Raw genomic sequence first — 49,925 nt, 5'->3', positions numbered from 1 at the left:
GGGAAGTAGGACAAGTGAAGCGGGGGAAGTAGGACAAGTGAAGCCGCGGGAAGTAGGACAAGTGAAGCGGTGGGAAGTAGGGACAAGTGAAGCTGCGGGAAGATGGGAAAAGTGAAGCTGTGGGAAGTCGGGAAAAATGAAGTTGTAGGAAGTAGTGGGAAGAGTGCGGCCGGAGAAAAGTGTATTTCATGGGATGAATTGAGAAAGTAATGCCGCGATAGGTGATGAGTGTACTATTTTAGGATTAATTCCTCATTGGTTGCTCAAATTTTTAGAATTTTAACAAAAATGTCACTGGCCCATCATTACATAAGTGAACTTGCATATTGGCTCCAAAACATCCACTTTGCGCCTGGGGAAACAATTGAGCAGCCCTGGTTAATAAAATATTAAATAATTGACGTCCTAATTCTGGTGTGGCTGCATTGGAGAAACTGGGACGTAATCCATTTTGGGTTTCAGCCATTAAAGTAAACTGAGGTACTAAAAGTAAGCCCCCTTGAACCTCTTTAAGGCTGAGATTCATTTTGCCTTGATTGTCACTAAAGATACGATAATGGATACACTTATTTAACATTTTATTAATGGTTTGTTCCGTATCATTCGGCTCAAAACCACAGAGAACCAAAAGTCCTTTTTCAATTTTTCCTACAGTTTCCCCATCGATGTCTACCCTGGCATGGGTTACTCTTTGAATGACAATCAACATGCATCAAGTCCTTGTCTCGAAATTTCTTTACTTGCATAAATTAATGCATCGATGATGCCCGATTCTCTATCTGAATGTCCTGCATCACGAACGATTCTTAAATTAGAGGCAGGTATGGCTTGATGGAGTTCAAAAGCACCGGACAATGGGGAGATTAAATCAAACCGTCCATGTACAATATAAGTGGGAATATGTCTTATCTTATGAACATTCTCCATGATCTGATTTTCTTCAATAAAAAAGCGGTTATTGATGTAATGAGATTCTAAAGTAGCAAGAGCCAAAGCAAAATGAGGATCGCTGAATTGGTCGATAACATATAAATGAGGTTGCAAACTACTGCAACGTGCTTCCCACAATGCCCATGATTTTGCTGCGCTCATACGGGCTAGTTCATTGGGACCTTGTAAACAATCTGCATAATATTTAGGTATTTGATCCAGCATGTTTTCGGGAACACTACTTGTAAATTCTTGCCAGTAATCGGGGTAAACCAGGTTCGCTCCTTTCTTATAAAACCAATCAATATCTTCCTTTCTGCCTAAGAATATTTGATGTAACTGGAGCGCTTTGATTTGTTGAGGAAACTTTTGAGCATAAAGGAGGGCAAGTAATGAACCCCAGCCCCCTCCGGACAGGACGAATTCAGATAATCCTAAAAAATCTCGTATTGCATCGACGTCGTCTATTAATAAATGGGTTGCGTTTTCTTTAATTTCCAAATGAGGCGTGGAACGTCCGCAGCCACGTTGATCAAAAATTACAATTCGATAATGCTGGGGATCAAAAAACCGTCTCAGATATCCATCTCCGCAGGAGGCGCCTGGGCCGGGATGTAAAACAATTACCGGTAAACCTTCAGGGTTTCCTGTTTCTTCAATATATAATGTATGCAAGGCACTGACTTTTAATTCACGTTGTGCATAGGGTTTTATGGAGGGGTAGAGTGCGTGCATTTTAGTCCTTTTAGGAATTTTATTAAAAAATATGGATTATTGTGCGCTGGGAACCTTTCGAAAGCAATAAGTATTCATTTTGACTTAAAAAACAAGATTTATACTATAGTTAGTATAGTCCCAATTTTCTTTTACTTGCGAGGAAACGGGATCTATTTATAGAATACACCACCTTTTTTTCCTGGAATTTATTTATGACTCTTGCTGCAATTCTTAAAGGATTGAATGAACGACAACGCGAAGCAGTTACCTCACCGCTAGGCAACATGCTGGTTCTAGCTGGAGCAGGTAGTGGTAAAACGAAGGTTTTGGTCAGTCGAATTGCCTGGTTGATTGAACAAGAACACATATCCCCGCATGGAATTTTAGCTGTAACCTTCACGAATAAGGCCGCTGGTGAAATGAGGGGTCGCTTAAACAATATATTAAGTACTCCTGTTTTGGGTTTATGGGTGGGTACTTTCCATGGTCTTTGTCATCGGTTGCTTCGCCGGCATTATAAAGAGGCGAATTTGCCTGAGTTATTTCATATTCTAGATTCTGAAGATCAAGCTCGTTTGATTAAGCGGGTTATTAGCTCTTTAAACCTTGATCCCGAACAATGGCCAGTGAAACAAGCCCAATCTTTTATTAACGGACGTAAGGATGAGGGAATACGACCACAACATGTACATACTTTGCCCTATGGGCCAGGTAAAACATTACTTAACATTTATCATGCCTACGAACAAGCTTGTCAGACCGCAGGGGTTATCGATTTTGCGGAATTGTTATTACGCACTCATGAGTTATTACGCGATAATCAAGATATCTTGACCCATTACCGTGGACGTTTTCAAGCTATTCTGGTAGATGAATTTCAAGATACCAATACCATTCAATATGCTTGGATTCGCCTGCTTGCTGGAGAACGTACTGCTGTTTTGGCCGTAGGGGATGATGATCAATCCATTTATGGTTGGCGCGGTGCAAAGGTGGAAAATATCCAACAATTTGCCCAGGATTTTAAAAACGCCCAAATGATTCGGTTGGAACAAAATTATCGTTCTACAGCAACGATACTGAATGCAGCAAATGCGCTCATTACACACAATAATTCGCGGATGGGAAAAGACTTATGGACCGATGGGGCAACTGGAGAAAAAATTCTAGTTTACTGTGCTTTCAACGAGCTGGAGGAGGCCCGTTTTGTCTGCGAACGAATCATGATGGAAATCAATCAGGGTGTTAGTGCCGATGAGATAGCTATTTTGTACCGTTCCAATGCGCAATCCCGGGTTTTAGAGGAAGCGCTATTGCGAGCGGGTATCGCCTATCGCATTTATGGTGGGTTACGGTTCTTTGATCGGGCAGAAGTAAAAGACGCTTTAGCTTATTTGCGGCTATTGGTAAATCCCGATGATGATACTGCTTTTGAGAGGATTGTAAATTTCCCAACCCGGGGCATTGGAGAAAAAACGCTTGATGATTTACGTCATTATGCTAAATCAGGACAATGCTCTTTATGGAACGCAGCCAAAAAATTATTGCAATCCGGTGAGATGGCACAAAGAGCTGGATCTGCGCTGTCAAAATTTATCGAATTAATAGAGCAACTACAAAAAGATACTACTGCAATGGAGCTGGATGAGCAGCTCTCAGTAGTCATTCAAGTAAGTGGGTTGCATGCTCATTTCAGTAAAATCAAGGGAGATAAATCAGAGTCTCGTCTTGATAACTTACAAGAATTAATTAATGCGGCAAAACAATTTCGTTACGAGCAAGATGAGGACGAAGAAATTCCGTTAGTGAATGCATTTTTAGCTCATGCTTCTTTGGAGGCAGGGGAGATGCAGGCCGAAGAACACGAACGTTATGTCCATTTGATGACTTTACACGCCGCGAAAGGACTTGAGTTTCCTATTGTTTTTCTAGTAGGCATGGAAGAGGGAGTATTTCCAGGAAAACAGTCTTTGGATGAGCCGGGACGTTTGGAGGAAGAGCGCCGTTTGTGTTATGTAGGCATGACACGCGCGATGCGTCAATTGGTACTCTCCTATGCAGAAATAAGGCGCCAATACGGGCGTGAAGAATATCACCGCCCCTCTCGTTTTTTAAGAGAGCTGCCGCCCGAATTACTTGATGAAATTCGTATTAAAGCAAGATTCCAGGCGCCAGCAGCCTTATCAACCAAGTCTTCAATTCCCCAAGAGACTTCGGGGCTTTCATTAGGACAAAGTGTAAGCCATGCGAAATTTGGATCAGGTGTGGTATTGGCAGTAGAAGGAAGCGGTGCCCATACTCGGGTGCAAGTCAAGTTTCGTGAACATGGTGTGAAATGGCTCGTTTTAGCTTATGCAAATTTAGCGGTTGAGGCGCAATAATAGAGAACAAATCAAATAACAACTCAGTCGAGGGGAGCATTGCCGTTTGCGATTAGGGTTTTTCCTACAATTGCTCCCCTGCAGCATCGGTCCAATAAAATCTATTTTTAATCTTTATGTTATTATGTAATACAAAAAATAATGCAAAAACACATGAACTATTGAATTTTCTCCAAGCGAATGCTAGGGTGCCGTTTGGAAAGTTGTTGGTATTATGTAAACTATTAAAAAAGGGGAACTGTGTGAAATTTACAAATTTATTAACAGTAGGAGCGCTGACAGCATCTTTAGTATCACCTGCAATTATGGCAGCAGATACCAATAATACAACTCCTATGTCTGAGGCACAAAAAAAAGACATTGAAAAAATTGTACATGACTATTTAGTCGCTAACCCGGAAGTGCTCCTGGAAGCTTCACAAGCCTTGCAGCAAAAGCAACAGCAAAATATGCAACAGCAAGCACAATCGGCCATCAAAGACAACACGGATCAATTATTCCAAGGTAAAACTACAATAGTCGGAAACCCTAAAGGCAATGTTACTATCGTTGAGTTCTTCGATTATCAATGCATTCACTGCAAAAAAATGTCCCCAATTATTGATAATTTAGTTAAAAAAGACAGTGACTTACGCATTATCTATAAAGAGTTCCCAATTTTTGGCAAGAGCTCTGAAACGGCTTCCAGAGCTGCTTTAGCTGCAGGCATGCAAGGTAAATATCAAGCCATGCATAATGCATTAATCACTATGGACAAGCGTCTAAACGATCAAATTATCATGTCTACTGCGAAGTCTTTAGGTTTGGACATGAAAAAATTAAAGACAGACATGCAAAGTAAAGAAGTTACAGCCGCATTAGATGCAAACCGCGAGTTGGCAGAAAAACTGCACTTGATGGGAACCCCTGCCTTTATCATTGCTTCGACGCCAAATGGCGAATTTAAAACAGGTACTGAGCCATCCTTTATACCTGGCGCTGCAAGTGAAGAGTCGCTACAAGAGTTAATTAAGAAAGCGGCAGGTAATTCATAATAATCGCTGTATTATGAGCCTGGATGAAAGCGAAGCTGACTCCAGGCTTTGCGTGGTAAAAATTTCCCTGTTTCGTTGTTGCTTTATTTAGCCTACATTGAGATTTTCATGACAAAACCATCTACATTTCAGGACATTATTCTCACATTGCAGCAATATTGGGCTGCTCAAGGATGTGTCATTTTACAACCTTTTGATATGGAAGTTGGGGCAGGGACTTTTCATCCCGCTACTTTTTTGCGGGCAATTGGTCCAGAACCCTGGTCGGCTGCTTATGTACAGCCTTCACGCAGGCCAACGGATGGACGTTATGGAGATAACCCAAATCGGGTACAACATTATTATCAATTTCAGGTAGTACTCAAACCTTCTCCTTTAGACATACAAGATAAATACTTAGATTCCTTACGGGCGCTGGGCGTGGATCCATTAGCTGATGACATTCGTTTCGTAGAAGACAATTGGGAATCACCTACTTTAGGTGCCTGGGGTCTAGGATGGGAGGTATGGCAAAACGGTATGGAGGTATCGCAATTCACTTATTTTCAACAAGCTGGAGGTTTGTCCTGTTCTCCGGTGACCGGCGAGCTCACTTATGGTTTGGAACGTCTCGCGATGTATATTTTAGGTGTCGATAATTTATTTGATCTACCCTGGAGTAATACAGCAAATGGCATCATCACTTATGGAAATGTATTTCACCAAAATGAAGTAGAAATGTCTGCTTATAATTTTGAGCATGCTAATGTAGAGGAGTTGTTTAAGCAATTTGATTATTATGAGAGCGAAGCACAGAAATTGATCGCCCTCCAATTACCTCTTCCTGCCTATGAAATGGTGATTAAAGCCTCTCATTCATTTAATTTGCTCGATGCACGTAAAGCCATATCTGTGACTGAAAGACAACGCTATATTTTACGTGTAAGACATTTATCAAGGTCGGTAGCGCAAGCCTATTATCAAGCGCGAGAAGCGTTGGGCTTTCCTATGCTTAAACAAAAGGTGTGTGATGGTCAATGATTTTATTTTTGAATTAGGTTGTGAAGAGCTGCCTTCTGGTTCGGTTTGGCCGTTAGCCGACGAGTTTGCCAAAAATTTATTGGCTGCTTTAGATAAAGCACAATTAACCTACGGCCAAGTCAGACGGTTTGCTACACCCCGACGGCTTGCGATTACAATTTGTGATTTACAAGAAGAGCAAAAAGATCAAAGTGTTACCCGCCGAGGGCCTGCCCTGGCTGCGGCATATGACAATCAAGGGAGTCCCACCCCTGCTTTGCAAGGATTTGCTAAATCGTGTGGTGTGGAAGTAGAACAACTTTCTCAAATAGAAACAGAGAAAGGGGGATGGGTTGTTTATGAAATGCAAAGCAAGGGCAATAAAACTTATGATTTATTACCTTCCCTGGTTAATCAGTCCCTGGAATCGTTATCCATTGCTAAACCCATGCGTTGGGGAGCGGGTGAAGAAGAATTTGCCCGGCCTGTTCATTGGGCTGTGATGCTTTATGGTGATAAAGTAATCGAGCATAATTTTTTTGGAATTAAAAGTGGTCAACACAGTAGAGGCCATCGTTTTCATCATCCACAACAAATTATCATTCCCTCAGCAAAAAGCTATGAACCAATGATGGAAAAAGCTTTTGTTATTGCTGATTTTTCAACCAGGAAAAAAACCATAATAAGGCAAATTGAAGAATTAGCTGCTTCAATTCAAGCGACAGCAATCATGCCTGATGATTTATTAGATGAAGTGACCTCTATTGTCGAATGGCCACAGGCTCTGATGGCTAACTTCGAAAAAGAATTTTTAGAAGTGCCAGCGGAATCGTTAATTGCTTCAATGCAATCCCATCAAAAATGCTTCGCATTAAAAGACAAACTAGGGAATTTGCTTCCTCATTTTATTACTGTTTCTAACATTGCGAGCACCAAACCAAAACAAGTGATATTAGGGAATGAAAAGGTGATGCGAGCTCGTTTGAGTGATGCGGCTTTCTTTTTTAAACAAGATAAAAAAATGCCCTTAAGTCAGCATATTCCAGATACCAATAGGGTAATTTTCCAAGCAAAATTAGGAAGCTTACAGGATAAAGCCTTACGGGTCGAATCACTGATGACTTATTTAAGTCCTGCCCTTCATTTAAATTTAAACCTGGCGCAAAGGGCTGCACAGTTGAGCAAATGTGATTTATTGACAGGAATGGTGGGCGAGTTTCCTGAATTACAGGGTTTAATGGGTTATTATTACGCACTGAATGACGGGGAAGATCAGAGTGTCGCTCAAGCTTTAAATGAACAATATATGCCGCGTTTTGCTGCAGACTGTTTACCGGAAAGCGATTTAGGTCTTGCTTTATCTTTAGCGGATAGAATCGATACTTTAGTGGGTATTTTTGCCATAGGCCAAAAGCCCACTGGAGTAAAAGATCCTTTTAAGTTACGCCGGCATGCTTTAGCAGTAGTGCGTTTGCTTATTTCAACGTCAGCGCAACTTAATTTGAGCACGTTATTAGAACAAGCAACGGTTCATTACGGAACAAAAATATCCATAGAAACAAATTTGCTGACTGATTTAAAAGCTTTTATTCTGGATCGCTTGCAATCTCATTATCAAGGGCAAGGATTAACTGCCGATTTGGTTCATGCAGTACGAGCACGCCAGGATGATTGGTTGTATGATCTGGACAAGCGATTAAGTGCATTACAAACATTTGTCAATCTTCCAGAAGCCGCATCCCTTTCTGCTGCATGCAAACGAGTGAATAATTTGCTGTCTCAAGCTGGAAAGGACAGTCTATCTTCAGTGAGAGAAGAACTTTTTACAGAAGAATCCGAGAAGTTTCTTTACATTCATATCAATCAAATTGCACGTGCTGTAGAGCCATTATACCGATCGGCTAATTACGGTCCTTTATTGAAACTTCTTGCCAGTTTAAAAGAGCCAATTGACTTATTCTTCGATAAAGTGATGGTTATGGTAGAAGATGAAGCCATAAAAGCCAATCGTTTGTCACTCTTGGCCAGTTTGCAAGAATTACTGCAAGGTGTTGCTGATATATCGCTATTACAAATGAGCTGAAAAAACAAATAAGAAATTTCGGCTTAAATAAAATAATGGTAAATCATATCATGTTTTAAATAAAAGCGCCTTTTTGAGGACGGTTTCGGTTGTCGGGTATCTTGATGATATCTTTCCGCTCAGGCGGAATATCCATCATCAATGTAATTTTTTACAGTGGGGCGGGATGGGTTCCCGCTTTTGCGGGAATGACATGAATTTAAAATGATAAATATTACAGCAGTAGGTTATGAGCACGAGGGGTTACGGGAAAAAGCAAAATCTATCGCTGAGCAATTACATTTTAAATTAGTTCAAAATGCCAATCCATGCCTCTTTGTTACTGAAGAAAAACTCACGTTAAAAATACCTGGATTTTCCCCAATTTCGGCAGAGTTCAGCGCTTCATTTTGGAGGAAAAGAAAATCTCAGGGAAAAAAACAAGGATTAATACGTGCTTGTAAACCGTCTCCTGGAACTCAAATTATAGACGCAACGGCAGGATGGGGACGTGATTCTGCTATTCTGGCAAGCTTTGGTGCTGAAGTATTGATGTTGGAGCGCAATCCCGTAATGGCTGCTCTATTGGCAGACGCCCTACAACGTCAAACTGAAGAAGACCGGAAACAAATGAAATTAAGATTGCATCAAGGGGATGCTTATTCCTATTTGGAGTCGTTAGAAAAACAAAACCATCCTGATATTATCTATATTGATCCCATGCATCCCGAACGCAGTAAATCCGCCTTGGTAAAAAAAGAAATGCAAGCATTACAGCAAATTATTGGTACAGATAAAGATGCGCTGAAATTAATACAATTGGCACTTAAAAACACCCAAAAGGTAGTGGTTAAATGGCCACAAAAAGATGAACCCTTAATCCCAGCACATGCGCAAATAGAGGGGAAAACAGTCCGATTTGATATTTATGTAGGTGTGTAAAGAAATACCTACATCATTAACCGAATTCTTCCAGCTCTTCTCTTAAGCGTTTTTCTTCAAATAAATCTTCTATTTTTCTTCTTCTTTCTAATTTAGTAGAAGGATTCGATTCTGTAGTGACGATGGAGTCAACTCCAAATTCTTCCATTTCGTTCCCATCTTCATCAAATTCACGAGTACTCATCGCTATCTCCTTAGCTTCACCCGTAGTGAATCTTTATAAAATACCAGAATTTAAGATTAGAGAGTAGTGGAATTTTTTGAACATTAATGATATAAAAATGGTGGAATATTTCCACCATATTGATTAAGAATTTAGAACTCGTTGTATCTCTGCTTCGTCACGTTTTTCTTGGTCTAAATCAGGTACCTCTATATCTGGGCCTGTTCGCGACTTCCTGCCTTCATTTAATGCTTTCTTAATTTCAATTTGTCTGTCCTTGTCATTTTCAAGGTCATCTAGACCTTGAGGTTGTTCATATTTTTTAATTTTATCACGGGTCTCTTTCGCTTTTGAGTGGAGACTTTGTAGCTCAGCAGGAGTAAACAAAGTCTTTGGATCGATTTCATTACCTGAGCCATCTTTTAAAACGATACCTTTTAATGCTTTCTCACCTTCTTGCCCGGGTAAGGGATCGGGGTCAAAACCCGATTCAAGCGCTGCTTCATATGCTTGTCTTGCTCTTTCTTTTTTAGTCTTTGGATCATCAAAGTTTATGGTCAAAGTAATAGAGTCGAAGCCAGAGGCTTTGACTGCTTGAGCCATAGTTAGCATATCTACTTTGGGATTTTGATGTCTGCTCAAATAGTAGAAAGGAGAAAGGATACGAGGAGACATATTGACGCTCCACATACCAGTTGCCTTATCATGATTTATTTTTTTTCCTGATAAAGAGATAATAAAATTTAAGTCATTCGGATCAAGAGAGGAGATTGTATTATTTTGAACGTCTACATTCACGCTTGTATTTCTTTGGGGAGGAGTTCCGCCTAATCTGTCAAGTTTTTCCCGACGTGCTCGCCCAATTTCCCTGAGCATTTCTTGTCGTTTTGCCGCATCAAGATCCATTGCCATTTTTTCAATGAACTTAGAGAAGGCTACCTCCTTACCTTCCTTTGCATAAGCATCAGCAATGATCTGTTTATTTTCTTTAGCAGCAGTATTAAATTTTGCAAGTTGTTCTTCGTGGGAGGTTTCTAAATCTTTTATTAATTGATCTTCTATTTTTTTTAATTCTGCAGTATCTGTTTCATCGACACCCATAAGCTTACCAATATCCTTTGCCAGGTCTGGAGCTTTGTCCTTAAGTTCAGCCATCTCTTCCTTTTGCTGTGCCTTAAGTGCGTCTCTTCCATTTTGTTCTATTACATACAGTTTTTCTAGAAGAGATTTTACAGTTATATTACGATCTTCTGGAATTTGTTTTAGTTGTTCCTGAAAGTAGTCCATGGAGTTTTTATAGATCTTGAGTGCAGAACTAAAATAATCCTTGGGGGCAAGTATGGCTTGGAACGCTTCTCTGATCTGTTGTTTTTCTGGTTCAGTACCTTTGAGTAATTTTTCAAGTGTATTTTCCTTTTCTGAACCAAATGGCGTTTTAAATCCTTTATGATCTTTGATTCTATCTTCCACCTGAGCTTCTAAACCCTTGGGGGAAAATTTACTTATGGCTTCTTTATTCAACCCAATTTGATCGCGATATTCTTGATAAATTTTTTCGATTGCTTCGGGTGTGAATCTTTTAACATATTCATTAGAATTGAGTAAATTAAACAATGCTTGTCTACGTGTTACCATAAGAAGGGCACCTCAAACTATCTTTTTAATAAAGTATAACACTTTTTAATTAAGATAGGATTAAGATTCATTGAATGTTAAGTCTGGTACAAAGCGCATGAAAAAAATACCAGAAGCCTTGGATTCACTGTGCATGAACCCAAGACCCAGCAATTAAATAAAGGCTACCAAGCTGGAATTGCTGAATCGCCAAATAAAATTTTGGCCTTCTCTTTGACTTCATCAGAGTTTAATGCTTTTACAAAGAGCTCTAGCTGTGCTTTTTTTGGAGAGTTTTTCTTAATGACAATAATATTGGCATAGGGAGAATCTTTATTTTCAGTAAATAGAGCATCATGTGTGGGATTTAAACCTGCAGGTAAGGCAAATGTGGTATTGATGACTGCGGCATCTACATCGGGTAATACTCTTGGTAATTGAGCTGCATCCATTTCTTTAAATTGTAGATTGTGAGGATTCGATGCAATATGATTTAAACCCGTGTTTTGATCATTTTTTAAGGTTATCAATTTTGCCTGTTCCAGCAGTTGCAATGCGCGCATTTCATTGCTTGGGTCATTCGGTAAGGCAATGATTGCTCTTTCAGGTAACTGATTCATGGACGTATGCTTTTTGGAATAGATCCCCATCGGATATACAAAGGTGCGTCCTATAGCCTCTAAAGTATAGCCATGGGCTTTGACAGCTGCGTTGAGGTAAGGTAGGTGTTGGTAAACATTTGCATCCAAGCTGCCATCTTGCAAGGCTTCATTGGGCAAGTTGTAATCATTAAAAGTTACAATTTTAACATTTAAACCAAATTTATTCTTCGCTACTTCTTTAGCAGTCTCAACCAATTCAGTTTCTGGCCCTGCAATTGTACCTATGACTAAAGTATTGGGCGATGGCTTGCTACAAGCTACGAGGACTAATAATAAAATACTATAAACAAGAACTCTCATTTAAAACTCCAAATTACAGAAAAATTAATGATGTAAAAAACGTTTTGTCAGATAATCGCCCAACATTTGTATGAGTTGCACCATAACAATTAAAATAACAACAGTAGATATCATGACTCCTGCGTCAAATCGTTGATAGCCATAGTTAATTGCCAAAGTCCCCAAACCGCCAGCACCGACAGTCCCAGCCATTGCTGAATAGTTCACTAAAGTAATTGTTGTCACGGTTATTGCTTGAATTAAGGCAGGAATGGCCTCCGGAAATAGTATATGCATAATAATTTGTCGGGTTGTGGCCCCCATGGAGTAACCTGTTTCTATCAAGCCGGACGGGAGACTACGATAGACATTATCCACTAATCGGGCAAAAAAAGGTGTTGCACCAAGAGTGAGTGGGACAATTGCTGCATTCATTCCTATTGAAGTGCCTACAATGAGTCGGGTAAAAGGTATTATTGCAACCAATAATATAATAAAAGGTATGGAACGGGCCATATTAATAAAAGCTGATAAGGTTTTATGGACTCTTGGCATTTGTTTAATATGGCGTGAGGAGTAGAGCCATGTTCCTAAGGGTAAACCCAAAAGAACTGCAAATAGGGTACTAACAACCACCATGTAAAGTGTTTCGCTTGTTGCAATAAATAAATCATATGCCATCGGGAAGGACATAACCTATTACCTCCACAGTTAATTTGGCTTTTTCACAGCGTTCAATGAATGCTTCGAGTAAAAATTGGTGCGCAGTTAATTCAACCACCACAACGCCACAAGTTACGGTATCATATCGGTCTATATTGGCGAGCAAAATGTTAATATCCAAGTTTAACTCTCGACTTGTTTGACTAATAAAGGGAACAGTCGCTTCTTCACCTTGAAAAAATAGACGCAATAAAGGTTTATCCGTAACGTAGTCTGCGAGTCTGTTAGTAAGACATTCAGGCAATTGCGGACTGAGCTGCGCATAAAGCATGCCGCGGGCAAGGCTGTCTTTTTTATTGAAGACATTGGCAAGAGCAGTCGTTTCTGCTAATTCGCCATCAACCATTACTGACAAACGGTTGCAAATTCTTTTAACTACATCCATTTCATGCGTGATCAGGACGATAGTAATCCCATAAAGGGAGTTAATTTTTTTAAGTAATGCAAGAATGGAATCTGTCGTTTCCGGATCCAATGCTGAAGTTGCTTCATCGCAAAGCAGAATTTTAGGGGAGCAACTTAAGGCACGTGCAATAGCAACTCTTTGTTTTTGGCCTCCGCTGAGCTGAGCTGGGTAGGCTAATTTTTTATCTGATAACTCAACTAATGGTAATAATTCTTCTATTTTATTGCCAATGGCTTCTTCACTCATTCCTTGAATTCGCATAGGAAGTGCAATGTTGTCATAAACATTTTTTGAGTTGAGTAAATTAAATTGCTGAAAAATCATTGCCATTTTGTGACGTGCTAAGGCCAAATCTTTTCTGGAAAGGCTGGTTAAATATTGTCCATCAATAATGACATCACCTTCATCCGGTCTCTCTAAAAGATTAATGCACCGTAACAAAGTTGATTTGCCTGCACCACTTTTGCCAATAATTCCAAAAATTTCCCCTTCCTGAATAAATAAATTAATGTCACGCAGGACAGGTTTACCCGAGAAGGATTTTGTTAGTCCAGTTAATTCAATCATTATAAATAACCTGAGAGTAGCGTGCGGGGCAAAGACCTAGAGGAATGGAACTACATCCGCTTTAGCCGTTTTTTCAAAAAAGAAAACTTTTTTGAGCGTCCGCAAGCTGAATTTCAAATCGACGCCTTGTGCCGTAGTATACACAATTTGTTTCTTATAAACAAATGCAAGGTGTGGGCATCTTACTTTTAACTTTGAAGCTCTTCTCGATTTTTAAAATAATCCAGTGCTTGAGGATTTGCTAAAGATCCCAAATTATTTACAGGTAAACCATGAACAACTTGCCTTACAGCCACTTCAACTATTTTGCCGCTAATTGTCCGTGGAATATCTGCAACTTGAACTATTTTAGCGGGGACATGCCTTGGCGAAGCATTTTTTCTTATTGTTAGACGTATTTTATTAATTAAATCTTCTGATAATTTCATAGGCTCACGTAATTTTACAAATAACACAATGCGAACATCATCTTCCCAATCTTGGGCGATGACAACACTGTCTATGACTTCATCAATTTTTTCTACTTGTCTGTAAATTTCAGCAGTACCAATACGTACCCCACCAGGGTTTAAAACTGCATCCGAGCGCCCATAAATAATTAACCCATGATGCTTTGTAATTTCTGCAAAATCTCCATGAGCCCATACTCCAGGGAAGCGCTCAAAATAGGCACGGCGATAAGCTTTTCTTTCTGGATCATTCCAAAAACCTACAGGCATAGATGGAAAAGGAGCAGTACAGACTAATTCCCCGCGTTCTTCTCGAATAGGATTCCCCTGTTCATCAAAGACATCAACAGCCATACCAAGTCCAAAGCTTTGCAATTCTCCTTTGTAAATCGGGAGGATAGGATTGCCTAGAGCAAAGCAAGAGATAATGTCTGTGCCCCCGGAGATAGAACAAAGTTGTACATCTTCTTTAATCTGTTCATAAACATAATCATAGTTTTTTGGTAATAGCGGAGAACCCGTTGAGAGAATGCATCTTAAATGGCTCAGATTAAATTCTTTTTTTGGGTTAACTCCAGCTTTCTCAATGGATGAAATAAATTTGGCGCTGGTGCCAAAAACTGTAACCTGCTCTTCAGCTATTAGTTTGAATAATCGATTGCTTTCTGGATAGGTGGGGGAGCCTTCGTATAAGGTAAGGGTAGTTCCTAAAGCAAGGGCGGAAACAGTCCAGTTCCACATCATCCAACCACAAGTGGTATAAAAGCATAAGTTATCCTGGGCATGTAAATCAGTATGCAGTCCTAATTCTTTAATATGTTGCAATAGAGTGCCACCCGCGCCATGAATGATGCATTTAGGTTTACCAGTAGTCCCAGAAGAGAACATGATGTAAACGGGATGTTCAAAAGGGCACGAGACGAACTCGCAATGGCTTGCTGGACGCAGGAAATCTTGCCAGTGTTTTGCCTTAGATAACGAAGATATATCGAGGGATTCATTAATATTGGGGCAAATAACAATTTGTGTGAGGGAAGGAATTGCATCATCTAGTAATTTTATTTTTTCCGCACCACTGTGTTTCTTTCCTTGATACTGATGTCCATCACAGATAAATAGCACTTTGGGATCAATTTGGCCAAGTCGGTCAATCGCAGCTTGAGCACCAAAATCAGGTGAGCAAGAAGACCAGATTGCACCTAAAGAAGTAGTGGCAAGCATGGCGATAATCGTATGAGAGGTATTAGGCATTAATGCAGCCACTCTGTCACCGACAGTAACCCCAATCGATTTTAATCCGGCGGCACATTGTGCCACCAAATGGTATAATTCCTCATAACTGATGATTTCTTTTTCATTATTTTCATTGATGCTTACTAAAGCGGGATGGTTGTCTTTGCGTGATAACAGTTTTTCTGCGAAATTAAACTGAGCTCCAGAGAACCAGTGCGCCTGAATCATTTCGGTTTCATGATTTAGAATCTGGTAGGGCGCTGTATCAAATTGAATCTGGAAAAAATCGCACAGAGTAGGCCAAAATGAATCGGCGTGTTTCACCGACCAAGTATGCAAATCCTGATAATTATCTAAAATCTGGGCATTTTTTTTTGCGGCGAATTCCAGGAACTGCCACATTCGTGTTTTTTGGGGGTGTTTGGGCTTCCATAAGATATCGTTCATTTTTCATTTTCTCTTGTATTAATACTAAATTCCGTCAGCCATTAAAATTGAAGCACTTCATGGAGTAGGGGATAAGATGACTCAATATTAAGCACAGGGATTTGCCAACATCGCATTTGCAACTTTTGATTGATTGTTACGCCCTAAAATTCTACAGATCATGTCGCCAGCGGTTACAATTTTAAATATATCCACACCTGTGTTTATCCCTAAACCATGCATTAAGTATAGAACGTCTTCAGTGGCCACATTACCACTTGCTCCGCGTGCATAAGGACAGCCCCCCAGTCCGGCAACGGAGCTGTCGAATCGATGTACGCCATATTGTAATGAAGCATAAATATTGGCTATAGCTTGGCCATAGGTATCATGAAAATGCATTGCTAATTGATTTAATGGCAGGAATTTGAGTGTTTGTTCCAGTAATAGGCGGGTTTGATAGGGAGTACCTACACCTATTGTATCGCCTAATGAAATTTCATCGACTCCCAATTGTATTAATTTTTTTGCAACATCGACAACTTTTTCTGGTGCGACATGTCCTTCATAAGGACAGCCAAGTACACAGGAAATATAACCTCTTACTTTGATATTGTTTTCTTTGGCTAAAAAAAGAACTTGTTTGAAACGAGAAATACTTTCCTCAATCGAACAATTAATATTCCTTTGATTAAACTGTTCACTCGCTGCAGTAAATACCGCAATTTCTTTAACACCTGCTTCCAATGCTTTGATCATACCCTGCTCATTGGGCACTAAAGCAGAATAGTGTATGGACTCCTCTTTAACTATGGCACGAAAGACTTCATTATGGTCAGCCAATTGTGGAATTGCTTTTGCAGAGACGAAACTGGTCACTTCAATATTTTTGAGACCTGAATCACTGAGTAAATTAATTAACTCAATTTTGTGCTTGCTGGACACAAAGGAAGCTTCATTTTGCAAGCCGTCACGTGGTCCTACTTCGATAATGGTTACGTTTTGCGGATAGTCCATGATGATCCCGATTTCGATAGAAGTCTATTTAAGAACTTTCTTCACTTAAAGACAGCAGCTCTTCTCCTTCGTTTACTTGTGCGCCTACACTATAAAAGATATCAGATAAAATACCATCGGTGGGTGCATGAATGGTATGTTCCATTTTCATAGCCTCTAACACGATTAAACGTTCTCCCGCTTTTACTTTTTCACCAATATTTTTCAAAATGGCAACAACAGTCGCGGGCATAGGCGCCGTCAATTGACCTTTATGACCAGTAGACGGTGCTCCCAGATTTTCCCAGCTGAATCGTTCAATAGTAATTTGACCTTGGTTTGTGTACAAGGTTAATAATCGTTTTTTATTATCTACAGTGGCATGAAAATTTTGCAACCTGGTTTCTATACGAAGCTTATTTTCTATTAGATGAGCATTAATAAAATGCTCCTGATTGTATAAGTGAATTTTAAAATTATGATTACTTATTGGAGTGACAAACACATCGATTACTTCATTTTGATCTTTATATCGCCATATCCAATGGCTTGAAATTTGGGATTGCCATGCAAAAGTTTCTTTTAATAAGGGATCCCTCAGTGTATTGAGGTTATTCAAATAATCAAATCCTACAGCCATGATAAGTGCTAACTCTTTATCTACTGATGGAAGTTGAATGTTCTCTTTACTTAAAAAATCAGTACTAAGCTGCGCGTTTCGAAATTTGTGGTTAAGGCATATTGTTTGCAGAAATGGGATATTCGTTTTTACTCCACCAATAAAATAATTGGATAAAGCATGTTCTAATCGGGATAATGCTTCTTCCCGATTGGCACCCCATACTATCAATTTTGCTATCATAGGGTCATAGTACATCGTAATATGTGATCCGCGCTGTACGCCCGTATCAATACGGACCCCTTCTCCAGAAGGTTCTTCTAAAAACTGGATTTGTCCTATAGAGGGGATAAAATCATGATATGGATCTTCTGCATAAATCCGGCATTCTATGGCATGACCATTTGATTTTATTTGATCTTGGGGCAAGGGTAGGGGTTCATCAGCAGCAATTTTCAATTGCCAAGCAACCAAATCAAGGCCAGTAATCATTTCTGTTACAGGATGTTCTACCTGTAATCGTGTATTCATTTCCATAAAATAGAATTGGTCGGAACCATCAACTAAAAACTCGACAGTTCCTGCACCGCGATATTTTATGGATCGAGCCACTTCACAAGCTGCTTCAGCGAGTTTTTTTCGTAGTGAAACAGATAAATTGGGTGCGGGCGCTTCCTCGATAATTTTTTGGTGCCTTCGTTGAATGGAACAGTCACGTTCGAATAAATGGACTACATTGCCATGATTGTCTGCCATTATTTGCAATTCAACATGGCGCGGATTCAAAACCAGTTTTTCAATGATCATGGTATCATCGCCAAAACTTGCAATTGATTCACGTTTTGCCCCAGCCAATGCCGCACTAAACTCGGATTCCTGAAAAACGGCACGCATGCCTTTGCCCCCACCCCCATTGGCCGCCTTCAGTAAAATGGGAAACCCTAACTTTTTTGCTTCAGTTAATAATTCCTCTTCAGTTTGCTCTTTCCCGTGATATCCTGGAGTCAAAGGTACATTGGTTTTTTCCAATAATTGTTTGGCGAGCTGTTTTGAAGCCATAGCTTCCATTGCTTCTACTGAAGGACCAATAAATACAATACCTGCTTTGCTGCACGCTCTTGCAAATTCAGGATTCTCAGACAAAAAACCATAACCTGGATGAATGGCTTGTGCATGACATTCTTTGGCGATACGAATAATATTTGTAATGTTGAGATAGCTGTCTTTCGCAGGTGCATCGCCCACGCAAAATGCACTGTCAGCACTTCGCACATGAAGACTGTCCTTATCAACCGAGGAATATATAGCAACTGTATGTATCCCCATAGATCGTGCAGTTTTGATAATCCTGCATGCAATTTCACCGCGGTTCGCGATGAGAATTTTTTTAAACATGAGTTCCTCATCCATATCTTGTTTCACTACTTATTCGTAGTCAATGATTGTGTAGCCTGGGTGCAACGAAATGAAACCCGGGGTTGTCTTTGATCCCTAGTCCCAATTCGGCTTTTCTTTTCTTAAAAATGCATTAAGTCCATGTTGTCCTTCAGCTGATACTCTTTTTTGAGCAATTAAGGAGGCAGTGTAGTAAACAAGTTCTTCATTTATTTTTTTATCTTTAACATAGTATGCAAGCTTTTTGGAATCTCGAACTGCCTCAGGAGCATTTTCACTCATTTGTTTGGCATAATTGAGAGTAAATTCCAATAAATTATCCTCTGGCACACAATGGTGCACTAAATGAAATGACAGCGCTTTAGCTGCATCAAATATTTCCGCACTCATGAATAAGGCTTTAGCGCTTCGCTCTCCAATTGCCTGAACAACATAAGGGCTAATCACAGCCGGGATTAATCCTAATTTAACCTCAGAAAAGCAAAAGCGTGCCGAATGGGATGCAATAGCAATATCACATGCTGCTGCAAGGCCAGCCCCCCCACCAAAAGCAGAGCCATGAACCATCGCTACTGTCGGTTTAGGACTTTTATTTAAAGTGAACATTAGATTACCAAGAATCATAGCATCTTTGATATTTTCTTCTTCGGTATACTCGGTCATACTCTGCATCCAGGCTAAATCAGCACCCGCAGAAAAATGTTTCCCATTGGCTTTGAGTATGATAACTCGAACTTTAGGATCGGCAATAGCAGTATCCAGATGATGTTGTAATTCCCTGAGCAGTTGATTATCAAAGGCATTATGTTTGTTCACACGGTTCAGTGTGAGTACACACAACCGTTCCTCAATTTCATAAATTAAATCACTCACATGTGTGCTCCTTACATACGAAAAACGCCAAATCGTGTCGATTCAATGGGGGCATTTAATGCAGCAGATAAACTTAGGCCTAATACTTTTCGTGTGTCCTGTGGGGCTATAACCCCATCATCCCATAAGCGGGCACTGGCATAATAGGGATTACCCTGATTCTCATATTGACTGCGTAATTGCTCTTTAAAACGCTCTTCCTCTTCTTGTGGCCATTGACTCCCTTGTTTCATCATTTTATCGCGATTTACTTGAGCCAAAACATTAGCAGCTTGCTCTCCGCCCATAACGGAGATGCGCGCGTTAGGCCATGACCACATGAAATTTGGATTATAGGCGCGTCCGCACATGGCATAATTTCCTGCACCAAAACTACCACCCACGATGACTGTAAATTTAGGAACATTGGCATTGGCGACAGCAGTCACCATTTTTGCGCCATGTTTGGCAATTCCTGATGCTTCATACTTGGAACCTACCATAAAGCCGGTAATGTTTTGAAGAAATAATAAAGGAATTCTTCGTTGGCAGCACAACTCAATAAAATGTGTTCCTTTAAGCGCACTTTCACTAAATAAAATACCGTTGTTGGCAATTATTCCGATGGGATAGCCAAATAAATGGGCAAAACCACAAACTAAAGTAGTTCCGAAAAGCGCTTTAAATTCATCAAATTCTGAACCATCTACAATACGTGCTATGATTTCCCTGATATCAAAGGGTTTTCTGGGATCAGCAGGAACAATGCCATTCAACTCGGAGGAATCATAAAGCGGGTCAACAGTTTCAATACGCGTTAATTGTTGCGGTTTCTTGCGATTTAAATGACTTATAACTTTGCGTGCCAGATAGAGTGCATGGGCATCATGTTCGGCATAATGATCTGCAACACCAGAAGTTCGGCAATGAATTTCAGCACCACCTAATTCCTCGGCGCTAATAACCTCACCTGTGGCTGCCTTGACTAGAGGAGGGCCCCCAAGAAAAATAGTGGCTTGATTTTTAACCATAATGGATTCATCAGCCATAGCTGGCACATAAGCCCCACCGGCGGTACAAGAACCCATAACAACAGCTATTTGGGGTATATTTTGCGCTGATAATTGTGCCTGATTAAAAAAGATTCGTCCAAAATGTTCGCGATCTGGAAATACCTCATCTTGAAGCGGTAAATAGGCGCCTCCTGAATCTACGAGATAAATGCAAGGCAAATGATTCATGAGCGCGATTTCTTGTGCCCTTAGATGTTTTTTTACAGTTAAGGGATAATAGGTTCCACCTTTTACTGTGGCATCATTGACAACAATCACACATTCAATGCCAGAAACCCAGCCTACTCCAGTAATAATTCCTGCTGCAGGTACGACATCCTCATAGACCTGATAAGCTGCAAGTTGAGAAAGTTCAAGAAAAGGGCTGCCAGGGTCCAGTAGTTGTTGTAATCGTTCCCGGGGCAATAATTTACCATGTTTTAAATGGCGGGCTCGTGCTTTTTCATCACCACCCAATGAAATTTGATAAATTCTGTTTTTTAATTCTTCTACCAAGGCATGCATGGCTGCTTGGTTCGATTTGAATTCCTGACTGCCGGTATTGATTTGACTCGCTAATATTGCCATGCGTGTTCCTTATTGTACCAAAATATCACTTAAAACAACGATAGTCCAAATAATCCAAGTGATTGCTATAAAGTGAGGCATAGTGCCGCCTTTAATGAATCGATAAATAAGTGCTGGAATGGCAGTAATAATTACTGGTAATAAAACCAAAACAAGAATTTTACGAATTACAAGGCCCCAGCCCGTTTGGCTAAAGATTGGTGTTAACTTCAAATTAATGTAGGTGAAGAACATATCTACATAAACAATAATAAGATGAGCGTATTTTGCAAATAGTACTACCAGAATACTCAGCGCCAGGTAAATGATACTGTGTCGTAGCATGAACATCCTTTTTTATTATATCCCTATCCCATAAGGGATAGGGGGTTTGTTTTTAAATTAATTCAATTGCCATAGCAGTTGCTTCACCACCGCCGATACATAATGAAGCGATACCACGTTTTTTTCCTTGATGCTTTAATGCATGGATTAAAGTGACTAAAATACGCGCACCCGATGCACCAATAGGATGACCCAAAGCACAGGCGCCGCCATGAATATTCACTTGCTCAGGGTTTAATTCCAATTCTGTCATAGCTGCCATGGTCACAACAGCAAATGCTTCATTAATCTCATAAAGATCCACATCATTTTGTTTCCAGGACGCTTTATTCATTACTTTGCGAATTGCATCAACGGGTGCTGTGGTAAACCATTCTGGTGCTTGTGAATGACTGGCGTGGGCAACGATTCGGGCAATTGGCCGAATGCCACGCTTTTCCGCTTGTCCTGCACTCATTAAAATGAGACTTGCAGCACCATCAGAAATGGAGCTTGAATTAGCAGCAGTTACGGTTCCATCTGCTTTAAATGCGGGTTTTAATTGTGATATTTTTGAAAGTTTTGCCGCATCAGGACCTTCATCGATGCTTACTGTAGTATCCCCTTTACGGGAGCTTATCGTAACAGGCGCAATTTCTTCCTTAAAAGAACCATTTTCTATAGCTTCTAGAGCTCGATTCATGGAACGGGTTGCAAATTCATCTTGTTGTTCTCTGCTGAAATGAAAGTGATTTGCGGTTGCTTCAGCAAATACACCCATTAACTTACCTTTATCATAAGCATCTTCCAGGCCGTCAAGAAACATATGGTCTTTTAATTCACCATGGCCTAACCGGTATCCAGAACGCGCTTTACTCAATAGATAGGGCGCATTACTCATGCTCTCCATTCCACTTGCCAGAACAACATTTGCAGAGCCAGCTTTAATTAAGTCATAAGCCAACATCACTGCTTTCATACCTGAACCACACATTTTATTGATGGTTAAAGCGCCCGTAGCATTAGGTAAACTGGCTTTAATTGCAGCTTGCCGGGCTGGAGCCTGGCCAATTCCGGCTTGCAATACACAGCCGCTAATGACCTCATCGATGTCTGAAGGGTTAATCCCTGCTTGTGAAAGGGCGGCAGCATGCGCAACAGCGCCTAATTCTGGAGCTGATAAACTGGATAAAGTACCTAACATGCCACCCATGGGCGTTCTTTTTGCTGCAACGATCACTATATCATTCTGTTCCATAATCACTTTTTCCTTATGCTGTTTCTTTAAAAAGTTCTCGTCCAATAAGCATTCTTCTAATCTCAGAAGTGCCAGCTCCTATTTCGTATAATTTAGCATCACGCAATAGACGTCCTGTAGGATATTCATTAATATAACCATTCCCACCAAGAATTTGAATTGATTGTAAAGCCATTTGTGTCGCTCGTTCTGCCGTATATAAAATGACGCTTGCCGCATCTTTACGACTGACTAAACCTTGATCGCAAGCGCGGGCAATTGCATATAAATAGGCTCTGGAAGCACTCAAATCAGTGTACATATCAGCTAATTTACCTTGAATGAATTGAAATTCACCTATTGCCTGTTCAAACTGTTTTCTTTCATGGACGTAAGGTAAAACAACATCCATACAGGCCTGCATTATCCCTACAGGACCTGCAGCTAGAATAGTACGCTCATAATCAAGTCCACTCATTAATACTTTAACACCTTGATTCACTTCGCCTAACACTTGCTCAGCCGAAACCTCACAGTGATCAAACACCAATTCACAGGTATTCGAGCCACGCATTCCAAGCTTGTCAAGTTTTTGGGCTGTTTTAAAACCTGGCATTCCTTTTTCAATCAAAAAGGCTGTAATTCCCTTGCTGGCAGCCTGTTTGTCTGTCTTGGCATAAACTACCAGGACATCCGCATCGGGTCCATTGGTGATCCACATTTTAGTGCCATTGAGAATATATTTATTGCCTTCTGGACGAGCATGTAATTGCATGCTGACTACGTCTGATCCTGAGTTGGATTCACTCATAGCCAGAGCCCCAACATATTCTCCACTAATAAGTTTAGGCAGATATTTTTGCTTTTGCGAATGCGTTCCATTTAAATAAATCTGGTTGACGCACAAATTGGAGTGAGCACCATAGCTAAGGCCTACAGAAGCTGAGGCACGCGATATTTCCTCCATAGCGATGACATGGGCAAGATAGCCCATATTGGCACCACCATATTCTTCACTCACAGTAATTCCCAATAATCCCAAGTTACCTAGTTTTTTCCATAAGTGATTGGGAAAAGCATTGCTTTCGTCAATTTGGGCAGCTAATGGCGCAATTTCAGCTCGAGCAAATTGGCGGACACTGTCGCGTAACATGTCATAAGTTTCACCGAGTTGATAGTTCGGTCCAGTATACATAGCTTACTTCCTGTGGTTAAAACTAATTATCGGGGCGCAAGAAACTCATCAACTTGGATGCGTAAATCTTACGAGAGGATAATTAGCCTGTTGATTTTTATAAATGTGTTAGACTATACCCAATCAAGTTGAAGATGCAAATAGAATTATCAGATCTTTTTTAAACCCAAAATAAGTAATGCTTCCCAGCCAATCAGTTCAAAATTTCTCATGTCTCCCAATCCAGAAAGCTTTTATTAAAAGCCATCAGGTAGCATTCAATCTCAATACTTACCACGCATTCAATAAAAATGTTTAATTTCAAAAGACACCGCCTTCCCTAATTACCCCCTAGAAATGAACAAAACAAAATCATTTTGAAACTTCCTAGCCCATAAATTTTTTATATGGTCAAAATTATTTTTATGCAAAGTGCTAATAAATTCTTAAATAATTTTTTATAGAATAACGATTACGCACAGTGACTAAAAAATAATTTATAAAATAAATAATTATACATGTTGGTAATTGGTTGTTTTATAGAATTAAAAAATTGTGCCATTACCAACCATGTTGAGGGGCATTTATGATTTCAAAATTAATAGAATATTTTTGGCCAAATGGTCAAGTAACCCATGCCAATGAGCCAAAAACCGAAACGGAAAAAACCGAAACGAAAAAAACAGAATCGGAAAAAACAGAATCGGAACAAACAGAATCGGAACAAACAGAATCGGAACAAACAGAATCATTAGAAACAGAGGCTTCCAAAAAGGCTGATCCACATGGCCTGGATCGCTTGAAATTTAATCCATACGATCTTGATGAAGTTGAAGAACAACAAAAGAAATTTATTGAAGAACAAGCGATTCAATTTTTTGGTGGACTAGCCGCGGGCGTTTATTTTACGGCAACTGAGAAACCATTGGTTAGCCCTCCTCCGAATAATCAATTTAAGTCGGGAAATCGTCAGGAATTTTGTGACAAATTGGCTAAGGCTGCTGAGGATCCTCGTATTAAATCATCCCCGCATGCTATTGCTTCAGTGCGTGTCATGCAAGGACAAAATAACTTCCAAGAAAAAGCAGGCCAGCCGATGCCGCAAAATACTATTGATATTTTTCTGGAACAAGTTTATGCCCATGCAGCTTTAGATGAGAAAGCAAAGGCGGAGGGACAGGAAGTGGCACCTGCTAATGATCATAAAGATTGTGATATTGAACATCATAAAAAACTGCAAAAAGCTTTTTTGGATTCGGGTTATATCAGTGGAAATATTTTACACACAATTGCAGCGGTTAAAGATTCTGTGACAAAAGATGTTTTCGACGAAGGAGTTCCAATGGCAGCTTTGTGGGCTACCGAGGGACCTGCTGATCCCACTTGTACTTATTATAAAGACATGCGGGAAGTTGCACGGTCGATAGTATATACAGACAGCGATTCTGAACAATCTGAAATTAGCGATGAAGAGCCTGTAAAAAAAGATGACATCGAAGGCACTGTAACTGTGGTAGAAACCTCTGTCGAAATATCTGTGTCAAAAAATGAAGTAGAAGAGACGGTTACTGTAGAAGAAACAGTTATAGTATCGGAATATTCCGGGAGCTTTTTTGGATCCAGCAGCAACAGTGAATCTCAATCCCCAGCTTATCTAGAGCGGGATGAGGTTTCACCAAGTATCGATGAAGTTCAACATTCCACTATTGCACAAAAAAAAGGTGAAGATGATATGGATTACATGACCCGAATTGACGCCATGATGAATTAAAAATTATCCATCCAGAATTATAGTCTTAAGATCTCCTGGAGCATTTCAGGAGATCTTTTTTTTTGCGTCATTCCATTTTAAATGATTGGTCATTATTTGCGCAAAATTTTGTTATTTATATCGGGTAGCAATAATGACAGGCTTGTCTGGATCGCCAATTTCTCTTAATTCTTTTACCAACGCCTTAAATGAATCGCAGGAATGTTTTTTGGGAGTAGAGTTCGCACTGAATTCGTAGCATTGACCATCTTGGGTTTTTCCAAAAGCAACAGTGTGTTGTGACGAAGGCTCATCTTTAATAGGGTATGTCACTATATGGTTTGGCCGACTGTCGGCAACGAGTCGAGTAATGGACTCATCAGTTAAATCGGATGTTTTTACAGTATCGGTACTGACAAAAAAAGTTGAATTGGAGTCAACAAATGCACTGTGTAATCCATCCTTACCTGCTTTAAATAACTCTTCCTCATGTCTTCGCTCTTTTAATACAGCATCATAAATTTCTTGCGGAGTGCCTTTTAAAAAATCTGGGGTCGCCGAATCACATCCATCGATTTGATATTTTGTAAAGAGATTAGCCATTTGAGTGCAAATGCCTTTTTCTCCTGGCTCAGGTGTGACCTGACGTAACACATCTTCTTGACTGGTGAATTCACGAGCAGGTTCGCTTTCTTTTTTGGATGATTCAGAAAAAAAGTCAAATATTTTCCCAAACATTGATTACACTCCTGTAAAAATTTAAGTGAGGAGGGGAGGTGGTGGCATATTATATCATTTGCCAATAAAAAATACTATTTATCGGGGCTGTGATCATACCTAGGTTCATGCAGCTTAGTGTCCTCATGATTCTAGCGAAGCAAAACCCGTCGAATTATGACCCAACAATGTTTTGCAAAAACCCGTCTACCTTATGAAAATGATCTGTCCATGTTGGAGTTTTAAAAAATTTCAAACGCTCCATTTGCGCCGCTCTCATTGAGCTATTTGTTCGACAATATTCTTCAATTGTTTGCATCCACTTTATCGTATCTAATGGATCTATGTATTCCGGTATATTGCCTGCTATTTCATAAAAAACAGGGATGTTACTGGCAATAACTGGTGTGGCATAGGATAGGGCTTCAACAAGAGGTAACCCATAACCCTCAGAAAAAGAGGGGAAAAGCAAAGCTTGTGCATGATGTAAATATGTGACTAGTTTCTGATCAGAGCAACTTGATTCTTCAATGATGAAAGGTTTTAACTGTTTACAATGATCAAGTAGATCTAAAACCTGTTCACATTTCCATCCTCTTTTTCCTATAATGACGAGTTTAGGAGTATGCCCCGAAAATTGCGCTATAAGGCGTCGCCAAATATGTAAAAGGGTGAGGTGATTTTTTCTTCCTTCTATAGTTGAAATAATGACAAAATAAGGTTCCTGCACTAACCTTGGCCCTGGTGTTATGTGAAGGGGTAAACCTGATGCAAGAGGAGCCGAAATCATTGGGGGCCTGCTTTTATGCAGGTTCAAACAATAGGCAGACAAATCATCTAAAGTATTTTGTGAGTTGGTGATAATACCTGACCCATGAATGGAATGGTTCAGGAACTGTATATGCCTGTTTATTTTCTTTTTGTCACTATATTCAGCATAATGGATTGGAATAAGATCATGCACCATAGAGACCATAGGTATGTTTAACTGATGAATCAATTTAAATTTGTGGGGAAACTGATCAATATGCAAAAAGATACTTTTATCAAGATCCTGATGATTGCGTTGTAAAAGCATCCCTTTAATTCGGAGGGATTGCCGCATTGTTTGTAGATGCTCTGTACTCTGGAGGATGTAATCAAATAGTTCCCTGGAGATTTTTTGAGAATAAATGCAGTCTATTCCAGGATAGTGGACAAAGGCACGCGCCTGTTTTTTATAGTTGTGTATATAAGATAATAGGACTCTATCCACCCCAGTCCCTGAATAATGTCCTGTGAGTAGGGTACCCAGCATTCGAGTGACATTAAGAATTAATTTCATACCTGCCTGCAATAATCAAATATAAATTTCAAGAAATTGAGAATATTTTGACCATTTTTCCCGATTGCCATTTTCATCAAGAATTTGGCTGTAGTAATTTTTTCTACTTCGGATAAAACGATCTAGTGCATCTATCCCTGAATCTTTGCAGACTTCAATACGAATATCAAATAAGCTAAAAATTTTATCCCAAGCAAGTTCGAATTTACTTAAAGAATAATAAGTGACTGCAAATTCCAGGTCACAAGCATTTTTCATCATATCCAAGGTATGTTGGGAAGGGGAAATAGAATTACCAATGAATAATATACGCTTGCAATTACGTTGGTAGAACCTTGAGATGATGACTTTTTTTGAAGTAAATCTTGAAAAAGCAGGTTTATGGATTGTGGTTTGTAGCCATTCTTTATGTTTGTTCCGAAGCAGAATAATATTTTTTTCATATAATGCACGGGCATAACCTTTCTTTACTGAGCTTCCTCCTTCTATATGACCTACAACAATCCTTGGATTATATAGTACCTTATATCCAGCTTGATTGACCCTTAAACCGTAATCACAGTCTTCACAGTAGGCTGGAGAATAGATTAGATCAAACCCACCCAGACCATGAAATAAATCTTTAGGTGTCATTAAGAATAATCCAGAGCAGTAGTCCACATGCCGCTGAAAATTTACTTCAAAAATATCGGGTTTCTTACCACGCCCATATTGATGAATACCATTTTGCGTGACGAATACTCCTGCTTCTTGGAGAAGGCCATCTGGAAGAATGATTTTACCTCCGACAATTCCAATTTTTTTACCACTATGGAGTGTTTCTAAGGCGATAGAGAAGGCATCTGAATTTAAATGCCATATATCATTATTAAGAAATAATAAACTTTTTCCTTTTGCGACCATTGCTCCTTGATTTGCAGCTTGAAGAAACCCTATATTATGGGCATTTTTAATCACCAACACATTATGGCAATAATGAAGAAGCTGGGGCGTTGAATCAGTGGATGCATTATCGATGACAATGACTTCAAAGGTTATATTTTGTTGTTTTTGTAATAAACGCAAGCATTCCAATGTAAATTGTGCCTGATTATAAAGTACTAAAATAACAGAAATATCCGGATGATTGACGAATGGAAATTCAATTTTTTCATTTTTTAAAAAAAATTTTTGTAAACGGTCTTGTAAGCTTGAAATTAAATTTTTTCTTTTATAGTTGGCAACATATTTTTTTGAAAGTTTTTCTAGAATATAGTTATTTTTGATAGAATTTAAAAAACGTTCCATGAACTTTATCGTCCTGCTTCTAAATTAATGTGAGACTCAAAGCAATTTAAAATGGCATTCACAGATCTTGAGGGAAGAAAATGAGACATCCTCATCAACATGTGCAAGGACCAGGGAAACGCTATCGTTGCTTTGTTTTTGTGTAGTCCTTTATGGATTTTTTTTGCTGCTTTCTCCCGCGACATGAGAAAAGGTTTCATTCCAGTAAGTCGATCGGACATATCCGTTTTAACATAACCCGGGCAAATTACATTCACCTGTATTTTGTAACGGCTAAGCCAAGCGCGTAAGGATTGCCCATAGGTGTATGTTGCTGCTTTACTGGCACAGTAGCTGGGAGACTGAGGCAGTCCTCTTAAACCAGCAATGGAGCTCATGATGGCAATTTGACCTTTTTTTCTTTCTATCATCCCTGGTATCAATGGGTTCACTGTGTTTATTGTTCCCTGTAAATTAATAGCAAAAACTTGATTAATGTCCTCTTCGTTTTCTGGTTTCCAATCGGATTGTAAGGTGGAAGAAACCCCGGCATTCGCAATTACAAGATCAATAGGCATTTCATTATCTACATTCAATATAAATTCTTTAAGCTCTTTTGCATTTTGGACATCGATGCTTTTAGAAAAAACATTCGCACCTTTTCTCTGACAATTTTGTGTTACATGAACTAATTTTTGGGGATCTCTTGCAACCAGAATTAAATTGACGTCTGAAGCAGCATATTGAATTGCTATTTGTTCACCAATACCCCGGCTGGCGCCTGTAATAAGAATATTTTTTTTCATATGAACTTCCTTTTATTGAAAAGATAAACATGACCTGTTGAGTTGTTGATATGGCCCCATATTTGTAATTCTTATGTTATTACATCGCAAAAATAGCACAAGGAAAATGTTAAAAGGTGAGTAAGATGACGAGTTCATAATTGTTTGATATTATCGTTATCTAATAACAATCAAGGATGTTGTAACTTTTATTGTTTAAAAATCTACTCAGAGTTTTTTATGTTCAACTGGATTTAATCATGATAAAAGAGAAATCACGGACGTGGCAAAGGGCCTCAATGCTTCTTGGCAAATTTTTTGCTCATTATAGCCCTTTCCCAGCAGGTTTTTATACAATTAATTCGTTAATCTTGGCAACGATTGCTGTATTTTTTTCTTATGCTCATTGGTACATTACAGCCATAGTCCTTTTTCTGTTGGCAGGTATTTTTGATGTCATCGATGGCTCTGTAGCGCGAGCTCGGAATATGGCTTCTAATCTAGGCGCATTTGTGGACGGAACTATTGATCGATTTGTCGATTTTGCAATTATTTTTTCTTATTTTTTTTGCGATATAAAGCCATTTTATTTAAATCTCGATCAGCTCATTTGCATTACTTCATTTGTAGTGATTTTACCTTCATTTATTGTGGCCTATGCAAATCATCGCGGTGCAGTTTCAGACGATAATGAAACGTTAATATGGCGTGTGATGAATCGGGGCGAAATGCTTTTCTTTATGATTGGTATATTAATTATTTCTTTGTTTAGTTCTTATTGGGCTGGAATCTTACTGCTCTTTTTAATTTTTTTATCAACGCTCACAATCATACAAACCATTTTTTTAACAATTTATCATGCGACTAAACAACACTCGGCATGAATGATGGCAAATTAAAACTTTAAAAAGGGACTTAAATAGGTAAATTTATGTTAATGGTCGCGTTGCTTATTATTATTTATCTCATAATTTCTACTTTTATTTTACTCATATCGAACTCACCAAAAAAGAAATTAAGATATGTCTATATCTCAATAAATAGTCTTATTATTTTTTGGGAATCCATTCCTTTTTTTAAACCGATTGACTCAAATATTTTGAAGATTTTATATGATTGGTCACCCTTACTGCTTTTGCCTATTTTCCATAGAGAAACAGAAATACTCACCTTTGCTTTTAATCAAATTCCCTATGACGTAAAACTCATTGACCTAGAGAAGAAATATTTTCCCTGGATAATAAATTTTCATCAAAATAATCGTGCGAATTCTTTATTTTTATCTGAGTTTTTACATCTATGTTATCTAAGTTTTTATTTAATTATTTATGGTGTGCCGCTGTTTTTTTACCTAAGGCAGGAATTTGTTTCATTTTACGAATGTCAATTTGTTCTACTGCTGCTGCTTTTTTTATGCTTTTTAACACACTCGATCATTCCTGCTTATGGGCCACGTACCATCTATGAGAGAATCCAGGATAATCGCAGTAGAGGTTTTTTCTTCCGTCTGACTCATAAAGTATTACACAATGGCTCTACTCCAGGAACCGCATTTCCAAGCGGACACACCGGTGTATCTTCTGCTATTTTATTAACAACCTGGCAATTGAATGCGTCTCTATTTTATTTTATTTTACCTTTTGGTGTCGGATTGATTATAAGTACCATTTATGGAAGATTTCATTATATTATTGATATGATTTTTGGTTTTTTATATGCCGTCATTGTCTTTTTTATCGCAATATCACTAGTGTCTTATTACCCATTAATATAAACATTATCGAATGCAAGGGAGTTATAGGGAAATAAAGCGGAGCTGAATCTTATATCAAGGATATACACTAAAGACATTAACGCAGGTAAAGGGTTTACATCTTATTTATTGCCCTCATAGATAAAAATCTTTATCCCGTTAATTTTGTCCCTTCATCTTCATCAGGCACTTCAGGGGCAGCAGCTGTGGATGCAGAATCGGCACCAGCTTGGGGAAAAATACCGACTTTTTTTAAGGCCTCTGCTAAACTATGGGTATCTTTAATTGCCACTTCAGGCTGAGCTAATTCCTCGGGTGCTGGGCTTGGAATGATTGATGCTGGATAAACTTTAACCAATTGATCCTTTACCGTTGATTTTGTTTGCAAAATAGCACCAGTAAGACCAGCTCTGTCTGCAAGACTTATTCCCTCCTCCACATATTCTTTATTGCCGGATTCTAAAATTAAATGAACCTCCTTCCCAGAAAACAGGTCATTAATTGTTCCATCAAATAGGCAAGGGGTGGGAGATTTATCACTGGTACACAGGTTTAAGTCGCCTCGATAGATAACTTTATTGTAATCTGCAGAAATACTTTTAATAGTGGTCAATAACTCGAGCAATCCTTCCTTTATATCAGCATTGTCCTTACCACGAAGCGTTTTATCTAATTTTATAAAATCCTTAGGTTTTAATCCATCAGCTTTACCTAGGGCTGCGCCATTAATCATCGATTGCGTTTTATCATGATAACAAGAAATGATAAGTTCTTTTTTGGGGCTAATTGCATAACTGATATAGATTGATTGAGGCATGGTTTGAGCACCCTTTCAAAAGGTTAAAAATAATTCAAATAAATTAAATTATAGACTATTTGGGTTTATTTTAAACTTTGATTGAATGTGCTGAATCAGAGAAACTCATTGAGTCCAGAGTTTGCTCATAATACTTAATAATGAATTCCTTGGCTTGTAACGGTGATTCAAATCCCCAACTATTACTGTATTTTAAACCAAATCCCAAACTCGCATTTTGAATACTGTATTGGCTTTCATTTAATATCAGCGTTGCATTATCCAAAGCTTCTAAAACAAGTTTATACTCCTGCTCCGCTTTTTCAATCTCATGATTATTCAGTAACCGAATACAGTTTTGACCATGCGCTTCGGCCAAAACCATGTAACCATAACTTCCATACTGTGGCAACATCCGCTTACTATTTGAAACCAGTTCTTGGAATAAAAGATGTGATTCTTCAGGGTTTGCTTTTTTTATCTTATGATAAAGGTATTCGTTATAACGCTGAATTGCATGTACAGAACGATATTGAATTGCGATTTTTAGCGATTCAACTTCAGAGAACCCAAAATCTTTTTTCATATTTTTCCTCGCTTCCTGGGAAAAATGGAAAAAAAAGGCACCGCGTACCAGATCGAACTGATTTAATTGAGGTTGTGAAAAAAATAGGATTAAAGGTAAATTTTTTTGGTGTGATAAGGCTACTCCATAGGCACACCATATTTTTTCCCAATGCTCTTTTAATTCTACCCGGCCACAAAATATTTCAATATTTTCTATGTGATAGGCTATTCGAACGATCGTTTCGACATTTTGATTTTTTATCAATTCAAACTTTTTGTTTTCATCCGCTTGGTTGAAAATATAAATAAGTAAATTATCCTTATCGGATAATTGTAACTGAGTAATCAATGTCTTGGTGTCAAAAAAAGAACGCATTTGAGGTTTAGTATATCTCAATGTTGTTTTTCAAGGTTAAGGTTGCATTATAAACGAAAAATACTAATTTTGTAATCTATGGTTAAAATATAGTCATCCGCAATCCTTGTTTGACTCATCTTATTCATTTTAAATTCACACGTACTCTGCCGCTTCTAGAGACAATAAACTCTTTGTTTTAGTATCTCTTACGGCTTTGTTTTTGAATAAGGGATAATTTCTTAATGTGTTTACCGTTTGATAGATTTGTTCGTCACTATGGAGACAATTCACGAACAAACGGACCCTCGCTAAGTTTTTTTCGACTGCTGGATATATGATAGGTAACGCTAAAATATGATTGTCTTTTAAATAATGGCTAAGTTTTACCGCTAAAGAGTCTTCTCCAACTACAATGGGAATAATTGGTGTATTTTTGCTAAGACCAGTTGGTATGTTTTGCTCCATGAGTAATGACAATAATAAAGTATGTCTGTCTTGAAGTTGACTGATTCGTTCAGGTTCTTCTTTCATCACCTGAATTGCAGCCAATGCAGCAGCGGTATTCGCAGGAGAAATTCCCGCAGAATATACAAAGCCTGCCGCCATATACTTAAGATTTTCAATTAATTCGTGAGTCCCGGCTATGTAACCGCCACAACTGGCAAATGCTTTACTGAGTGTTCCCATCCAAATGTCAACATCCTCAGCATCGAGGTTATAATATTCCCTGATCCCTTTACCTGTTTTCCCTAATACACCGATTGAATGTGCTTCATCGATCATCAAAAAAGTATTAAATTGTTTTTTTAGAGAGATGAGTTTGGGAACATCAGCAATATCACCATCCATGCTGAAAATTCCCTCTGTTACTAATAAAACCTTTCTATATTGATCCCTATATTTTTCGAGAAATTGAGTCAGAAATAAATAATCATTATGTGGGAAGGAAATGCGTTCTGCTCCAGAAAAAAGGGCGGCTTGCAGAATACTGTTATGTGCAAGACTATCATGAATAATCAGATCATTTTTTCCAAACAAATGAGTAATTGCGGTAATATTCGTAGCATATCCTGAAGGGAATACAAGACTATCTTCTGTGCCTATTAAATCAGCAATAGCTTTTTCTAACTCAACGTGGAGCAATTTTTCCCCTGAAACGAGTCTACTTGCGGAAACTGATGTACCCCATTTTTTTACAGAGTCAATTACTGCTTCTGTAACTTTTTCGTTTCCCGATAAACCTAAATAATTATAACCTGAATAATTAATATAGGGTGTGCCATCGATGACCGTGGTATTGTTGGATATACCTTCATTTACATTAAAAAAAACTCTTTTCAAATTTTTTATTAGTTCCTGATCTAAGTCCAGATTAGGATTTTGGGACAAGCTTCTTAATCCAAATGTGACAGGGGGGGCAATCAGTTTTATTGGTTCACTTTTTTCTATCCGCGCTTTTTCGGCTAACTGTAGGGTTGTCGCAGCAGATTTGTCCCAAGCTATTTTTTCGTTTGATAAATTTTCAGCTAAAAAAGTAACAAGCTGATTTAAACTATATTGTTCAAACAAAGGCAGTAACTCAAATTGCTTGCCAAGTTTAGCTTGCAACTCATTGGCTAATTCAACTGCCGCAATTGAATTGATGCCTAAAGAAGTAATCGATTTGTCATAATCGTGCTCAGATAATGGCATATTGATACGGCGTATTAACCATTCGGTGATCCATTTTTTTATTTCCTCAAATGAAGAAATTGTATTGGATTCTGGGTGAGCGTTTTTATGCCAGGAAGCAATACTTTGCAAGGTATTATCCCTGTAAGCCCTGCGGGCTAGAGAGCGTTGAATTTTCCCACTGGATGTCTTGGGTAATGTATAAGGCTTCACTAAAACAATGGCGTAGGTAATCAAACCAAATTGAGATAATAAAAGTGCATTGATTTTAGTAAAGAGGAAGTTATAATCCGCATGCCTCATAAAATTACGTTTTAACTCTAAAAGAATGACAAGCTCTTGTTTGTTATTTTCTTCGATACTAAATGCCGCGGCACCTTGAGTTTCCAACTCTTTATGGTTTTGAAGAACAATTAACTCTATATCTTGTGGGTAATAGTTTTTACCTCGAATAATAATTAAGTCTTTAATACGACCAGTAATATACAGGTCTCCCTGGCTAATAAAACCAAGATCTCCTGTTCTTAAATAGGTAACTCCCGGGGTGTTTGGGAGTGTATTTTTAAAAGTAGCTTCTGTGAGTTCTTTTTGATTCCAATATCCTGATGCAATACTTGGTCCGCTTGCCCAAATTTCTCCTATGGATGTTTCTGGTAACTCTTCGTGTGTGTTAGGGTCTACGATGCGTATTGAATGTTCTGGTGGGCAGCGACCGCAATTTACGATTCTGATTAAAGCATGGTGATGAGAAGGTTTTTGTGAAATGGATATTTTTCCTGATTCAAAATCCGATTTAATCACTTCTACTGAATGGTTTGAATCCTTAATTTGCTTTGCTGTTAACATGAGCGTCGCTTCAGCAAGACCATAACAGGAGTATATTGCTTGCTGGGAGAGTCCTGCAGCAGAGAATTTATCAATAAATTGCTGTATCGATTCAAATTGAATCGGTTCAGATCCATTGTAAATACATTCTAGAGTACTTAAATCTAAATGCTTAATTCGAGCATCTGTAATTTTGCTGACACAATAATCAAAAGCAAAATTGGGAACACAGGTTATTGTGATGCGTTCTTGTGTCACCACCTCTAGCCAGCGAACAGGAGAATTTAAAAAATAAGCGGGCGCCATTAAGATTAATTCTACCTTTTTGTATAAAGGAGTTAAAATACATCCTATCAAGCCCATATCATGATAGGGTGGGAGCCACGAGCACACTTTATGGCTTTCCCTACCATCATACGGAGATACATTCACTATTGCTTTGATATTAGAAATAAGGTTGAGGTGGTTGATGAGTACTCCTTTTGGCACGCTTGTAGAGCCAGAGGTATACTGCAAAAAGGCTACCTTATCTTGCTCTATAGAATAGTGTTGGTATAGATGTGCCTTGTCTTCATTTAATGTATCTATATTGATTATCGAATAATCCGTGAATTCACCCGCTAAGGATTGATTTGTAATAATAAACTTTGATTTCGAATCATCCAAAATTGAAAAAACCCTCTCTTTATGCTGGTTTTTTCTAGGAGGATACACAGGAACAGCAATAACCCCTGTGTAAAGGCATGCAAAAAAAGCCACAATATAATCCAGACAAGGTGGCAAAAGAATCACCGCTCGTTCATCTGAAATAAAATCATATTCCTGTATTATTTGAGCCAATGACCGTATTTTCGTATCAAGTTCTTTATATGTCAGTGTTTCGTAACCTTTTTGGGTTAAGAATTTAATTGCAATAGAGTCAGGATATCGCGTGGCGTGATCTTTTATCGTGTCTACGATTGAAATAAAGTCTTGCATTAATTGTTATCCATTTTTAAAAAATTCTTTTCATAAATTCGGTAAGATTTATAATGAGTGGCATTAACTAATCTAAGTCCTGCTTGCATCGCATGATTGCTTTCTAATATCCATGAGCATTCCGCCCCAAAAAACTGTGATTCGGGTGTTATTCTTTTAAAATATTCGTAGTATAAGATGGCACCAATTGGGAGATGTTTGTATTTTTTCAACACACCCAGTAAAGGAATGCGGAATTGATTGATTGACTTGGACACTTTGATTTGCCAAATTAATTTTAATAGCTTTAACGACAATAATTTACCATTACGATTATTTAATAATAATTGGTTGATATCAGGGACACCCACTGAAAAACCACAAGGCTCTCCAGCGATTTCTGCTATATAAATTAAATTAGGATCAAGAATGGATTTCAAATCGGATATTAAATAATCAAATTCTTTGAAATCTAAGGGTAAATATCCCCAATTATCCTGCCAAGCATCATTATAGATTTTTGAGATTAATTCTAACTCTTTGGCAAAATGCTTTTTATTCGCCAGTCTTATATGAATGTCATATTTTTTTTGGAGTGTTTTTAGTGTTTGAATTTTTCTAGGTTCAATCTTGGCTTGTTGAACATTAATATTCCAAGCTTGAAGATCTTGTATTTTGTTGTAACCCTGGTTTTCTATTAACGAAATATAATATTCAGGATTTTGCGGCATCATAAAATAGGGTTTTGTATCAAAGGCAGAAATTTGTAATCCACACTCGTAGTTAATGGAGGGATTCATGGGGCCTCGAATTTTGCTAATCTTCTGGTTCAAAGACCATTCCTCTATTGTATTAAACAGAGCTGTTGTTATTTCATGATTGTTTTCAGATTCAAAAAACCCCCAAAATGCTACATTTTCGTTATAAAAATGATTGTGGGTTTTATTAATAATACAAGCGATTCTCCCCACTGGTTTATTGTGTCGATAAGCAATCCACAAAGACATATCCGCATTTTGATGAAATGGATTTTTTTTATGTAAAATGTGTTTTGTTATAACTTTAAGAGGCGGTACCCAATTTTTGTTATTTTTATGTAATAAAAAAGGAACATTTAAAAAATCACGAAAATGTTTGGATTTTTCGCAATGTATGACATCCAATGCCATGAAATCTCCATATTTAATTAATCCAATAGTAGCTTTTGTTTACAAAGTAGATCTAGAAAGAATAAATGATAATGAATTTCGTTTCAATGAAAACTGCCAATGATATCGAGGAAATTAATATTATTTTATTATTCTTTCCCTTCGTTGGTAAGTGAACAATTTTGATTTCAAGTAAGCATAAGTGGACAAAGCATTACCTTGTAGCACTTCAGAAAAAAAGAGCGGATTTTCTATCAAAAATCGGTTGGTTTTATATAAAGATTTTTCCGGATTATAATAACCAGGCCAAGTAGTTGTTGCACCTAAATATCCGGAATATTTTACGGTTTCAACCACCGCGGCATCATATCCCCCATAAGGATAACAGAAGGTTTCAATGTCTCTCCCCAGTTCATCTTCCAAATATTTTTTAGAATCGGTTATTTCATAACTCAGTCTTTTAGGATCAATTTGGTGTAGCTTGGGATGAGAAAAACTATGTGAGCCTATTTCCATCCCATAGTTCAGCAATTCTTTTCGGTGCTTGGTTTGCATGCTTTTATAAGCAATCGTATATCCTTTTTTCGGCGTATTACTCCATTTCCGGTTTCGTGGATTGACCCAGCGTGTCAGTTCATCAAATCCAGGCACGACGAAGAATGTTGCGACAAAACCATACTGGTGTAGCAAAGGCAATGCATTTTCATAATTGTCCAACAAACCATCATCAAAGGTGAGCACCGCATTTTTTTTGGCGGGATCATAATTTTTTTTGTATAAATCTGCCAGAGTAATGGTTGTAAAGGAATGTGCTTTCAAGGCATCCAAATGTGCTTTAAATTGCTGCAAAGGTAAGGTTTCAGGTCCAGTTCCCCCGATAGAATGATAATAAAAAATGGGAATTCTTTTCTTAATCATGATGCACTACCTTTGAAATAAATATTCAAAGACTCGATTAAAATTACTCTTGTCTTTATTTTCATGCATGCATAAGCCCATTGATCGCTTATTTCCAAGGATAAGACTTTGCCATCCAGCCAATGAGGGAATGAGAACACGTCGTATCTTGTTCTTTTGCAAGTGTCCACTAAACCAGACATCATCTTCAAAGAATGCTTCAGGTAAATGAGTGGGGTAATTAAAAATTTCTTTGGAAAAGAATTTTGGTTTAACCAGCACACCATTATATCCTAAAAGAACATCCACCAAGGCCATTTTCTTTGTGGATGTATACTCACAACGCATGGCACCATGCATGACTGTTCCTGCTATCCCCAACGCTGCACCGGGATCAAATTGCTCATATTTTAATAGATCACGAATGAAATGAATTGGATAGATTCTATCGTCATCAACAATAATAATTTTCGTATCTTGACCCGCAAATAATTCTAAACTAGGCAGTAATTTCGAAGCCGGACCATAATCATGATCTATAAATTCCACCTGAACACTTGGATAATTTTGAAAGAAATGAGGAAGTCTTGAGATGGATTCATTTCTGAAACGTTTAAAATGTTTGGGTATCCACAACAGAATTTTTTCAGGTTGTTGGGATTGCATCGCAAGGGAATTTAAAGTAGGCCATATTTTATGAATTCTTTTCGGCGTGGTAGTCAAAGAAATGATCACATTTTTTTGAATACAGTTATTTCCTCTCTGGGGTGTTTTTTTAAAATGACATCTTAAAAAATGATAATAATTGGCAAGTCCTAAAATCAACTTCAATCTTCCTTTTTAATGTGCCTTTGAGTGTAATTTCCATAAGGCCCCTACATGAACCTATTTTTTATGTAAAGGAATAGAAAACAATAAAGTATAGTAAACAGATAAAGTCTGTTTCGCAATATGCTCCCATTGAAATTTATTGAGGATGGGGTGGGCTTTCGTACCCATTCGAATGCGAATTTCTTTGTCTTCTACAAGCTGGATTATTCGTTCTATCATCTCCTGAAGTGATGAAACCAGGAAGCCGGTTTCTCCCGAAGAAATAATATCCGAAATTCCATTATTGGCGTAAGCGATAACTGGAACCTTATGATAAATCGCCTCCAGTATCACCATGCCAAATGCTTCATGAGGTGAAGTAAGAACGAAGATGTCTGTTTTTTGTAATAATTGAAATACTGAACTGCGTGATAGATTTCCTGTAAAAATGAGATACTCGTCAATGCCTAATACACTCGCCATTTTTTGAAGTTTTTTATTTTGAGGACCATCACCTACGATAAAAAATTTAAGATGTTTCTTTTTTTTGATTAGTTCATGAGCCATTAATATGAAATCAGCAACTTTTTTCTTACTGGATAAGCGAGAGACTGTGGTGATGATGAGTTCATCGGATTTTTCTCCCTCCACTAAGGGACAAACTTCTATGGACTGAGATGGAGTAGGGGAAACAGTATCAAATCCATTGGGAATATAGTATGTCATTGCATTTTTCTTTAATGATTTCATATTTTCAACGATGGCATTGCTGACGCAGATGACATGATTTACCAGCATGGCAAAGCCTTTAATTAAACGTTTGTCTAAATCCCTATATAATGAGTGGCTCGTTAAAAGATGTGCTTTATTCATTTTTTTAGCCAGTAAAATGGCTTGTACTGCCAAAATAGATCCCAGGCTGTGGGCGTGGATGATGTCAAATTGTTGAAAAAAATGATTATGCTGTCTGGATAAGCCAGAAAGCGCAACACCCATTTCTGTGTAGGATAAGCGTGTAATCTGTAACTTGCCTCTTTGCTCTTCATTCGGGCAATGTTTTCTTTTACGTGTGATGATATGAACCTGATGACCAAGTTCTGCTAAATATCTTCCTAAAGCATCAACACAATACTCTACGCCTCCTATTTGAGGATAATAATTATCAGTGATTAATGCTATTTTTAGTAATGGAGATTGCATTTGTTTCACATTATTCGTGGTTTCTGATCATGATTTATTCGTATAAAATGAACTAAATAAATTCATCCCTTTTTGATACAACAAACAGATTCCTTAGTTCATTTTCTCAAAAAAATTAGACTTTGGAATATTATCCTGAAGCAATAATATTTCCACCTAAAGCCTTATAAAGATTAATTTGTGTTATTTGAATTCTTACTCTATTTTGCAAGTAGGCAAACTCAATGCGGTTCAACTCTTCCTCGGCCCGAAGAACAGTACTGAAGTCTGTAGATGATTTGTGATAAGCATCGCGAGCTAACTTCAAGACCAGGTGTTTTTGCTCAACAGCCCGCTTTAGATGATGGAAGCTGTTTTTATAATTTTGTAAATATTCAAATTGAGTTTCAACCTCATGTAGTGCACGCATAACAGCAATTTGATATTGCACAACAGCAATAATTTTTTCACGCTTTCGTAATTCAATCGAATTAAATAACCCTACATTGAATAGAGGTGCTGTGAAAGTTCCATAGAAGGTGGATTCCGGATTTTGCACCGTGAAAAGATTACGTGCCGTCAGAATACTGCCCGCTATGGTTTGTGTTTGCCACCCTAATAACCAACCAATAGTAATTTGTGGCAACAGATTAGACATTGCGACACGAATATTTGCATGTGCAGCCGCTACTCGTCTTTCTGCCGCTCTAATGTCGGGTCTCCTGCGTAAAAGTTCTGCTGGAACGCCTAAATGAATCGTTCTTGTGATTTGGGGAACGGGTTTAGGCGGTAGTAATTTTGGGGCTAAGACTCCGGGATTATTTCCGGTTAATAGCTCAATTTTGTGCAGTAGGGTAGTAATGACTGCTTTGTTTTGCTCTAACTCCGCAGCTTGCGTTTCAATCAATCCATCTTGTTGGGACATATCCAATTGGTTGGAATAACCTGCTTTATAACGGGATTTTATGAAATCCAGTGTTGTTTTATTACTTAAAATATTGTGGGCCAACAAATTATTTCTTGCTTGTGCTTCACGTAATTCTAAATAAGATGAAGCAATTTCTGAGTAGAGATTGATTAAAGCAAATTCAAGATCTGCTTGTTCGGCTTGTACATTTGCTTTAGCCATTTGTTTGAGTTGCCGATTTTTTCCAAAAATATCTGGGTCTACATTTCCAGTCAAGGCAATAAGCTGATTGATGTCAAATCCTGTGCCTGTGGGAGGAGAAGCGCCAAGTCCTGCATGTGGAATTAATTGAGCGACTGCAACAGCATATTGGGCTCTTGCAATATTAACCCTTGCTTGTGCCATTTTTAAATCTAAATTATATACTGCATTTTGTTCAATGAGCTCATTTAATAATGGATCCTGAAAATTACGCCACCAAGCCTCATCTTTTTTTACATGTTGTGAAGTTAGTTTATGATTCCAGGTTGAAGGTACAGAAACAGTGGGTGGCACGTATTTGGGACCCATAGCACATCCATTTAGAACTAAAGCAATCAATGTCAGAATCGAGGTATATTTCATGGGCTAATCATGCTTTTTTAACGGCAATATGGGCATCAAATTGTCTGCCTGCTGTAATGTTAGGATAATCGCTTCGGTTAAAAAAATACAAAGCCTCTTGTACCCGCGCATTAAGACGCTCATTTGTGATAATGTAGCGGTCCAATTCGATAAAAGTTAAAGGAATATTCAGATCCTCACCCGCTAAATATACCGAGGCCTCAGGGGAAAATTTCTTTGAATCCCGTTCCTCTATGGAAACTCGAACGAGGACTTTTTGAGCATCGCCAAGAAGCACTACCTGGCTTCCTGCGCCGATGTATTCATCAACATGAGCATTAATTTGCAGAACGATCCCATCTTTAGGCGCTGTGACCATAAATTGTTTGAGTGCCAATTCTGCATTATTAAGGTTCGCCTGAGCCGATTCCAATTCCTGCTTTAATTGCTCCATTTTAATGGCCCCCATTTTTATTTCATAGGCTTTCTCCCTCAAATCCGCTTGGTTAATTGCACGTTTATCAATGCTCCTTAAGCGTTTCAGTTGTGCTTCAGCATGTTTTAAATTAATTTTCTGAAGATTATAGTTATTCTCTGATTGTTTTAGAGCGATTTGGCTTACTGTTACATTATATTGTCCTACAGTGTCATCCAAAGAGAATAAAACCTCGCCTTTTTTTATCATCTGTCCTACTGAAACATTAACATTTTTGATTATTCCACTTTGAATTGTGGATACATGGGTCATGTCATTCCCAGCATCAATAATGGCAGGAGCAATAATTTCATCTTTGGAATCGATTATTTGTGACGATTGAATTTGATGTATGGCCATTCTATGTTGCCACAAAAATGGAAAGCTAAAGCCAGCCACGACAATGGTTGTAAAACTAATAATAAGGATTTTTCTATTCATACTGTTTCCTTTCGATAAGTGACTTGGTAGTCATTTAATCCTTTAAATTCAAGAATCTTATCGGCATGCGATGTGATGCGATAATCATGGGTTGAAATTAAAAAAGTGCATCCGTACATTTTTGCATATTCTTGTATTAGCGCAAAAACCAAATCACTACTATCCCGGTCTAAATTACTGGTTGGCTCATCACAGAGAATTAAACGCGGTGCGCGAATTAATGCACGCCCCATGGCAATTCTTTGTTTCTGACCTCCAGATAGTGTATCTAGTTTGGAATGAATGTGGATTTCGAGCCCTAAACGAATCATCAGTTGTTTTGCCTTTTTAAAAGCTATTTCAGGTAATACCCCATCAATTAACAAAGGCAATGCTAAATTTTCAAGAGCAGACAAGGCTGGAAATAAATGAAGATGTTGGAAAAGAAAACTAATATAGGTCGCACGAAATGAAACTTTTTTTTTCGCGGACATATTATAAATGTCGGTTCCGCAAACGGTGCAAGTTCCCTGATCCGGGGCAAGGACGCCTCCTGCTATCATGAGCAAGGTTGTTTTCCCGCATCCAGATGCGCCCATCAACATACCTATTTCACCCGAGTTTAGAACCAGTGAAAAATTATCTAAAACCGACAGAGAGGTCGTACCTGTTTGATAAGTTTTAGTAATTCCAGAACAATGTAAAACCGGGGCATCGCTTATGTCCATTAATTTGAGTCCCTGCATAATTCAACGGTATCCAAACGCAAGACCTTTAAGATAGCAAAATAGGAAGAAAAAACAACGACTATGATTGATCCTATTGCGCCTAATAGAATGATTTGCCAAGTCAAATGAAATGCAACTGTCGAATCGTGAAAAACTATTCCAAAAAGGGCTGTGAGCATGAGTCCCAGAAAATATCCCAACCCCCCAGTGATAGCAGCCTGAAACAGAACCATCGCAATTAATGAGACACTGGAAACCCCGAGCATTTTCAACATGCCGAATTGATGCAGATGGGTTAAAACAAAATTGGTAAAAATTTGCCACATCATCACAAGGCCAATGATAAAACCGACTATTGCTACCGCAATAAATGCAATCACGATAGGGGTTTTTTCTCTAAAAAACTTATTTGCGCGATCAATAAACTGGGAAGGCGTGACTGGAAGAAACCCAGTGGCTTTACGTATTTCATAGGCCACTTGATAGAGATTGGCTGAAGGTTTTACTTTTACCAATATAAAAGAAGGTTTATGCACTACATCAGGTATATGATTGCTGGTCATATAGCCTTTAGGCTCATACATGTATGTGCGCAGAGGTTTGGCAATACCCGTTATTTCCCATTTATTTCGGCCTTCAACCATTTTGTCGCCGAGTTGAATTGTTTTTCTATCGGGCGTTTCGAACTGTTTTAAGGCATATCCATCAATGATAATGGAATTGGCGCGATGAATCGAAGAGCGGGCACCGGCAACCATGGTTTCAGGTAATCCAAATAGAGTTTCAGGATCAACCCCAATTATTTCCCAAGTGTTCATTTTATTTGTTTCAGGATGAATCATTGTATACCAGGTTCGATACAGTTGTTTTGCCCAAAGTACACCGGGAATACTACGAATTCGATAGATATCAATAGAATTAAAATGTACCGGATCAGCAAAAGAATAAGAACTATCGCCCATAATCCATAAATCAACCCCGTTAATCGCTCTAATTGGGGCCACAATACGATCAGTCACACCCTGATAAATAGCTGGCTGTTGCATGATAATAAAAGCAGAGAAAGTAGCGCCGATGATCATGCCAATAAACTTTCGTTTGCTGTTTACAAGCATCTTAAAAGCAACAAAAAACAAATTAATGTTTTTAATATCAAAAAATGAGCGAGCTATCTTAGGAATCATTCTTTTTAAATGCTCTCTGGTTTGCTGGACATATGTTCATCCCGAACAATCAAAACACCTTTCTAGTTTAAACTTAGGATTTGGATATAACAAGCTAGAGCATGAATTAAATTACTAATATTATATATTTATTATATACAGAAACTTACATATATTTTTTCATAGAAAACTTACATTGATATGGTGTTTTTAAATATAATATTGTTATATAGTTGTTACGTTTGGAGGTAGGTTTTTAAGGAAGAAAATGGATAATTCGTTATCAAAAAATCATCCCGCACAAATGTTTTTGATGTTATGGCGTTATCATGATTTAATTTTTCAATTGGTCAAACGAGATATCTTAATGAGATATCGTGGTTCCTTTGCTGGATTACTATGGTTGATCCTTGCACCCTTATTAATGCTGGGTCTGTACACGCTTGTGTTTGGTGTTTTCATGCGAGTCCAATGGCCTGGTGTAACTAATAATCTCATGTATTCACTGCTGATCTATGTGGGATTAATTATTTTAAATTTTTTCTCTGAATGCGTAAGTCGATCCCCTTCGATGATTGTAAGTAATACAAATTTAGTTAAAAAGGTGGTGTTTCCAGTAGAAGTTTACCCTTGGGTGGTCATAGGAACTGCACTGTTTCACGCCATAATTAATACTTTGATTCTGATTTTATTCAGTTTCTTTATATTAGGTAAAATTTATGCCACCATTATATTTCTCCCTCTTTTGTTTATACCCTTAATTCTGTTCACTTTAGGAATGAGTTGGTTTCTTTGTTCTGCTGGCGTTTATATAAGAGACATTGCTCACATGATGGCTTTTGTACTTCAAATAGTCATGTATCTTTCACCAGTCTTCTATTCAATAACTATGTTACCCCAAATTTTTCAAAACATTTTATGGTTTAATCCATTAACTTTCATAATAGAACATGCAAGAAGTCTTGTAATATTTGGAAAATTACCTTCTTGGTCGCCTGTTGCTGTTTTTTTTATTATTAGTTTTTGTGTCGCGTACTTAGGATTTTTAGGATTTCAGAAAACTAAGGATGGATTTGCAGATGTCCTCTAATATTGCTATTAAAGTAGATCAAGTAAGTAAATGCTACCGAATTTATAATAAACCCCACGAGCGTTTGCTACAAATGATTCATCGCGGACGTAAGCAATTCGGTAGAGAATTCTGGGCGCTGCAAGATATTTCTTTTGAAGTAAAAAAGGGAGAGACAGTTGGTATAATTGGACGTAATGGTAGTGGAAAATCAACTCTCTTACAGATCATTTGTGGTATTTTAAATCCAACTTCAGGGGATGTATCAACTAATGGTCGTATTGCTGCTCTATTAGAATTAGGTTCAGGTTTTAACCCTGAATTCACCGGGCGTGAAAACGTATACCTTAATGCTACCGTCCTGGGTTTAAGTCGAGAAGAGATAGATTCAAGATATAAAGACATCGTTTCTTTCGCAGATATTGGTAATTTCATTGATCAACCTGTTAAAACTTATTCAAGCGGCATGTTCGTGCGATTGGCGTTTTCTGTGGCTGTATACACTAATCCAAGTGTATTAATTATCGATGAAGCTTTAAGCGTGGGGGATATTGCATTTCAAAATAAGTGTATTGAAAAGATTAAAGAATTAAAAAATAGAGGATCCAGTATTCTTTTTGTATCCCATGATCTGAGCACAATGCAATTTATCTGCGATAAGGTTCTATGGATTAAAAATGGGGTAGTAATATCAATTGGCCATCCTGTAGAAATATGTCAACAATATTCTTTAGAGGCTCTCCCAGGAAATGAGAAAAAAAATACTCCTCTTGTAAAAGCGCTTCCTCCACAATATGAAACTGGAAAAGCTCATTTTACTTCTTTACGAATACTAAATGAAACTGGAATAGAAACCCGTTTGTTCTACGTAGGAGATATTTTAACATTTGAATTTGCATTAAAAGCTGAATCTTATATTGATGCAATTGTTTTTGCTATAAGTATATATCGAATGGATGGCGATTGGTTCATAGGTCAAACCAGCCGAGAGAAGGAGGTTTTTTGGACTAATGTAGAAAAAGATCAAATTCTTCTAGGCGCTGTAACATTCCCAGAACTTTGCCTAGCTCCAGGCGAGTATCAGGTAGCATTTGGAGCCTATAGTACCGATCATCAGATATGTTATGCCATAACAGAATTGTGCCTCCCTTTTTCTGTCAAAGCTTTTTACCAAACTTGGGGTAAATTTATACATCCTTGTCATTGGTATCCACTTAAATCAGAAAAGGAATTAGTCAAATGAACTCAATAAAAACTGCTTTAGCTGGGTTAGTTCGACAAAATGAGCCAGGTGCATCTATAGATCACCCGCACTATATTTCTTTATCACTAATAGAAGATTGGTTAAAAAACGTGGCTTTCCATGAGGCTTACGGAGTTATGCTAGATTATGGTTGTGGCGGGCAACCTTATAAAAATCTTTTTTTACCAAAGCTCACTAAATATATTGGTGCAGATGTTTCTTCTTCTTCTGAAATAGAATTGGATCTCGAAATAGAGCCTGGAGAACAACTTCCTCTTAGTGATCAAAGCATTGACACCCTATTGTCTACGCAAACGTTAGAACATGTACCTGATGTTAACTTTTATCTTGGCGAATGTCGTAGGGTGGTAAAAATAGGAGGCACAATGCTTATTACTGTACCTATGCAATGGAGACATCATGAAATTCCATTCGATTATTTTCGATTTACAAAATATGGTTTAACTAACTTACTTGAGAAAAATGGATTTGTAATGAAGACAATTCACCCCTGTGGCGGAGTATATGCTTTAATTGGGCAAATATTCTTGAGTCATTTGCATGAGCGAGGCATTAAAAAGAGATGGTTAAATAAATGCATTAACAAACTTGCCTTTTTTTTAGATAAAAAGGTAAAAGATACAGAGGATACATTAAATTGGATGTGTGTTGCTGAGAGAAAATTTTAATAAAGGAGTATTTAGGTAGATGGAATGTCCAATATGCTTTTTATCCAACACACAATTTTTATGTAATTCAAATTCTTATAAAGTTTGGCTATGTTTATCGTGTGATTCAGATTTTGTATGGCCCATGCCCAGCAATGAAATAATAAATAGCTTTTATGATCAAGAGGAATATTTTTCGGGAAAAGTTATTGGTGGCTATGAAGATTACGATTTAGATACTGAACCTGTAATACCTTTATTCCATGAATTAATAAACAAATTTCCAATTTCAAAGAATACTTCCATTTTGGATATTGGCTGTGCGTACGGCACTCAGCTATCTATAGCGGCAGAAAAGGGTTTAAGTTGTTGGGGAATAGAAAAATCTGCTCATGCGCGAAAAATAGCAAACGATAGGCATGGAGAGAAAATTAAAATCTTTTCTGATGTTAGTGAATTACCTTCGTTAGAATTTAATTTAATCACAATGTTCGATGTAATTGAACATTTATCCAATCCTTATGAACTTTTTTTTAATTTATTTGATAAAGGATGCATTGGAAAAAATACTACCATAGTTATAACCACCCCGAATGCGCGATCAACAGAAGCCATAATAAATCCTGCTACGTGGAAATACCGATATCCACCAGCACATTTAGTTTATTATTCTGCAAAATCCTTAAAATTATTTTTTAGTAGCCTTGGGTGCGATTCCTTGGATGTCAATGGAATTTATCCTTACGAAGAAAATTTCATTTTAAATGCCAAATCTGAGGACGGTTTGAATGCTAAGCTGTCTGGTTTCGCTGGGTTAACTTGTTCAGCACGAAACTTTCATATCTTACCTAATATTAAAAACTCGAATTTTTTTGAAATCAGATCAAAGTTGCAAAGTATAAACTTATTAAATAAAGAAGAAGAGATTCATACTCGAAACCATATTTATTTTTATTTAAAACACGAAATAAACGAATTATCAGAAGCTCAAGATACTCTAAAACTTCATGTAAAAAATCTTTTAGATAATGAAAATAATTTAAAACAACATGTGAGTAATCTTTTAGAGAATGAAAATAATTTAAAACAACATGTGAGTAATCTTTTGGAGAATGAAAATAATTTAAAACAGCATGTGAGTAATCTTTTAGAGAATGAAAATAATTTAAAACAGCATGTGAGTAATCTTTTAGAGAATGAAAATAATCAAAAACAACATATAAGTAATCTATTAGAAAATGAAAATAATCTAAAAATTCATATAAGTAATCTTTTAGAAATTCAAAATAATTTAAAAAATGAGATCGAGCAACTGTCAGACAATAATAAAAACCTGCATTTTCAAATGAAGAATTTATTAAAAAATGAATTTCGTTTAAAAAAGCAGGTAAATCTTTTACTAGAGAATAAAAAAATGTTGCGTTCACGTATAAATAGTATAAGAACATCCAAGTGGTTTAAAATAAGAAAGAGCATTAAAAAAGAACAAACTAAGGTGATTAAGTACATAAATATTGGGTATAAGATATTCGGGTTTATTACAAATAAAATAAAATTTAAATTGAATAATAAAATAGAAAAAACAGATCATAAGGAAATGTTGCTGTCCACATCGAATACCGATAAATTATCTTTAAAACCACTAATATTACATATAATACCGAATTTCTTTCTTGGAGGATCATCTAGGTTAGTTACAGACCTAGTCGAAAATCTCGGAGAAAAATACCAACATAAAGTAATCACATCCCAAAGCCTAGAAGATTCTCCCTACCCAGGAGTAGATGTAACAATTCTTTCAAATCCTAGTTCAGATGAAGCAACTTACATTTTAACTCAATATAATCCAGAGTTGATTCATATCCATTATTGGGGAAGTTGTGATTATTGGTGGTATGATATTTTTTTCCAAGCAATTAAAAAGCTAGATTATCCAGCAATAGAGAATATTAATACACCAATCGAACCTTATTGTGCTAATTTTATAAAGCGTTATATTTACGTTAGTAATTATGTGCAAGAGCAATTTGGATCACAAGGTTC

General features: G+C 37.8%; 42 protein-coding genes (1 of these 42 cut by a window edge). 12 read left to right on the top strand and 30 right to left on the bottom strand.

From position 1 onward, the window contains the following. Positions 1 to 271 precede the first annotated feature (271 nt). Together dtd and pip are read right to left on the bottom strand one after the other, a co-directional pair. Complete coding sequence (dtd, locus tag BU07_RS0115140; RefSeq protein WP_031567512.1) at positions 272 to 709, bottom strand: D-aminoacyl-tRNA deacylase; 438 nt, start codon at positions 707 to 709, stop codon at positions 272 to 274. Next, positions 703 to 1,665 carry a prolyl aminopeptidase gene (gene pip, locus BU07_RS0115135; RefSeq protein ID WP_031567510.1) on the bottom strand — a complete coding sequence of 321 codons (963 nt, stop codon included), beginning with the start codon at positions 1,663 to 1,665 and terminating at the stop codon, positions 703 to 705. Before pip ends, dtd begins: the two co-directional genes overlap by 7 nt. A 194-nt stretch (positions 1,666 to 1,859) precedes the next feature. Between pip and uvrD the strand changes: the two genes are divergently transcribed. The 5 genes from uvrD to BU07_RS0115110 all read left to right on the top strand — a co-directional run bounded on the left by uvrD (position 1,860) and on the right by BU07_RS0115110 (position 9,065). Continuing rightward, positions 1,860 to 4,028 (top strand): DNA helicase II, encoded by a 2,169-nt coding sequence (gene uvrD / locus BU07_RS0115130; protein WP_031567508.1) that lies wholly within the window; start codon positions 1,860 to 1,862, stop codon positions 4,026 to 4,028. Positions 4,029 to 4,270: 242 nt separating this feature from the next. After that, on the top strand, positions 4,271 to 5,062 hold the full coding sequence (locus tag BU07_RS0115125) for a DsbA family protein (RefSeq protein ID WP_031567506.1): 792 nt from the start codon (positions 4,271 to 4,273) through the stop codon (positions 5,060 to 5,062). A 108-nt stretch (positions 5,063 to 5,170) separates the two neighbouring features. Beyond that, positions 5,171 to 6,082, top strand: a complete 912-nt coding sequence (gene glyQ, locus BU07_RS0115120; protein ID WP_031567503.1) for a glycine--tRNA ligase subunit alpha — start codon at positions 5,171 to 5,173, stop codon at positions 6,080 to 6,082. After that, entirely contained in the window at positions 6,072 to 8,144 is a 2,073-nt protein-coding gene (gene glyS, locus BU07_RS0115115) for a glycine--tRNA ligase subunit beta (RefSeq protein WP_031567501.1), read from the top strand. Before glyQ ends, glyS begins: the two co-directional genes overlap by 11 nt. Positions 8,145 to 8,348: 204 nt before the next feature. Then, positions 8,349 to 9,065: a class I SAM-dependent methyltransferase gene (locus tag BU07_RS0115110; RefSeq protein ID WP_031567499.1), complete on the top strand. Its 717-nt coding sequence runs from the start codon at positions 8,349 to 8,351 to the stop codon at positions 9,063 to 9,065. A gap of 16 nt (positions 9,066 to 9,081) precedes the next feature. On the opposite strand, the gene BU07_RS17570 is transcribed toward BU07_RS0115110, so the two are convergent. From BU07_RS17570 to BU07_RS0115045, 13 genes are all read right to left on the bottom strand, one after another. Further along, positions 9,082 to 9,249, bottom strand: a complete 168-nt coding sequence (locus BU07_RS17570; RefSeq protein ID WP_165482416.1) for a PA3496 family putative envelope integrity protein — start codon at positions 9,247 to 9,249, stop codon at positions 9,082 to 9,084. A gap of 123 nt (positions 9,250 to 9,372) precedes the next feature. Continuing rightward, positions 9,373 to 10,842: a hypothetical protein gene (locus BU07_RS0115100; protein ID WP_242601899.1), complete on the bottom strand. Its 1,470-nt coding sequence runs from the start codon at positions 10,840 to 10,842 to the stop codon at positions 9,373 to 9,375. A gap of 185 nt (positions 10,843 to 11,027) precedes the next feature. After that, the gene (locus tag BU07_RS0115095) at positions 11,028 to 11,804 is read right to left on the bottom strand and encodes a MetQ/NlpA family ABC transporter substrate-binding protein (RefSeq protein WP_031567496.1); all 777 of its coding nucleotides are present in this window, start codon (positions 11,802 to 11,804) and stop codon (positions 11,028 to 11,030) included. 24 nt (positions 11,805 to 11,828) lie between these two features. Continuing rightward, complete coding sequence (locus tag BU07_RS0115090; RefSeq protein ID WP_031567494.1) at positions 11,829 to 12,476, bottom strand: methionine ABC transporter permease; 648 nt, start codon at positions 12,474 to 12,476, stop codon at positions 11,829 to 11,831. Continuing rightward, on the bottom strand, positions 12,454 to 13,479 hold the full coding sequence (locus tag BU07_RS0115085; protein WP_031567491.1) for a methionine ABC transporter ATP-binding protein: 1,026 nt from the start codon (positions 13,477 to 13,479) through the stop codon (positions 12,454 to 12,456). The genes BU07_RS0115090 and BU07_RS0115085 overlap by 23 nt, the downstream gene beginning before the upstream one ends. Positions 13,480 to 13,667: 188 nt before the next feature. Then, complete coding sequence (locus BU07_RS0115080) at positions 13,668 to 15,608, bottom strand: acetoacetate--CoA ligase (RefSeq protein WP_031567489.1); 1,941 nt, start codon at positions 15,606 to 15,608, stop codon at positions 13,668 to 13,670. Positions 15,609 to 15,695: 87 nt separating this feature from the next. Continuing rightward, a complete protein-coding gene (locus BU07_RS0115075; RefSeq protein WP_031567487.1) occupies positions 15,696 to 16,604 on the bottom strand; it encodes a hydroxymethylglutaryl-CoA lyase in 909 nt (302 codons plus the stop codon). 28 nt (positions 16,605 to 16,632) lie between these two features. After that, entirely contained in the window at positions 16,633 to 18,597 is a 1,965-nt protein-coding gene (locus BU07_RS0115070; RefSeq protein WP_031567485.1) for an acetyl/propionyl/methylcrotonyl-CoA carboxylase subunit alpha, read from the bottom strand. Positions 18,598 to 18,693: 96 nt separating this feature from the next. Next, the gene (locus BU07_RS0115065; protein ID WP_031567483.1) at positions 18,694 to 19,470 is read right to left on the bottom strand and encodes an enoyl-CoA hydratase-related protein; all 777 of its coding nucleotides are present in this window, start codon (positions 19,468 to 19,470) and stop codon (positions 18,694 to 18,696) included. Positions 19,471 to 19,481: 11 nt separating this feature from the next. Next, positions 19,482 to 21,089: a carboxyl transferase domain-containing protein gene (locus tag BU07_RS0115060; protein WP_031567480.1), complete on the bottom strand. Its 1,608-nt coding sequence runs from the start codon at positions 21,087 to 21,089 to the stop codon at positions 19,482 to 19,484. Positions 21,090 to 21,098: 9 nt separating this feature from the next. Further along, positions 21,099 to 21,413, bottom strand: a complete 315-nt coding sequence (locus BU07_RS0115055) for a hypothetical protein (protein WP_031567478.1) — start codon at positions 21,411 to 21,413, stop codon at positions 21,099 to 21,101. 52 nt (positions 21,414 to 21,465) lie between these two features. Then, positions 21,466 to 22,650 (bottom strand): acetyl-CoA C-acyltransferase, encoded by a 1,185-nt coding sequence (locus tag BU07_RS0115050; protein ID WP_031567477.1) that lies wholly within the window; start codon positions 22,648 to 22,650, stop codon positions 21,466 to 21,468. A gap of 13 nt (positions 22,651 to 22,663) precedes the next feature. After that, positions 22,664 to 23,824, bottom strand: a complete 1,161-nt coding sequence (locus tag BU07_RS0115045) for an isovaleryl-CoA dehydrogenase (RefSeq protein WP_031567475.1) — start codon at positions 23,822 to 23,824, stop codon at positions 22,664 to 22,666. 565 nt (positions 23,825 to 24,389) lie between these two features. Here BU07_RS0115045 and BU07_RS0115040 point away from each other — a divergent pair. Further along, a complete protein-coding gene (locus BU07_RS0115040) occupies positions 24,390 to 25,574 on the top strand; it encodes a hypothetical protein (RefSeq protein WP_031567473.1) in 1,185 nt (394 codons plus the stop codon). Between the two features lie 111 nt (positions 25,575 to 25,685). Here the strand turns inward: BU07_RS0115040 and BU07_RS0115035 are convergent, their stop codons facing one another. From BU07_RS0115035 to BU07_RS0115020, 4 genes are all read right to left on the bottom strand, one after another. Continuing rightward, a complete protein-coding gene (locus BU07_RS0115035; protein WP_031567470.1) occupies positions 25,686 to 26,291 on the bottom strand; it encodes a hypothetical protein in 606 nt (201 codons plus the stop codon). Positions 26,292 to 26,445: 154 nt separating this feature from the next. Next, positions 26,446 to 27,594, bottom strand: a complete 1,149-nt coding sequence (locus BU07_RS0115030) for a glycosyltransferase family 4 protein (protein ID WP_031567468.1) — start codon at positions 27,592 to 27,594, stop codon at positions 26,446 to 26,448. A gap of 15 nt (positions 27,595 to 27,609) precedes the next feature. Further along, on the bottom strand, positions 27,610 to 28,881 hold the full coding sequence (locus BU07_RS17090; protein ID WP_031567465.1) for a glycosyltransferase family 2 protein: 1,272 nt from the start codon (positions 28,879 to 28,881) through the stop codon (positions 27,610 to 27,612). A 5-nt stretch (positions 28,882 to 28,886) separates the two neighbouring features. Further along, the gene (locus BU07_RS0115020; protein ID WP_031567463.1) at positions 28,887 to 29,666 is read right to left on the bottom strand and encodes an SDR family NAD(P)-dependent oxidoreductase; all 780 of its coding nucleotides are present in this window, start codon (positions 29,664 to 29,666) and stop codon (positions 28,887 to 28,889) included. A 239-nt stretch (positions 29,667 to 29,905) separates the two neighbouring features. Here BU07_RS0115020 and BU07_RS17085 point away from each other — a divergent pair, with 239 nt between their 5' ends. Then, positions 29,906 to 30,529 (top strand): CDP-alcohol phosphatidyltransferase family protein, encoded by a 624-nt coding sequence (locus BU07_RS17085; RefSeq protein WP_031567461.1) that lies wholly within the window; start codon positions 29,906 to 29,908, stop codon positions 30,527 to 30,529. A 47-nt stretch (positions 30,530 to 30,576) separates the two neighbouring features. Then, complete coding sequence (locus tag BU07_RS0115010) at positions 30,577 to 31,419, top strand: phosphatase PAP2 family protein (protein ID WP_031567460.1); 843 nt, start codon at positions 30,577 to 30,579, stop codon at positions 31,417 to 31,419. A 130-nt stretch (positions 31,420 to 31,549) separates the two neighbouring features. Here BU07_RS0115010 and BU07_RS0115005 read toward each other — a convergent pair whose 3' ends face one another. The 11 genes from BU07_RS0115005 to BU07_RS0114955 all read right to left on the bottom strand — a co-directional run bounded on the left by BU07_RS0115005 (position 31,550) and on the right by BU07_RS0114955 (position 44,923). After that, positions 31,550 to 32,215: a hypothetical protein gene (locus tag BU07_RS0115005; RefSeq protein ID WP_031567458.1), complete on the bottom strand. Its 666-nt coding sequence runs from the start codon at positions 32,213 to 32,215 to the stop codon at positions 31,550 to 31,552. 70 nt (positions 32,216 to 32,285) lie between these two features. Continuing rightward, complete coding sequence (locus BU07_RS0115000) at positions 32,286 to 33,158, bottom strand: DUF5630 domain-containing protein (protein WP_242601900.1); 873 nt, start codon at positions 33,156 to 33,158, stop codon at positions 32,286 to 32,288. Between the two features lie 114 nt (positions 33,159 to 33,272). Then, positions 33,273 to 36,593 carry an aminotransferase class I/II-fold pyridoxal phosphate-dependent enzyme gene (locus BU07_RS17080; RefSeq protein ID WP_051635620.1) on the bottom strand — a complete coding sequence of 1,107 codons (3,321 nt, stop codon included), beginning with the start codon at positions 36,591 to 36,593 and terminating at the stop codon, positions 33,273 to 33,275. Then, entirely contained in the window at positions 36,593 to 37,741 is a 1,149-nt protein-coding gene (locus BU07_RS0114990; RefSeq protein ID WP_051635619.1) for a hypothetical protein, read from the bottom strand. The genes BU07_RS17080 and BU07_RS0114990 overlap by 1 nt, the downstream gene beginning before the upstream one ends. Positions 37,742 to 37,861: 120 nt before the next feature. Beyond that, entirely contained in the window at positions 37,862 to 38,638 is a 777-nt protein-coding gene (locus BU07_RS0114985) for a polysaccharide deacetylase family protein (protein ID WP_051635618.1), read from the bottom strand. Between the two features lie 6 nt (positions 38,639 to 38,644). Beyond that, complete coding sequence (locus tag BU07_RS0114980) at positions 38,645 to 39,442, bottom strand: hypothetical protein (protein WP_031567448.1); 798 nt, start codon at positions 39,440 to 39,442, stop codon at positions 38,645 to 38,647. Between the two features lie 60 nt (positions 39,443 to 39,502). Further along, positions 39,503 to 40,627, bottom strand: a complete 1,125-nt coding sequence (locus BU07_RS0114975; protein WP_031567446.1) for a glycosyltransferase family 4 protein — start codon at positions 40,625 to 40,627, stop codon at positions 39,503 to 39,505. Between the two features lie 130 nt (positions 40,628 to 40,757). Then, positions 40,758 to 42,137, bottom strand: a complete 1,380-nt coding sequence (locus BU07_RS0114970; protein WP_031567444.1) for an efflux transporter outer membrane subunit — start codon at positions 42,135 to 42,137, stop codon at positions 40,758 to 40,760. 7 nt (positions 42,138 to 42,144) lie between these two features. Beyond that, positions 42,145 to 43,032: an efflux RND transporter periplasmic adaptor subunit gene (locus BU07_RS0114965; protein WP_031567442.1), complete on the bottom strand. Its 888-nt coding sequence runs from the start codon at positions 43,030 to 43,032 to the stop codon at positions 42,145 to 42,147. Then, positions 43,029 to 43,739, bottom strand: coding sequence for an ABC transporter ATP-binding protein (locus BU07_RS0114960; protein WP_035899206.1), 711 nt, complete (start codon positions 43,737 to 43,739; stop codon positions 43,029 to 43,031). The genes BU07_RS0114965 and BU07_RS0114960 overlap by 4 nt, the downstream gene beginning before the upstream one ends. Further along, positions 43,739 to 44,923, bottom strand: coding sequence for an ABC transporter permease (locus BU07_RS0114955; RefSeq protein WP_031567438.1), 1,185 nt, complete (start codon positions 44,921 to 44,923; stop codon positions 43,739 to 43,741). The genes BU07_RS0114960 and BU07_RS0114955 overlap by 1 nt, the downstream gene beginning before the upstream one ends. A gap of 247 nt (positions 44,924 to 45,170) precedes the next feature. Here BU07_RS0114955 and BU07_RS0114950 point away from each other — a divergent pair, with 247 nt between their 5' ends. The 4 genes from BU07_RS0114950 to BU07_RS0114935 all read left to right on the top strand — a co-directional run. Beyond that, a complete protein-coding gene (locus BU07_RS0114950; RefSeq protein ID WP_084157919.1) occupies positions 45,171 to 45,992 on the top strand; it encodes an ABC transporter permease in 822 nt (273 codons plus the stop codon). After that, complete coding sequence (locus tag BU07_RS17075; protein WP_051635616.1) at positions 45,982 to 47,214, top strand: ABC transporter ATP-binding protein; 1,233 nt, start codon at positions 45,982 to 45,984, stop codon at positions 47,212 to 47,214. Before BU07_RS0114950 ends, BU07_RS17075 begins: the two co-directional genes overlap by 11 nt. After that, positions 47,211 to 47,903, top strand: a complete 693-nt coding sequence (locus BU07_RS17070) for a class I SAM-dependent methyltransferase (protein ID WP_051635615.1) — start codon at positions 47,211 to 47,213, stop codon at positions 47,901 to 47,903. Before BU07_RS17075 ends, BU07_RS17070 begins: the two co-directional genes overlap by 4 nt. Positions 47,904 to 48,027: 124 nt before the next feature. Next, on the top strand, positions 48,028 to 49,925 hold the 5' portion of the coding sequence (locus tag BU07_RS0114935; protein ID WP_162173983.1) for a glycosyltransferase. It continues 607 nt past the right edge of the window; the window shows 1,898 of its 2,505 coding nt (coding positions 1–1,898); its start codon is at positions 48,028 to 48,030; the stop codon falls past the right edge of the window.

This window comes from Legionella wadsworthii DSM 21896 = ATCC 33877 (assembly GCF_000701265.1).
Classification (GTDB): Bacteria; Pseudomonadota; Gammaproteobacteria; order Legionellales; family Legionellaceae; genus Legionella; species Legionella wadsworthii.
Note: the sequence above shows the minus strand (reverse complement) of the source record. Positions and strands in the feature narration are given on the sequence as shown.

Excerpts from the sequence above, each read along its gene's own strand:
- dtd (WP_031567512.1), bottom strand. The coding sequence starts at position 709 with ATGTTGATTGTCATTCAAAGAGTAACCCATGCCAGGGTAGACATCGAT.
- pip (WP_031567510.1), bottom strand. The coding sequence starts at position 1,665 with ATGCACGCACTCTACCCCTCCATAAAACCCTATGCACAACGTGAATTA.
- uvrD (WP_031567508.1), top strand. The coding sequence starts at position 1,860 with ATGACTCTTGCTGCAATTCTTAAAGGATTGAATGAACGACAACGCGAA.
- glyQ (WP_031567503.1), top strand. The coding sequence starts at position 5,171 with ATGACAAAACCATCTACATTTCAGGACATTATTCTCACATTGCAGCAA.
- glyS (WP_031567501.1), top strand. The coding sequence starts at position 6,072 with ATGGTCAATGATTTTATTTTTGAATTAGGTTGTGAAGAGCTGCCTTCT.
- BU07_RS0115110 (WP_031567499.1), top strand. The coding sequence starts at position 8,349 with ATGATAAATATTACAGCAGTAGGTTATGAGCACGAGGGGTTACGGGAA.
- BU07_RS17570 (WP_165482416.1), bottom strand. The coding sequence starts at position 9,249 with ATGAGTACTCGTGAATTTGATGAAGATGGGAACGAAATGGAAGAATTT.
- BU07_RS0115095 (WP_031567496.1), bottom strand. The coding sequence starts at position 11,804 with ATGAGAGTTCTTGTTTATAGTATTTTATTATTAGTCCTCGTAGCTTGT.
- BU07_RS0115090 (WP_031567494.1), bottom strand. The coding sequence starts at position 12,476 with ATGTCCTTCCCGATGGCATATGATTTATTTATTGCAACAAGCGAAACA.
- BU07_RS0115085 (WP_031567491.1), bottom strand. The coding sequence starts at position 13,479 with ATGATTGAATTAACTGGACTAACAAAATCCTTCTCGGGTAAACCTGTC.
- BU07_RS0115080 (WP_031567489.1), bottom strand. The coding sequence starts at position 15,608 with ATGAACGATATCTTATGGAAGCCCAAACACCCCCAAAAAACACGAATG.
- BU07_RS0115075 (WP_031567487.1), bottom strand. The coding sequence starts at position 16,604 with ATGGACTATCCGCAAAACGTAACCATTATCGAAGTAGGACCACGTGAC.
- BU07_RS0115070 (WP_031567485.1), bottom strand. The coding sequence starts at position 18,597 with ATGTTTAAAAAAATTCTCATCGCGAACCGCGGTGAAATTGCATGCAGG.
- BU07_RS0115060 (WP_031567480.1), bottom strand. The coding sequence starts at position 21,089 with ATGGCAATATTAGCGAGTCAAATCAATACCGGCAGTCAGGAATTCAAA.
- BU07_RS0115055 (WP_031567478.1), bottom strand. The coding sequence starts at position 21,413 with ATGCTACGACACAGTATCATTTACCTGGCGCTGAGTATTCTGGTAGTA.
- BU07_RS0115050 (WP_031567477.1), bottom strand. The coding sequence starts at position 22,650 with ATGGAACAGAATGATATAGTGATCGTTGCAGCAAAAAGAACGCCCATG.
- BU07_RS0115045 (WP_031567475.1), bottom strand. The coding sequence starts at position 23,824 with ATGTATACTGGACCGAACTATCAACTCGGTGAAACTTATGACATGTTA.
- BU07_RS0115040 (WP_031567473.1), top strand. The coding sequence starts at position 24,390 with ATGATTTCAAAATTAATAGAATATTTTTGGCCAAATGGTCAAGTAACC.
- BU07_RS0115035 (WP_031567470.1), bottom strand. The coding sequence starts at position 26,291 with ATGTTTGGGAAAATATTTGACTTTTTTTCTGAATCATCCAAAAAAGAA.
- BU07_RS0115030 (WP_031567468.1), bottom strand. The coding sequence starts at position 27,594 with ATGAAATTAATTCTTAATGTCACTCGAATGCTGGGTACCCTACTCACA.
- BU07_RS17090 (WP_031567465.1), bottom strand. The coding sequence starts at position 28,881 with ATGGAACGTTTTTTAAATTCTATCAAAAATAACTATATTCTAGAAAAA.
- BU07_RS0115020 (WP_031567463.1), bottom strand. The coding sequence starts at position 29,666 with ATGAAAAAAAATATTCTTATTACAGGCGCCAGCCGGGGTATTGGTGAA.
- BU07_RS17085 (WP_031567461.1), top strand. The coding sequence starts at position 29,906 with ATGATAAAAGAGAAATCACGGACGTGGCAAAGGGCCTCAATGCTTCTT.
- BU07_RS0115010 (WP_031567460.1), top strand. The coding sequence starts at position 30,577 with ATGTTAATGGTCGCGTTGCTTATTATTATTTATCTCATAATTTCTACT.
- BU07_RS0115005 (WP_031567458.1), bottom strand. The coding sequence starts at position 32,215 with ATGCCTCAATCAATCTATATCAGTTATGCAATTAGCCCCAAAAAAGAA.
- BU07_RS17080 (WP_051635620.1), bottom strand. The coding sequence starts at position 36,593 with ATGCAAGACTTTATTTCAATCGTAGACACGATAAAAGATCACGCCACG.
- BU07_RS0114990 (WP_051635619.1), bottom strand. The coding sequence starts at position 37,741 with ATGGCATTGGATGTCATACATTGCGAAAAATCCAAACATTTTCGTGAT.
- BU07_RS0114985 (WP_051635618.1), bottom strand. The coding sequence starts at position 38,638 with ATGATTAAGAAAAGAATTCCCATTTTTTATTATCATTCTATCGGGGGA.
- BU07_RS0114975 (WP_031567446.1), bottom strand. The coding sequence starts at position 40,627 with ATGCAATCTCCATTACTAAAAATAGCATTAATCACTGATAATTATTAT.
- BU07_RS0114970 (WP_031567444.1), bottom strand. The coding sequence starts at position 42,137 with ATGAAATATACCTCGATTCTGACATTGATTGCTTTAGTTCTAAATGGA.
- BU07_RS0114965 (WP_031567442.1), bottom strand. The coding sequence starts at position 43,032 with ATGAATAGAAAAATCCTTATTATTAGTTTTACAACCATTGTCGTGGCT.
- BU07_RS0114960 (WP_035899206.1), bottom strand. The coding sequence starts at position 43,739 with ATGGACATAAGCGATGCCCCGGTTTTACATTGTTCTGGAATTACTAAA.
- BU07_RS0114955 (WP_031567438.1), bottom strand. The coding sequence starts at position 44,923 with ATGATTCCTAAGATAGCTCGCTCATTTTTTGATATTAAAAACATTAAT.
- BU07_RS0114950 (WP_084157919.1), top strand. The coding sequence starts at position 45,171 with ATGGATAATTCGTTATCAAAAAATCATCCCGCACAAATGTTTTTGATG.
- BU07_RS17075 (WP_051635616.1), top strand. The coding sequence starts at position 45,982 with ATGTCCTCTAATATTGCTATTAAAGTAGATCAAGTAAGTAAATGCTAC.
- BU07_RS17070 (WP_051635615.1), top strand. The coding sequence starts at position 47,211 with ATGAACTCAATAAAAACTGCTTTAGCTGGGTTAGTTCGACAAAATGAG.